Origin of the sequence: uncultured Winogradskyella sp., from assembly GCF_947498005.1 — a bacterium.
In the GTDB taxonomy this organism is placed as follows: Bacteria; Bacteroidota; Bacteroidia; order Flavobacteriales; family Flavobacteriaceae; genus Winogradskyella.
Genome location: NZ_CANMIW010000006.1, coordinates 57,672 through 115,342, shown reverse-complemented (window position 1 = coordinate 115,342; position 57,671 = coordinate 57,672). Strand labels below are relative to the sequence as shown.

The 57,671-nt window shown below is 32.8% G+C and carries 53 protein-coding genes and 1 tRNA gene (2 of these 54 cut by a window edge); 36 read left to right on the top strand and 18 right to left on the bottom strand.

Translation table 11 applies throughout. The features are described from left to right. The 4 genes from Q0891_RS12065 to Q0891_RS12050 form a co-directional block, all read left to right on the top strand. Window positions 1-139: the 3' end of a S9 family peptidase gene (locus Q0891_RS12065; protein ID WP_299101922.1), read on the top strand. 2,063 nt of this gene lie to the left of the window's left edge; 139 of the gene's 2,202 nt are visible here — the last part of the coding sequence; the start codon falls outside the window, past its left edge; the stop codon is at window positions 137-139. Window positions 140-186: 47 nt separating this feature from the next. Then, complete coding sequence (locus Q0891_RS12060) at window positions 187-1,746, top strand: peptide MFS transporter (protein WP_299101920.1); 1,560 nt, start codon at window positions 187-189, stop codon at window positions 1,744-1,746. A 45-nt stretch (window positions 1,747-1,791) separates the two neighbouring features. Further along, window positions 1,792-3,912, top strand: coding sequence for a peptide MFS transporter (locus tag Q0891_RS12055; RefSeq protein WP_299101918.1), 2,121 nt, complete (start codon window positions 1,792-1,794; stop codon window positions 3,910-3,912). Window positions 3,913-3,998: 86 nt separating this feature from the next. After that, entirely contained in the window at window positions 3,999-4,547 is a 549-nt protein-coding gene (locus Q0891_RS12050; RefSeq protein WP_299102187.1) for a thioredoxin fold domain-containing protein, read from the top strand. A 13-nt stretch (window positions 4,548-4,560) separates the two neighbouring features. Here the strand turns inward: Q0891_RS12050 and Q0891_RS12045 are convergent, their stop codons facing one another. Genes Q0891_RS12045 through surE form a run of 4 tightly spaced genes read right to left on the bottom strand, consistent with a single transcriptional unit; the run spans window position 4,561 to window position 9,079 of the window. Beyond that, complete coding sequence (locus Q0891_RS12045; protein ID WP_299101916.1) at window positions 4,561-6,591, bottom strand: ComEC/Rec2 family competence protein; 2,031 nt, start codon at window positions 6,589-6,591, stop codon at window positions 4,561-4,563. A gap of 32 nt (window positions 6,592-6,623) precedes the next feature. Next, on the bottom strand, window positions 6,624-7,133 hold the full coding sequence (locus tag Q0891_RS12040) for a C40 family peptidase (protein WP_299101914.1): 510 nt from the start codon (window positions 7,131-7,133) through the stop codon (window positions 6,624-6,626). 17 nt (window positions 7,134-7,150) lie between these two features. Next, window positions 7,151-8,266 carry a lipid-A-disaccharide synthase gene (gene lpxB, locus Q0891_RS12035; RefSeq protein ID WP_299101912.1) on the bottom strand — a complete coding sequence of 372 codons (1,116 nt, stop codon included), beginning with the start codon at window positions 8,264-8,266 and terminating at the stop codon, window positions 7,151-7,153. A gap of 39 nt (window positions 8,267-8,305) precedes the next feature. Further along, window positions 8,306-9,079: a 5'/3'-nucleotidase SurE gene (surE, locus tag Q0891_RS12030; RefSeq protein WP_299101910.1), complete on the bottom strand. Its 774-nt coding sequence runs from the start codon at window positions 9,077-9,079 to the stop codon at window positions 8,306-8,308. A gap of 172 nt (window positions 9,080-9,251) precedes the next feature. Here surE and Q0891_RS12025 point away from each other — a divergent pair, with 172 nt between their 5' ends. After that, window positions 9,252-11,393, top strand: coding sequence for a carboxy terminal-processing peptidase (locus Q0891_RS12025; protein ID WP_299101908.1), 2,142 nt, complete (start codon window positions 9,252-9,254; stop codon window positions 11,391-11,393). Window positions 11,394-11,457: 64 nt separating this feature from the next. Continuing rightward, a complete protein-coding gene (locus tag Q0891_RS12020) occupies window positions 11,458-12,552 on the top strand; it encodes an ABC transporter permease (protein WP_299101906.1) in 1,095 nt (364 codons plus the stop codon). On the opposite strand, the gene yihA is transcribed toward Q0891_RS12020, so the two are convergent. Both yihA and Q0891_RS12010 read right to left on the bottom strand, forming a co-directional pair. Further along, complete coding sequence (yihA, locus tag Q0891_RS12015; RefSeq protein ID WP_299101903.1) at window positions 12,549-13,163, bottom strand: ribosome biogenesis GTP-binding protein YihA/YsxC; 615 nt, start codon at window positions 13,161-13,163, stop codon at window positions 12,549-12,551. The genes Q0891_RS12020 and yihA overlap by 4 nt on opposite strands. A 107-nt stretch (window positions 13,164-13,270) precedes the next feature. Beyond that, window positions 13,271-14,035, bottom strand: a complete 765-nt coding sequence (locus Q0891_RS12010; protein WP_299101901.1) for an alpha/beta hydrolase — start codon at window positions 14,033-14,035, stop codon at window positions 13,271-13,273. A 283-nt stretch (window positions 14,036-14,318) separates the two neighbouring features. Between Q0891_RS12010 and mraZ the strand changes: the two genes are divergently transcribed. The 15 genes from mraZ (at window position 14,319) to Q0891_RS11935 (ending at window position 30,960) form a co-directional block, all read left to right on the top strand. Beyond that, on the top strand, window positions 14,319-14,789 hold the full coding sequence (gene mraZ / locus Q0891_RS12005) for a division/cell wall cluster transcriptional repressor MraZ (protein ID WP_299101899.1): 471 nt from the start codon (window positions 14,319-14,321) through the stop codon (window positions 14,787-14,789). Next, on the top strand, window positions 14,776-15,672 hold the full coding sequence (gene rsmH / locus Q0891_RS12000; protein ID WP_299101897.1) for a 16S rRNA (cytosine(1402)-N(4))-methyltransferase RsmH: 897 nt from the start codon (window positions 14,776-14,778) through the stop codon (window positions 15,670-15,672). Before mraZ ends, rsmH begins: the two co-directional genes overlap by 14 nt. Window positions 15,673-15,700: 28 nt before the next feature. Continuing rightward, the gene (locus tag Q0891_RS11995) at window positions 15,701-16,024 is read left to right on the top strand and encodes an FtsL-like putative cell division protein (RefSeq protein WP_173299361.1); all 324 of its coding nucleotides are present in this window, start codon (window positions 15,701-15,703) and stop codon (window positions 16,022-16,024) included. A 10-nt stretch (window positions 16,025-16,034) separates the two neighbouring features. Then, on the top strand, window positions 16,035-18,047 hold the full coding sequence (locus Q0891_RS11990; protein ID WP_299101895.1) for a penicillin-binding protein: 2,013 nt from the start codon (window positions 16,035-16,037) through the stop codon (window positions 18,045-18,047). Next, window positions 18,044-19,504: a UDP-N-acetylmuramoyl-L-alanyl-D-glutamate--2,6-diaminopimelate ligase gene (locus Q0891_RS11985; protein WP_299101893.1), complete on the top strand. Its 1,461-nt coding sequence runs from the start codon at window positions 18,044-18,046 to the stop codon at window positions 19,502-19,504. Before Q0891_RS11990 ends, Q0891_RS11985 begins: the two co-directional genes overlap by 4 nt. Before the next feature lie 13 nt (window positions 19,505-19,517). Further along, window positions 19,518-20,759 carry a phospho-N-acetylmuramoyl-pentapeptide-transferase gene (mraY, locus tag Q0891_RS11980; protein WP_299101891.1) on the top strand — a complete coding sequence of 414 codons (1,242 nt, stop codon included), beginning with the start codon at window positions 19,518-19,520 and terminating at the stop codon, window positions 20,757-20,759. 94 nt (window positions 20,760-20,853) lie between these two features. Next, window positions 20,854-22,251, top strand: coding sequence for a UDP-N-acetylmuramoyl-L-alanine--D-glutamate ligase (gene murD, locus Q0891_RS11975; protein ID WP_299101888.1), 1,398 nt, complete (start codon window positions 20,854-20,856; stop codon window positions 22,249-22,251). An 84-nt stretch (window positions 22,252-22,335) separates the two neighbouring features. Then, the gene (locus Q0891_RS11970) at window positions 22,336-23,526 is read left to right on the top strand and encodes an FtsW/RodA/SpoVE family cell cycle protein (RefSeq protein WP_299101886.1); all 1,191 of its coding nucleotides are present in this window, start codon (window positions 22,336-22,338) and stop codon (window positions 23,524-23,526) included. Window positions 23,527-23,604: 78 nt separating this feature from the next. Then, window positions 23,605-24,705: an undecaprenyldiphospho-muramoylpentapeptide beta-N-acetylglucosaminyltransferase gene (gene murG, locus Q0891_RS11965; RefSeq protein ID WP_299101883.1), complete on the top strand. Its 1,101-nt coding sequence runs from the start codon at window positions 23,605-23,607 to the stop codon at window positions 24,703-24,705. A gap of 64 nt (window positions 24,706-24,769) precedes the next feature. Then, on the top strand, window positions 24,770-26,176 hold the full coding sequence (gene murC, locus Q0891_RS11960) for a UDP-N-acetylmuramate--L-alanine ligase (protein WP_299101881.1): 1,407 nt from the start codon (window positions 24,770-24,772) through the stop codon (window positions 26,174-26,176). Beyond that, on the top strand, window positions 26,163-26,885 hold the full coding sequence (locus Q0891_RS11955; protein WP_367179571.1) for a cell division protein FtsQ/DivIB: 723 nt from the start codon (window positions 26,163-26,165) through the stop codon (window positions 26,883-26,885). The genes murC and Q0891_RS11955 overlap by 14 nt, the downstream gene beginning before the upstream one ends. Before the next feature lie 3 nt (window positions 26,886-26,888). Continuing rightward, window positions 26,889-28,220, top strand: a complete 1,332-nt coding sequence (ftsA, locus tag Q0891_RS11950; RefSeq protein ID WP_299101879.1) for a cell division protein FtsA — start codon at window positions 26,889-26,891, stop codon at window positions 28,218-28,220. A 62-nt stretch (window positions 28,221-28,282) separates the two neighbouring features. Next, window positions 28,283-30,253 carry a cell division protein FtsZ gene (ftsZ, locus tag Q0891_RS11945; protein ID WP_299101877.1) on the top strand — a complete coding sequence of 657 codons (1,971 nt, stop codon included), beginning with the start codon at window positions 28,283-28,285 and terminating at the stop codon, window positions 30,251-30,253. A 149-nt stretch (window positions 30,254-30,402) separates the two neighbouring features. After that, window positions 30,403-30,849: a GatB/YqeY domain-containing protein gene (locus tag Q0891_RS11940; protein ID WP_299101876.1), complete on the top strand. Its 447-nt coding sequence runs from the start codon at window positions 30,403-30,405 to the stop codon at window positions 30,847-30,849. A gap of 37 nt (window positions 30,850-30,886) precedes the next feature. Next, a tRNA-Arg gene (locus tag Q0891_RS11935) sits at window positions 30,887-30,960 on the top strand. Window positions 30,961-31,079: 119 nt separating this feature from the next. On the opposite strand, the gene Q0891_RS11930 is transcribed toward Q0891_RS11935, so the two are convergent. The 3 genes from Q0891_RS11930 to Q0891_RS11920 all read right to left on the bottom strand — a co-directional run bounded on the left by Q0891_RS11930 (window position 31,080) and on the right by Q0891_RS11920 (window position 35,859). Next, window positions 31,080-31,955 (bottom strand): SdiA-regulated domain-containing protein, encoded by an 876-nt coding sequence (locus Q0891_RS11930; RefSeq protein WP_299101875.1) that lies wholly within the window; start codon window positions 31,953-31,955, stop codon window positions 31,080-31,082. A gap of 14 nt (window positions 31,956-31,969) precedes the next feature. After that, the gene (locus tag Q0891_RS11925) at window positions 31,970-33,940 is read right to left on the bottom strand and encodes an FUSC family membrane protein (RefSeq protein ID WP_299101874.1); all 1,971 of its coding nucleotides are present in this window, start codon (window positions 33,938-33,940) and stop codon (window positions 31,970-31,972) included. 329 nt (window positions 33,941-34,269) lie between these two features. Further along, window positions 34,270-35,859, bottom strand: coding sequence for an FMN-binding glutamate synthase family protein (locus tag Q0891_RS11920; RefSeq protein WP_299101873.1), 1,590 nt, complete (start codon window positions 35,857-35,859; stop codon window positions 34,270-34,272). Between the two features lie 407 nt (window positions 35,860-36,266). Here Q0891_RS11920 and Q0891_RS11915 point away from each other — a divergent pair, with 407 nt between their 5' ends. Further along, on the top strand, window positions 36,267-36,956 hold the full coding sequence (locus Q0891_RS11915; protein ID WP_299101871.1) for a zinc-dependent peptidase: 690 nt from the start codon (window positions 36,267-36,269) through the stop codon (window positions 36,954-36,956). A gap of 92 nt (window positions 36,957-37,048) precedes the next feature. On the opposite strand, the gene Q0891_RS11910 is transcribed toward Q0891_RS11915, so the two are convergent. Beyond that, window positions 37,049-38,311, bottom strand: a complete 1,263-nt coding sequence (locus Q0891_RS11910; protein WP_299101870.1) for a T9SS type A sorting domain-containing protein — start codon at window positions 38,309-38,311, stop codon at window positions 37,049-37,051. 140 nt (window positions 38,312-38,451) lie between these two features. Here Q0891_RS11910 and Q0891_RS11905 point away from each other — a divergent pair, with 140 nt between their 5' ends. The 4 genes from Q0891_RS11905 (at window position 38,452) to Q0891_RS11890 (ending at window position 42,032) form a co-directional block, all read left to right on the top strand. Next, on the top strand, window positions 38,452-39,429 hold the full coding sequence (locus Q0891_RS11905; RefSeq protein ID WP_299101868.1) for a polyprenyl synthetase family protein: 978 nt from the start codon (window positions 38,452-38,454) through the stop codon (window positions 39,427-39,429). A gap of 131 nt (window positions 39,430-39,560) precedes the next feature. Further along, window positions 39,561-40,124 carry an RNA polymerase sigma factor gene (locus tag Q0891_RS11900; RefSeq protein WP_299101867.1) on the top strand — a complete coding sequence of 188 codons (564 nt, stop codon included), beginning with the start codon at window positions 39,561-39,563 and terminating at the stop codon, window positions 40,122-40,124. Then, window positions 40,111-40,902 (top strand): hypothetical protein, encoded by a 792-nt coding sequence (locus tag Q0891_RS11895; RefSeq protein WP_299101866.1) that lies wholly within the window; start codon window positions 40,111-40,113, stop codon window positions 40,900-40,902. The genes Q0891_RS11900 and Q0891_RS11895 overlap by 14 nt, the downstream gene beginning before the upstream one ends. A gap of 47 nt (window positions 40,903-40,949) precedes the next feature. Then, complete coding sequence (locus tag Q0891_RS11890; RefSeq protein ID WP_299101865.1) at window positions 40,950-42,032, top strand: hypothetical protein; 1,083 nt, start codon at window positions 40,950-40,952, stop codon at window positions 42,030-42,032. A 60-nt stretch (window positions 42,033-42,092) separates the two neighbouring features. Here the strand turns inward: Q0891_RS11890 and Q0891_RS11885 are convergent, their stop codons facing one another. Together Q0891_RS11885 and Q0891_RS11880 are read right to left on the bottom strand one after the other, a co-directional pair. After that, window positions 42,093-42,929 carry a metallophosphoesterase gene (locus tag Q0891_RS11885; RefSeq protein WP_299101864.1) on the bottom strand — a complete coding sequence of 279 codons (837 nt, stop codon included), beginning with the start codon at window positions 42,927-42,929 and terminating at the stop codon, window positions 42,093-42,095. 95 nt (window positions 42,930-43,024) lie between these two features. Continuing rightward, window positions 43,025-44,146 carry a DUF748 domain-containing protein gene (locus Q0891_RS11880; RefSeq protein ID WP_299101862.1) on the bottom strand — a complete coding sequence of 374 codons (1,122 nt, stop codon included), beginning with the start codon at window positions 44,144-44,146 and terminating at the stop codon, window positions 43,025-43,027. Between the two features lie 130 nt (window positions 44,147-44,276). Between Q0891_RS11880 and dnaG the strand changes: the two genes are divergently transcribed. Beyond that, window positions 44,277-46,241, top strand: coding sequence for a DNA primase (gene dnaG, locus Q0891_RS11875; RefSeq protein WP_299101860.1), 1,965 nt, complete (start codon window positions 44,277-44,279; stop codon window positions 46,239-46,241). Between the two features lie 60 nt (window positions 46,242-46,301). Here the strand turns inward: dnaG and Q0891_RS11870 are convergent, their stop codons facing one another. Then, on the bottom strand, window positions 46,302-46,931 hold the full coding sequence (locus tag Q0891_RS11870) for a response regulator transcription factor (protein ID WP_299101857.1): 630 nt from the start codon (window positions 46,929-46,931) through the stop codon (window positions 46,302-46,304). A 137-nt stretch (window positions 46,932-47,068) separates the two neighbouring features. Continuing rightward, window positions 47,069-47,857 carry an NAD(+) synthase gene (gene nadE, locus Q0891_RS11865; RefSeq protein WP_299101856.1) on the bottom strand — a complete coding sequence of 263 codons (789 nt, stop codon included), beginning with the start codon at window positions 47,855-47,857 and terminating at the stop codon, window positions 47,069-47,071. A gap of 85 nt (window positions 47,858-47,942) precedes the next feature. Here nadE and gldB point away from each other — a divergent pair, with 85 nt between their 5' ends. Together gldB and gldC are read left to right on the top strand one after the other, a co-directional pair. Beyond that, the gene (gldB, locus tag Q0891_RS11860; RefSeq protein ID WP_299101855.1) at window positions 47,943-48,902 is read left to right on the top strand and encodes a gliding motility lipoprotein GldB; all 960 of its coding nucleotides are present in this window, start codon (window positions 47,943-47,945) and stop codon (window positions 48,900-48,902) included. Continuing rightward, window positions 48,902-49,237, top strand: coding sequence for a gliding motility protein GldC (gldC, locus tag Q0891_RS11855; protein ID WP_173280069.1), 336 nt, complete (start codon window positions 48,902-48,904; stop codon window positions 49,235-49,237). The genes gldB and gldC overlap by 1 nt, the downstream gene beginning before the upstream one ends. Before the next feature lie 4 nt (window positions 49,238-49,241). Here the strand turns inward: gldC and Q0891_RS11850 are convergent, their stop codons facing one another. From Q0891_RS11850 to Q0891_RS11840, 3 genes are all read right to left on the bottom strand, one after another. Further along, window positions 49,242-50,009 carry a hypothetical protein gene (locus tag Q0891_RS11850; protein WP_299101854.1) on the bottom strand — a complete coding sequence of 256 codons (768 nt, stop codon included), beginning with the start codon at window positions 50,007-50,009 and terminating at the stop codon, window positions 49,242-49,244. 383 nt (window positions 50,010-50,392) lie between these two features. After that, a complete protein-coding gene (locus Q0891_RS11845; protein WP_299101853.1) occupies window positions 50,393-51,385 on the bottom strand; it encodes a hypothetical protein in 993 nt (330 codons plus the stop codon). Window positions 51,386-51,678: 293 nt separating this feature from the next. Continuing rightward, the gene (locus Q0891_RS11840; protein WP_299101852.1) at window positions 51,679-52,437 is read right to left on the bottom strand and encodes a hypothetical protein; all 759 of its coding nucleotides are present in this window, start codon (window positions 52,435-52,437) and stop codon (window positions 51,679-51,681) included. A gap of 229 nt (window positions 52,438-52,666) precedes the next feature. Between Q0891_RS11840 and Q0891_RS11835 the strand changes: the two genes are divergently transcribed. Further along, window positions 52,667-53,290 carry a DUF4230 domain-containing protein gene (locus Q0891_RS11835; protein ID WP_299101851.1) on the top strand — a complete coding sequence of 208 codons (624 nt, stop codon included), beginning with the start codon at window positions 52,667-52,669 and terminating at the stop codon, window positions 53,288-53,290. Here Q0891_RS11835 and Q0891_RS11830 read toward each other — a convergent pair. Continuing rightward, window positions 53,287-53,595, bottom strand: a complete 309-nt coding sequence (locus Q0891_RS11830; protein ID WP_299101849.1) for a rhodanese-like domain-containing protein — start codon at window positions 53,593-53,595, stop codon at window positions 53,287-53,289. The two genes, Q0891_RS11835 and Q0891_RS11830, sit on opposite strands and share 4 nt — an antisense overlap. 112 nt (window positions 53,596-53,707) lie before the next feature. Between Q0891_RS11830 and Q0891_RS11825 the strand changes: the two genes are divergently transcribed. The 6 genes from Q0891_RS11825 to paaD all read left to right on the top strand — a co-directional run. Beyond that, window positions 53,708-54,277, top strand: coding sequence for a TetR/AcrR family transcriptional regulator (locus tag Q0891_RS11825; RefSeq protein ID WP_299101848.1), 570 nt, complete (start codon window positions 53,708-53,710; stop codon window positions 54,275-54,277). A gap of 68 nt (window positions 54,278-54,345) precedes the next feature. Beyond that, window positions 54,346-55,419, top strand: a complete 1,074-nt coding sequence (locus tag Q0891_RS11820; RefSeq protein WP_299101847.1) for an FAD-binding oxidoreductase — start codon at window positions 54,346-54,348, stop codon at window positions 55,417-55,419. A gap of 72 nt (window positions 55,420-55,491) precedes the next feature. Beyond that, the gene (gene paaA / locus Q0891_RS11815) at window positions 55,492-56,448 is read left to right on the top strand and encodes a 1,2-phenylacetyl-CoA epoxidase subunit PaaA (RefSeq protein WP_299101846.1); all 957 of its coding nucleotides are present in this window, start codon (window positions 55,492-55,494) and stop codon (window positions 56,446-56,448) included. Window positions 56,449-56,497: 49 nt separating this feature from the next. Next, window positions 56,498-56,785: a 1,2-phenylacetyl-CoA epoxidase subunit PaaB gene (paaB, locus tag Q0891_RS11810; protein WP_299101845.1), complete on the top strand. Its 288-nt coding sequence runs from the start codon at window positions 56,498-56,500 to the stop codon at window positions 56,783-56,785. Between the two features lie 86 nt (window positions 56,786-56,871). After that, complete coding sequence (gene paaC / locus Q0891_RS11805; protein WP_299101844.1) at window positions 56,872-57,624, top strand: 1,2-phenylacetyl-CoA epoxidase subunit PaaC; 753 nt, start codon at window positions 56,872-56,874, stop codon at window positions 57,622-57,624. A 37-nt stretch (window positions 57,625-57,661) separates the two neighbouring features. Further along, window positions 57,662-57,671, top strand: the start of a protein-coding gene (gene paaD, locus Q0891_RS11800; RefSeq protein WP_299101843.1) for a 1,2-phenylacetyl-CoA epoxidase subunit PaaD. Its footprint extends 527 nt past the window's final position; only the first 10 of its 537 coding nucleotides appear in the window; the start codon lies at window positions 57,662-57,664; its stop codon lies off the right edge, out of view.

Below are 57,671 nucleotides of genomic sequence, written 5' to 3'. Positions count from 1 at the left end.
TAAGCAATTCGAATGGATGATCTATCCGGATAAAAACCACGGTATATATGGAGGGAATACTAGGCTTCATTTATATAAAAAGATGACCAATTTTATCAACAGAACTTTAGGTGATAAAATTATATCAGACAAAGAATAACATCTTTGCGAGTTAAAATAAAACTAACTAACACTAACTAACATATTATGTCAACTGCAATTAAACAAGCACATCAAAAGGAGCTATTTGGACATCCAGTAGGTTTATACGTATTATTTTTTACAGAAATGTGGGAACGTTTCTCCTATTATGGGATGCGAGCCTTATTAACACTCTATTTAGTAGAGAAGACTACAGCAGATAATCCTGGTTTAGGATGGTTAGATTCGGAGTCAATAATGCTTTATGGATGGTATACCATGTTAGTATATGTAATGTCTATTCCTGGCGGAATGATTGCGGATAAAGTGTTAGGGCAAAAGAAAGCGGTTCTTTATGGCGCATTAATATTAGTTGCAGGTCATGGTATTTTAGCTTTTGATGAAATGTGGGCTTTTTACACAGGTTTAGCTCTTATTATTTTAGGTGTTGGTTTACTAAAGCCAAATATTTCAACTATGGTTGGTGGTTTATATAAACCTGGAGATATTAGAAGAGATAAAGGATTTAGTATTTTCTATATAGGAATTAATTTGGGGTCGTTACTTGCAACTTTTATTGTCGGATATGTTGGTGAACAAATTGGTTGGCATTATGGCTTTGGATTAGCAGGTATTGCCATGCTGTTAGGATTAGTTGTTTATTTATATGGACAGAAATATTTAGTTTCTGTTGGAAATAAGCCTACAGCCGAAGACAAAAACTCTGATGTTTCTATTGGTAAGCTTTTAAGTGATTTATTAAAGTCTCCAATTAACCTTGGAATTGTTGCGTTGATTATGGTATATGCTGTATATGCAGGATTTACTTATAATGGTGTAGATAGTTGGGGTTACACGGCATTATATATATTTATTGCTGTAGTAGCAGGAATCATGATGATGATTTATAAAAATTTAGAAACTCAAATATCTAAAGATCGATATCTTGTATTATTACTCTCATTTTTGATAGTTATAGTTTTTTGGGGAGCATTTGAACAAGCAGGTGGTTTAATGAGTATTTACACGAAAACAAATACAGACCGTGTATTATTTGGTTGGGAAATACCTGCGACTTGGTTTCAAGGTTTAAACGCTGGTTTCATTATTATTTTCGCTACGTTAGTTGCGGGTTATTGGGCCAAACGAAAATTGAAAGGTAAAGAGGCATCTTCATTATTTAAGATGGCAATTGGTACGATGATAATGGGCCTTGGTTTCGTGTTTATGATATTTGCAGCTGCTGAGTTTAACTCAAAAGGCAGCTCTGCAATGTATTGGTTGGTGTTGGCTTATTTATTCCATACAATTGGAGAGTTATGTTCATCTCCTGTAGCATTATCGTTTATAACAAAATTAGCTCCTGTAAAATATGCTTCATTGATGATGGGTGTTTATTTTGCGGCAACAGGACTTGGTAACAAAGTCGCTGGTGTTATTGGAGAATCTGCTTCAGAATTTGGGGAATATGCTATATTTTCTGGAATAACGATATTCACTGTTATCTTTGGAATATTGGTAATCTTATTACTTAAACCTTTAAAACGTTTAACGCATGGTGCAGAGGACAACGAAGTAGAAATGCATGATGATGAAGCCGAAGGTTTTGAATTAGCTGATAATTAAAATAACTAACGCTTAAATAATTACTCCTAACTAATTAATTTTTATATGAATACAGATATTGAAAATCTATTTAAAGACAAAGTTTTAGGTCATCCTGCTGGACTTTTTGTGCTATTCTTTACTGAAATGTGGGAACGTTTCTCCTTCTACGGAATGCGTGTTTTACTAGTTAATTTTCTTACCATGGCAGCTATTGGCTATAATCCAGGTTGGGAATGGACAGTAGAAAATGCAGGTGCGCTTTTTGGTACATACGCCATGCTACTTTACATTACGCCAATTATTGGAGGATGGCTTGCAGATAAGTACACAGGTTATAGAGCAGCAGTTATTATTGGCTCGCTAATTATGACAGCTGGCCATGCCTCAATGGCACTAGAAACAGAATTTTCTTTGTATTTTGGTTTGGCCCTATTAGTTATTGGAACAGGATTCTTTAAGCCTACTATGACGTCTATTATTTCTGATATGTACAAAACGCATCCAGAGAAAAAAGATGGCGCTTATACCATTTATTATATGGGAGTAAATGCAGGTGCGTTTTTTGGTATGATGCTTTGTGGTTATTTGGCAGAAAAAGTAGGTTGGGCTTATGGATTTGGATTAGCAGGAATCTTTATGCTTTTAGGAACCATCCAATTTTGGTTAGCAGGACCTTTATTCGGTAAAATAGGAGCGAAGCCTTCTAAAGTACATGAGGTAGAGTTACCTCAAAACATTAACGAGGAAAGTGTTGAAATAACAACTGAAGAAAATGAGGAGCGCCCTAATCCGTTTACGACCTTAGATAAAATTTTAATTGCTATTTCTTCAATCATTGGACTTGGTTATGCTATTAACGATCCAATGTCCAAGATAGCAGGTATCGATATGTTCTCATTTTTACAAATAGGTGAATTTGAAGGTCAATATACAGCAGTATTATTTGCATTGGGATTATTCTTAATATTAGTTATTAGTCGTATTTTAAGATATACAGCTGTTGTAAGAGATAGAATGATAGCATTTATCATTTTTGCATTTTTCACGGTATTCTTTTGGATGTCTTTTGAGCAAGGAGCATCATCATTAGTAATTTTTGCTAGAGATAATGTAGATCGATTATTAAGCGGAAGTTCAGCAACGATATTTAATATAGTGAATACATTACTTACAGTTGTACCATTGATTATCATTTCATACGTTCTTTATATTTTATGGAAGAAAACGTTCAAGAAAATACCTGGTTCAAATATTGTATTAGTAGTCTGTTTTGTGTTAATGTGGGGAATTGTAGGATGGATGTTAAATAGAGATTTTAACACTACAGCTTATGATGTAAGTTACAGTGCAATTGAGCAACCAGAATTAGATGAAAAAGGTGTTCATGTTAAAAATGATAAGGGCGTATTACAGTATAAATATATACCAGTGACTCAAAATACAGGTACTGAGCCGTCCCAGAAAATTGTGACCAAAGTAATTACTGTAGGTGAGCCATATGCTGATTATAAAGTAGGAGATAGAAAAATTATCATTAATAAAAACAAGGAATTAACCGAGTTTTCTTTTGTTTCTTCAAATGAAAAATTAGAAGAACTTAAAGCTCATGCCTCAAGCATTGGTAGAGATAATGGTTTTGTTGATGCTACTATTACAAAAGTAAGAGACAACGAAGTAGAAATCACAGTATCATGGTTTAGTATTCTTAATTCATTCTTTATCATTGTATTTGCATCATTCTTTTCTAAATGGTGGGAAAGTAAATACAACCCAAGTGCAGCAACTAAATATGCGCTTGGTTTATCTACAATGGGACTTGGGTTTGGATTATTGGCTTTTGGTGCTTTTGGTCTTGTAGATGGTGTTAAAGTGAGTATGGTCTGGTTGATATTAGCATATCTATTCCATACACTTGGAGAACTTTGTTTATCTCCTGTTGGTTTGTCTTATGTGAGTAAACTAGTGCCTGGCCGAATGATTGCGTTAATGTTTGGTATGTGGTATTTAGCAATTGCAATTGGAAACAAATTGGCTGCAGTTGTTGGTGGACAAATTGAAAATATTACAAAAGAGTATAGTTTATCTACATTCTTCTTAATTTTTACTATTGTGCCTGTGGCAGCAGGTCTATTAATATTTATTTTAAACCCAGTATTAAAGAAATTAATGCATGGTGTACGTTAAGACAAATCGTTAAAAATTTATAAAATGCTCCTATTTAGGAGCATTTTTTGTAAGTTCGGATCAGTATTTGCAACAAATCAACTATGATGAAAAAAATAAGTTTAGGACTCATTGCAATTTTTGCTTTTTCAATATCAGCAATTGCACAAGATATTAACTGGTTAACTATGGAAGAAGCCTTAGAACTTCAGAAAAAGGCACCTAAAAAAATTTTTATGGATGTGTATACCAATTGGTGTGGTCCATGTAAAATGTTAGATAAGAATACATTTCAAACAAAAGATGTGGCTGCTTACATTAATGAGCATTATTATGCCGTTAAGTTTAATGCTGAAGGTGATGAAGAAATAACGTACAAGGAAAAAACATATACTAATCCTAACTATGACGAATCTAAAGCAAATAGAAGAAATAGCGCACACGAGTTTTCTCGTTTCTTGCAAATAAGGGCATATCCTACAATGGTGTTTTTTGATGAAGAAGGAAATGTAATTGCACCTATTCAAGGTTATCTTAAGCCGCAACAATTGGAGTTATATTTAAAAATCTTTAAAACTGATAAATATAAGGATATGACTACTCAAGAAGAGTTTAGTGAGTATGTAAAGACTTTTGAGGCTGAATTTGAAGAGTAATTAAAGTACAGACTTATTTAATTATAAAAGCTCCCTTTTCATTGGTTTGATGAAAAGGGATTTTTTTATGCAAGCAAGTTTCTTTCCAACGTTTAAGATAAGATTTGTAATTACTAGCATCTGCAATTATTTTTTGAGGTTGTAAACTGTCTATGAGTCTATTTAAGTTTAGTTTAGGAGAATTTCTTAGTACAATATAGTTTGGTTTAAACGTTAGGCGTTTATAAACGGCTAAGCTATCTATAATTAAGATGGTTTTATTTTTAAACTGATACACTGTCTTAAGATTATTAGTTTCAATTTTAGTGATGGATTGGCCTACTTTATAATTCTTTATCACATAATCAGATTGTAGTTTAGTAGAATCTAAATTATGAAACAACCTCAATTCGTCATTAAATTTTTCTCCTATAATGGTAAATCTACTTTTATTAAAAATTACAAATTCACTAGTTTGAGTTTTATGTTTATTATAAAAATTCAAAAATTGAAACCCCATTATACCTATTAAACTTAGCACAACCCATTTATATTTTCTTGTTTTGTAAACTTGAATCAATGCTAGAATTATCAGATAGGTTGTGATAACTTGAATTAAAGTAAAGGGAATATCTCTAAACAAGAAGTTTTCGAATTGAGCAACCCAAGCTATAAAACTATTTAAACTATCAATAATATAACTGTAAGTCGTAACAAAGGGCTGAGGTAATAAATCAATTAATGCTAGTAAAATAATTAGCAGACCAAACCCAAGGATTAACCCCAAAAATGGAATAATAACCATATTAGAGATGAAAAATAGACCAGGAAATTGATGAAAATAAAATAAACTAATAGGGACTACACCAATTTGTGCAGCTAGCGTAACTGTGAAAATTTGCCACAATTTATCTGTTATTATATATTTTGGTTGCCAAATTTTATAGATAAATGGCTGTATGCTAACGATACCTAATACGGCTAAGTAGCTCATTTGAAAACCAACTGAAAACAAAAAAGTAGGCTTAAATAATAAAATTACAAATGCTGAAAGAACTAAGGTGTTGTAGATGTTGGTTGGTCGTTTGAGATGCATAGCAATGCTAATGATACTGAACATTGTAACGGCTCTTGTAACCGAAGGCGATAAACCTGCGATAACGGCAAAACACCACAATATAATGACTAAAATAAATGGCCTTAAAAAGTGGCCGTGTTTTAGGTAAAGTAGTGGACTAAAAATAAAATTCAAGATCCATAAAATGATTCCAACATGCAATCCAGATACAGCCAGAATATGAATAGTTCCAGAGTTAACATAATTATTATAAACAGTTTTGTCAATGGTTTGTCGCTGACCAAGTAATAATGCATTCATAATACTGAGTGCATCGCCTTTAAATCCTGCTATTATTAGTTTTCTGTTGATTTTAGTTCTTAATTGGTCTGCATATCCATAGATTGTAGACTTATCGCTAGAGAGCGGAAGGATGTTTGAATGATTAAGATAAACTTGATGATAAACCTGCTTTAACTCTAAGTAATTACTATAATCAAACTGAAATGGGTTTAATGGTTTTTGAATAGGTTGAAGTTTTAAAGATGCATACAAAACATCATCTACATTGTATTGTTTCACTAAACTATTACGCCTAATATTTATTAATAATCGCCCTGTAGTTTCTTTTTTATTAAATGAGCTTATAGCTACAATGTATTTAAAATTGTAAGTGTCTGGTTTTAATCGCTCTTCAATTTTAAAAATTACATTGTTATAGTTATCTGAAGAATTATAGTGTGTGTAATGCTGAGGTCGTAGTGTGTCGTCTTGCAGCTGATACGATATCATTCCTACACCAATCATACTAAGGAATGCGAGACATCCAAAAAGAGGAGAACGATTTATTTTAGATTTTAATTTGTACCAATAAAATCCAACAAGGATAATTAAGCTAATTGTAATATATAAAGTTGCGTTGAAGCTTGGCTTCAGGTAGTGGGCTAAAATTATACCTAAGACTAAACAAAAGGTTAGCTTTATAAATGTAAAATTTAGTAACTTCATGATAATGAGTTACTAAGATATGTAAAATGTTTTTACAAAACGCGCCTAGCTTGTACAAAAGAGAAGTACCAATACTTTTCTGCTAATGAAGAGGTCATTACACCTTTACTACTAGAAGCATGTATAAATTCCACATTGCCAGTTCTTACTCTTGTTACAATGCCTACGTGGTTGACACTTCTACTATTCTTTTTAGTCGCAAAAAAGACTAAATCACCAACATTAACTTCTTTTAAGTCTACCCAATCACCAGTGCTTTTTAGTCCAGATGTAGTTCTTGGCAAATTAATATCGTATTTTTTATAACTTGTAAAAATTAAACCAGAACAGTCCATACCTTTTTTTGTAGTACCACCATATTTGTAGCGTGTGCCATTAAAAGTTTGTGCGTATTTAACAATAGATTCTGCAGCTTTTGTTGGTTTATTCGTAGTATTAACCTTTACAGTGCGTGTTTGTTTCTTTTTATTTGGTGCAACCTTTTTTGATTTACAGCTAGAAACTATAAAAAGCAAGAATATAAATGGTAATATTTTTTTCATCTATAGTAGTTTCGGTATCAATCGTTTTTAATAGCGTTATATATTAATTTAGCAGTGTTCTCACTAGCACCACGACCACCAAGCTTTTGCTCTAATTCGTAATAATCTAAAAAGAGTTGCTCTCGTTTTTTAGAATCTAGAATTGTAGTTAATTCATTCTTCAATCGTTTAGTATTTAAATCACCTTGTATTAACTCAGTTACAACTTCACGATCCATAATTAAATTAACTAGTGAAATATATTTAAGCGTAATTATTCGTTTAGCAATTTGATAAGAAATGGAGCTTGCTTTATAGCAAACGACCTGCGGTACTTTAAATAATGCAGTTTCTAAAGTAGCAGTGCCCGAAGTTACTAATGCAGCAGTTGAGAGACTCAATAAATCGTATGTTTTATTAGAAATAAACTTAATGTTTTTCTTCTTTATAAAAGTTTTGTAAAAATTATAATCTTGACTTGGTGCACCTGCAATAACGAATTGATAACCTTTAAAGTCATCTACTAAACTTAACATTACACCTAGCATTTTTGTGATTTCTTGCTTTCTACTGCCAGGTAATAATGCAATTATAGGTTGTGAGCTTAATTGATGTTCTTCTCTAAATTTTTGCTCGTTTACTTGCGGTCTATCCGCAATAGCATCAATTAATGGATGACCAACAAAATTGACGTCGTAATCGTATTTTTTATAAAATGCTTTTTCAAAAGGTAGAATGCAATACATAGCATCAACATCTTGCTTTATTTTTTCCACTCTACTTGCTCTAGAAGCCCAAACCTGAGGCGAAATATAATAATGAGTTTTGTAATTAAGTGCTTTTGCCCATTTCGCAATTCTAAGGTTAAACCCAGAATTATCAATAAAAATAATAACATCTGGTTGAAATTTTTCAATATCAGACTTGCAAAATTTAATATGGCCTAAGACTTTTCTGAGGTTCAAAATCACTTCAGCAAAGCCCATAAATTGGCGCTCTTTATAATGCATTACCATTTCTCCACCAACCTGTTGCATAAGGTCGCCTCCCCAAAATCTAATTTCAGCTTGCTCGTCGCGTTCAATCAATGCTTTCATGAGATTTGATCCATGTAAATCACCAGAAGCTTCCCCAGAAATGATATAGTACTTCATTAGTTCAGAGCTATGTTTACATTAAGTATTTTTGTTCTATTACCCATTGAGTTTCCAGGTATTTAATTTTTGTATTGTGTGATGCGCAGTTAAATCAAAATGAACAGGTACTACAGAGACATAACCGTTCTCTAATGCCCATTCATCAGTATCTTCGCCTTGATCCATATTTACAAATTTTCCCGTTAACCAATAATAATCGCGTCCCATTGGGTTGGTACGTTTGTCAAATTCTTCTTTCCAATTTGCTTTAGCTTGTCTGCAAATTTTAATGCCTTTAATAGCCTTTTTTTCAAGGTTAGGTAAATTTACATTTAAAACTACGCCATCAGGTAGACCATTTTCTAATACTTCATTAGTGATTGTTTTAATAAAGGATTTTGTGTGTTCAAAATTGGCATTCCAATTAAAATCTAATAACGAAAAACCAATCGCTGGTATACCTTCAATTCCGGCTTCTAAAGCAGCACTCATTGTACCAGAATAAATAACGTTTATAGATGAGTTTGAACCATGATTAATACCAGACACACAAATATCTGGTCGTCGGTCTAAAATCTCATTAACTGCGATTTTTACACAATCTGCAGGAGTGCCAGAACAACTATATTCTGTTTGTTTACCATCGATAACCACTTTTTCAATATGAAGTGTAGAATTAATTGTAATGGCGTGTCCCATTGCGCTCTGAGGACTATCAGGAGCCACAACAACGACGTCACCAATGGTATTCATAACTGAAATTAAGGTTCTAATTCCAGGGGCAGTTATACCATCGTCATTGGTAACTAATATTAAAGGGCGTTTAGACATTTGGCATAAAGTTTTAATGAATTGTAAAAATAATAAAAAGCTACCGTTAATCGGTTATTATTAGGTTTAACAAAAAATTAGTGCGTCTATTTTTTATGGCACGATTTTTTCTTCTATTTTAGTGAAAAATTGAGCACCTACTTAATTAAGAATTAATTAAAACAAAAAGAAAATGAGAGGGAATTATAAATTTTTACTACTTGCATTGTTAATCGCATTTGCCTCATGTAGTTTTACAAGTAAAAAATTTGATGATCCAGATAAGGATAAATTACTAATACAATTGATAACCTATTTGTTAGATCAAGGACATTTTGATCCTAAAGATATAAATGATGATTTTTCTTCACACGTGTTTGATGCCTATATAGATAATATAGATCCATTTAAACGTTATTTTTATGCTTCAGACATCAAAGAATTTGAAGCTTATAGAGATAAAATTGATGATGAAATTAAAGCTTACGATTTAACATTTTTCAACCTTACGCACAACAGGTTGTTGCAGCGAATTGAGGAATCAAAAAAGATTTATGGAAATATTTTAGATAAGCCATTCGATTTTTCAATTGATGAAAGTTATTCAGCGGATTATGAGAAACTCGTATTTGTGAATAATAAGAAAGAGATGAATGAGCGTTGGAGACAGCAGCTTAAGTTCTCTACCATTGCAAATTATGATGATGCAATTGCTCAACAAGTTTTAGATTTAGAAAGTGATGAGTCAGTATCTAAATCAAAGAAATCGGAAAAAGTATTAGAATCTGATGCCAGGATAGCGACAAAAAAATCATTAGATGAACTCTACGATTATATTGAAGATAGACGACGAGAAGATTGGTTTTCTGTTTACATAAATGCAATTGTAGAAGGATTTGATCCGCATACGTTTTACTTCGCACCAGAAGATAAAGAGCGTTTTGATAGAGATATTTCTGGTAAGTTTGAGGGAATTGGTGCGAGATTACAAAAGAAGGTTGATGGTATAATGGTTAATGAAATTATTAGTGGAGGACCAGCATGGCGAGCTAATGAATTAGAAGTAGGAGACCAAATTTTAAAAGTAAAACAAGAAGATGAAGAGGAAGCTTTAAACGTTGTAGGTATGCGTTTAGATGATGCTATTAAATTTATAAAAGGCCCAAAAGGAACCATTGTAACCTTAACTTTGAAAAAGGTGGATGGAACAATTCAAGATATTTCAATAAAACGAGATATAGTGGAATTAGAAGAAACTTACGCTAAATCTTCAACTGTAGATAAAGATGGAAAGAAATTTGGGATAATAAATTTACCTAAGTTTTACATTAATTTTGAAGACTATAACAAACGAAATGCAGCCTCAGATATTAAACAAGAAATTTTAAGATTAAAAGAAGAAGGTGTTGAAGGTCTTGTAATGGATTTAAGAAATAATGGAGGCGGTTCTTTGCAAACAGTTGTAGATATTGCTGGCTTATTTATTGAAGAAGGACCTGTTGTACAAGTTAGAGAAACAGGAAGTGCAAAAGAAGTACTTAGAGATAAAGATAAATCGATTGTATGGGATGGTCCATTAGTTATACTTGTAAATGAATTGTCTGCTTCGGCTTCAGAAATTTTGGCTGCTGCAATGCAAGATTATAAAAGAGGTATTGTTATTGGAAGTAAGCAAACCTATGGAAAAGGCACTGTACAGACAGTGTTTGATCTCAACCGCATGGTAAGAAATAATACCAATGGAGATATGGGAGCATTGAAATTTACAACTCAAAAATTTTATAGAATTAATGGTGGTTCTACGCAGTTAGAAGGCGTCAAGAGTGATGTTGTAGTTCCGGACCGTTATTCATATATTGATATAGGAGAAAAGGATCAAGAAAACCCGTTACCTTGGGATAAAATAGATGCGGCAGAATACGAAGTTTGGGAAAATTATTTTGATTATGATTCTACCATCAATAAAAGTAAGGCTCGTATGGCTAATAATGAACAGTTAAAGCTTATTGATGCAAATGCACAATGGGTAAAGAAAATTAGAGACCGTGAAACGTATTCTTTAAATTATGAAGATTACAAAAAAGAAATGGAAGTCAATGAAGAAGAGGCAAAACGATTTTCTAAGTTATCTGAGTATCAAACAAATTTAACATTTAGTTCGTTACCTTACGAAATTAAGTTGATGGATGAAGACTCTGTATTGAAAGAAAAACGTGATCGTTGGCATAAGAGTTTAGCGAAAGATGTTTATGTGGAAGAAGCAATCAATGTGCTTCACGATTTAAAAATGGCATACGCTATTAAAACTGAAGTTGTAAATTCTGTAAAGAATTAATTTATAATACCTTTGAGGTAAAGCAACAATTGTAGTAATTGTTATTACAAATTAGGTTATGTAAATGGCAAATAAAAATAATTCATTATCAAGGTTAGCGCTTCAAAAGTTCAAAAAGAACTTTTGGGGCGTTTTTAGTTTAGGAATTATTGCCTGTATAGGATTCATTTCAATATTTGCCTATTTGTTTGCGCCAGATGCTTCAAAGAATGCCAACCAGATGCATTTGTCTATTCATTCTAAATCGCCAGGATTTGAAGTGCAAATGTTGACTATTCCTTCAGGTATAGAATCAGAACAAAATTTCTTTTCAAAATTATTCTTTGGTAAAACAAATACAGATACAGAAATTCCAATTCAGTCTTATAGTGTCAATGGAGATAAAATGATGTATGTAGAATATGCTTCAGATGGATTGCAAGGTTTTGAAAAGCAAATAGATGTATCAAAATTTCCAAAGTCTAATTATAAAGAATATATAGAAACTAGAAGCTTTGTTTTTGGTACTGATAAATATGGAAGGGATTATTTAAGTCGGGTATTAATCGGTTCTAGGATTTCATTTTTTATTGGTTTTGTTGCTGTTTTTATTTCATTAATCGTTGGGCTTCTATTTGGAAGTTTAGCTGGTTATTATGGAGGTAAGGTAGATGCGCTTATTATGTGGATTATTAACATTACATGGTCAATTCCGACTCTATTATTAGTTATTGCTATAACCTTAGCATTAGGTAAAGGATTTTGGCAAGTCTTTATTGCTGTTGGTTTAACCATGTGGGTTGAAGTGGCTAGAGTAGTGCGAGGACAAATTATTAGTGCTAAGGAAATGCAATATGTTACGGCAGCAAAAGCATTAGGGTATAATGACTACAGAATCATAACTAAACATATTTTGCCTAATATATTTGGGCCTTTAATTGTGATTTCTGCGGCTAATTTTGCGGCAGCTATTTTAATAGAAAGTGGATTGAGTTTTTTAGGAATTGGAGCACAGCCACCAATGGCTAGTTGGGGCGCAATGATAAAAGACCATTACAACTATATTATCTTGGGTAAGCCTTACTTGGCTTTAATTCCAGGCCTTTGTATTATGTTATTGGTAATGGCTTTTATGCTGGTAGGTAATGCTTTAAGAGATGCCTTAGATGTAAAAACTTAATGCGACTTAAGTTGTTCTATCTCATCATTAGTACCACCTATAAAACCTAAAACATCCTCTTGCCCAATGTTTTTTGAAGAAGAAGTGACAAAATATGGTGGTAATTCTTCCCATGTTTTAAGTAGTTCTTCGCAATAGTCGTTTACATGGCGTTCAATCGCTAATGGTTTTAACTTATCTGCTTTAGTGAAGATGATACCAAAAGGAATTCCACTTTCTCCTAAATACTGCATAAATTCTAAATCTATTGGCTGAGGTTTATGTCTTATATCAACTAAAACAAAAGCAGAAACGAGTTGCTGTCTTTGCTCAAAATAATTTGTAATAAATTTTTGAAATTTCTTCTTGGATGACTTAGAAACACGTGCATAGCCATAACCTGGTAAATCTACCAAGTACCAATTTTTATTAATTAAAAAATGGTTAATCAGTTGTGTTTTTCCTGGTCGTCCTGATGTTTTAGCTAAACTCTTACGGTCAGTAAGCATATTAATCAATGAAGATTTTCCAACATTACTTCGACCAATAAAGGCATATTCTGGTAGTTGGTTTTTAGGACACTTTTCTACTTCAGAATTACTAACTACAAATTCGGCTGATTTTATTTTCATAGAACTTCCGGCGAAAGCTGGAATCTTTTTTGGTTATACTTTATTTTTATTGAAGATATTTTGTCAAGTGTATTACTCTACTTGTTAGCACGAATTAAGCATGGACTTTAAAATCCACGTTTTTTCAACCACCCATTCAAAATAGTATTAAATTCTTCAGGATGTTCCATCATAGCTGCATGGCCACATTTATCAATCCAAAATAATTCAGAATCTGGTAATAATTCATCAAATTCAACTGCAACTTCAGGAGGTGTAACATTATCATTCTTTCCCCAAATAATACAAACAGGTGTATTCATTTTAGGTAAATCTTTTGCCATGTTATGTCTAATTGCACTTTTAGCAATAGCTAAAGTTTTAATCAATTTGTTTCGGTCATTTACAGTTTCGTAAACTTCATCAACAATTTCCTTTGTGGCAACAGCAGGATCGTAAAATACGTCTTGCGCTTTCTTTTTTATAACTTCGTAATCGCTTCTTTTTGTGTAGCCTCCACCCATTGCGCTCTCATATAATCCAGAACTTCCGGTTATGATAAGTGCTTTAACCTTGTTAGGGTTCAGTTTTGTATAGTATAGTCCAATGTGTCCACCTAGTGAATTTCCGAGTAAAATAACCTCGTCCAATCCTTTAAACTCAATAAATGATTTAAGATAATTGGCGAAACTTTTGACGTTAGTTTTAATTAACGACATGGTGTAAATAGGTAATTCAGGAATAATAACTTTATAACCCTTTTTACTAAAGTGTTCTGTAACAGCATCAAAATTACTAAGTCCACCCATTAATCCGTGTAACACAATAATTGGTGTGCCTTCTCCTACTTCGATATATCTATAATCCTTTTCTTTTTTTAAAAGGTGTGCCATGTACAAGTTAGTGGTTATGTGTTAAAAACAAATATAACCAAATCCTTTAGAATAAAAATAATATGCAAAAAATATCGATTTTTTATTCAAATACTTCAAGAATGAGAATTGTTAATAATTCCCACTTGTTAATGCTTTGTCAAAAGTCGAATTCATTAAGGTTGTTATAAATGAAATATTTATTAATCAAAAACTTATCAACAAATGTGGTAGATTGTGGTAAAATGTGGTGAAATTTTCAATATCTTTGATTCTTAATCGTTAAAGTGGTAAACGAAACCTTTTGAATTCATTTATAGGAACATACGAATGTAAAGCTGATGCCAAAGGAAGGCTAATGATACCTGCTGTCCTCAAAAAGCAGTTGTCATCAGCATTGCAAGATGGTTTTGTGTTGAAGCGTGCCGTTTTTCAGCCGTGTTTAGAGTTGTATCCTATGTCTGAATGGAACAAAATGATGGAGAAGATTAACAAGCTAAACCGCTTTAAGAAAAAGAACAATGATTTTATTCGACGCTTTACGGCTGGTGTTAAAATTGTTGAGGTAGATAGTACTGGGCGATTATTAATTCCGAAAGATTTAATCAGTTTTTCAGGGATAAGTAAGCAAGTGGTTTTGGCATCTGCTGTGAATATTCTTGAAATTTGGGATAAAGATAAATACGAACAGGCTATTGATGATGCGGCTTCAGATTTTGCTGATTTAGCCGAAGAGGTAATGGGACAAGACGATGAAGAAAATGGATTATCATAATGCAGTTTTACTTAAGGAAACCGTAGATGGTTTAGAAATTAAGCCAGATGGCGTTTATGTAGATGTTACGTTTGGTGGCGGAGGTCATAGTCGTGAAATCTTATCACGTTTAGGGTCTAACGGAAGATTATACGCTTTTGACCAAGATAAAGATGCACTAGAAAATACTATTGATGACGACCGTTTTGTGCTCATTAATGAGAATTTTAGATACATCAAACGATTTTTAAGGTTTTATGGTGTAAAAGAAGTTGATGGTGTTTTAGCTGATTTCGGTGTATCATCTCATCAATTTGATGTTGCGGAACGTGGTTTTTCTACAAGGTTCGAGGCAGATTTAGATATGCGAATGAATCAAGATAATCAGCTTTCGGCTTTTGAAGTCATTAATGATTACGAAGAAGAGCAAATTAAAACTGTGCTTTTGCAATATGGTGAATTAAGGCAAGCGCCTGCTATGGCGAGAGTAATTGTCGAAGCTAGAAAAGAAGGAGCTATTAAAACCAGTGAACAGTTAAAAACGGTTTTAAAGAAATTTCTAAACCATCAAAAAGAGAATAAAGTCTTGGCTCAGATTTATCAGGCGATAAGAATTGAAGTAAATCAAGAAATTGAAGTCTTAAAAGAATTACTGCTTCAAACACCAGAAATTTTAAAACCAGATGGTCGCTTAAGTTTTATATCATACCATTCTTTAGAAGATAGGTTAGTAAAACGATTTATTAGAAACGGACTTTTTGAAGGCGAGCCAGAGCGTGATGTGTTTGGGAATTTTGAAGTGCCTCTAAAAAAGGTTGGCGGATTAATAATTCCTTCAAAAGAAGAAATAAAAACAAATAATAGAGCAAGAAGTGCTAAGCTTCGAATTGCGAAAAAATTATAAAAGTTTCCTGCCTTTGTAGGAAGTAAAAATGAGAAAAAATATTTATCACATACTAAGAGGGAAATTTCTAATCAGTGATGATTCGTTTAAAAATTGGCGTATCATCATTTTAATTTCTGTCTTAGCTATAATAATGATTGCTAGTTCTCATAAGGCGGACCAGAAGGTTTATGAAATTGCAAAATTAACCAATGAGGTAAAAGAATTACGTTCTGCATTTGTAGATAAAAGAGGGAAGCTAATGCAGCTTAAAAAAGAATCTTTTGTAGAGGTAGAAATGAAAGCAAAAGGAATTGGGATTTCCTTAAACCCACCAACAAAAATAATAGTAAAGTCGCAACAAGAGCAATAATAAACAAACTTTGGCAATAACAGAGAAAAACATATTACACAGATTATATTTCGTGGCAGGCTGCTTGCTTGTGTTCGCGATTGCTGTGGTGTTTAAACTTGTGAATATTCAATTTGTTCAAGGAGACGAATACAGAGCGCTTGCTGAGAAAAGAACACTTGAGGATTTCGATATTCCTGCAAATCGTGGTAATGTATATTCTGCAGATGGTAGTTTGTTAGCAACATCTATTCCTAAATATGATATTAGGATTGATGCTATTCAGGCAAAACCAGCCACTTTCGAAAAGTATATTGGTGCTTTGGCAGATTCGCTTCATGTTTATAAAGGAAAACCTGCTTCATATTATAAAAATATCATTCGCAAAGCACGAAAAAACAAAAACAGATATTTCCTTTTAGCTCGAAACATTAGCTATTCAGATTATATAAGAATGCGAAATTTTCCTCTCTTAAATCTCGGAGCGATTAAAGGTGGTTTAATTGTAGAACAAACTACTAGACGAGAGCATCCAATGGGAGGCGTTGCGTCGCGTTCTATTGGTTATGAACGATTTGATGAAGATGGCAATGTAAGTAGAGCAGGTATTGATGGTGCTTTTGGTGTTAAATATTTAAGAGGAACGAATGGTAAGCGTCGTAAGCAAAGAATAGGAAATGGCCAATGGAAACCTATTGCAGATTACGACCAAGTAGAGCCAAAAGATGGCTATGATGTGTACACAACTATAGATGTTAATATTCAAGATATTGCACATCATTCGTTGTTAAAGCAATTAGAGTTATACGAAGCAGAACACGGTTGTGTTGTTGTTATGGATGTTAAAACTGGCGAAGTTAAAGCTATTGCTAACTTGGCTAAAACTTCAAAAGGCACCTATTACGAAAAAAGAAACTATGCGGTTTATGAAGCTCATGAGCCAGGTTCTACATTTAAAGTTATGGCGATGATGGCAGCTTTAGAAGATAAAGTAATCGACACATCAACAGTTGTAGATACAAAGAAAGGAAGAAAGAAATTTTACGGTCGTGTTATTACGGATTCTGGTAGTGGTTATGGCGAAATTTCTGCAGCTCGTGCATTGGAGGTGTCATCTAATATTGGTTTGGCGTCAATTATAGATGATAATTATGCTAAACAACCACAAAAATTTATTGACCATTTAAAAGGTTGGAAGCTAAATGATTCTCTTAATATTTCAATAATGGGAGAGGGAATACCAGATATTCCAGAACCTGGAGCTTCAAACTGGAGTAGAAACGCATTGCCTTCTATTGCGTATGGCTATAATTTAACGATTACGCCTTTGCAAACATTAACGTTTTACAATGCGATTGCAAATGATGGCGAAATGATAAAGCCACGTTTTATTAAATCGGTTAAGTCTTTTGATAAGGATATTGAAGAGTTTGAAAAAGAAGTTATCATCGATAAAATATGCTCAGATAAAACCTTGTCTGAAGTTCAAGATATATTGAAAAACGTGGTAATTCGTGGTACAGGAAAGCGTATGTATTCTGAAACATTTTCTATGGCAGGTAAAACCGGAACAGCGAGAACGGATTATGCTGATTTAGAAAAATGGTACAAAGACAAAAAATACGTATCGTCTTTTGCTGGATATTTTCCTGCAGATAACCCAAAGTATTCTTGCATTGTGGTTATACATAAACCAAGTACAAAAGTGGGTTATTATGGAGCAGATGTTTCTGGTCCTGTTTTTAAGAGAATTGCTCAAAAAATTTATACAGATACACCAATTATAGATGAAATTGAGACCCTCGATTTCAAAAATAATATAGTTAATAAAGATTTTGAAAGTTATTACGATAACGCTCAAAAATATAAGGAACTAATGCCAAGCGTAGTCGGTATGCCAGCAATGGATGCGATTGCGTTGTTAGAAAACTTACAAGTAGATGTGCGCGTAAAATTAACAGGCAGTGGTATTGTAAAGAAACAGTCTGTTGAGAAACATCAGAAATTAGAGTCTAACCAAACCATCATTTTAGAAGCATCATGATGGTATTAAAAGACATATTATACAAGGTTACAATAAACGCAGTGGTTGGTAGTACAAGCATTACGGTTAGCAAAATTGAATTCGATTCGCGTCAAATAAAAACGAATGATGTTTTTGTGGCTATTTCTGGGACGATTACAGATGGTCATAATTATATAGAAAGAGCGATTAAAGATGGAGCAACAGCCATTATTTGTGAAACATTGCCTGAAAACCTTCAAGATGACATCACATATATAGAGGTAGCAAACTCTAATCAGGCGATGGCTTTTATGGCTAATAATTTCTATGGTCAACCATCTGAAAATTTAAAACTAGTTGGTGTTACAGGGACAAATGGTAAGACAACGGTATCAAGTTTACTGTATCAACTATTTAAAAAAGCAGGATATAAAGTTGGCTTATTGTCTACAGTGAAAATTATGGTGGATAATACCACGTATAAAGCGACGCATACCACGCCAGATTCTTTAACTATCAATAAATATTTACAGCTAATGAATGATGAAGGTGTAGAATTTTGCTTCATGGAAGTTAGTTCTCACGGTATTCATCAAAGTAGAACCGAAGGCTTAAAGTTTGAAGGTGGTATTTTTACTAACCTCTCTCACGACCATTTAGATTATCACGAAACGTTTGCTGAGTACAGAGATGTAAAGAAAAAATTCTTTGACCAATTGCCAAAGGAAGCCTTTGCATTATCTAATATCGATGATAAGAATGGTTTGGTTATGTTTCAAAATACGCAAGCCAAAAAATATACTTACGCTTTAAAAAACTATGCGGATTATAGAGCTCAGATTTTAGAAAATGAATTCAGTGGTTTGTTATTAAAGTTGAATGATAGCGAATTATGGACACGTTTAATAGGAAGTTTTAACGCCTACAATATTCTGGCTATTTACGGAACCGCCGAATTATTAGGCTTAGAAAAAGATGAAATTTTAAGATTGATTAGTGAGCTTGAAAACGTAGCAGGACGCTTTCAATATTTTATTTCAGATGAAAAAATTACAGCGATTGTAGATTATGCACACACACCAGATGCTTTAAAAAACGTATTGCAGACCATAAACGATATCAGAACTAAAAACGAAGAATTAATTACGGTTATAGGTTGTGGAGGCGATAGGGATAAAACCAAGCGACCAAAAATGGCGCATATCGCTTCGGCTTTAAGTACAAAAGCCATCTTTACAAGTGATAATCCACGTAGCGAAGTGCCAGAAACGATTATAGAAGATATGGAAAAAGGCGTAGAGCCTCAAAATTTTAAGAAGACATTGTCTATAACCAATAGAAAACAAGCCATTAAAACAGCTTGCCAATTGGCAGGACCAAAAGATATTATTCTCATCGCTGGAAAAGGCCATGAGAATTACCAAGAAATTAAAGGCGAACGCTTTGATTTTGATGATTATAAAATCGTTCAAGACTATTTGAAACAATTACAATAAACAACAACCAATAATGCTGTATTACTTATTCGAATATTTAGAACAACAGTTCCAATTACCAGGAGCGTCACTTTTTGGGTTCATAACCTTTAGAGCGGCTGTGGCAATTATATTGTCGTTGTTGATTTCTACAATTTTTGGTAAGCGTATTATTCGTTTTTTACAAAGACAGCAAGTAGGCGAAACTATTAGAGATTTAGGTCTAGAAGGGCAAGTTGAGAAAGCTGGTACACCAACCATGGGTGGAATCATCATTATTCTAGCGACTTTGATTCCTGTATTGTTGTTAGCGAAGCTTGAAAATATTTATATCATCCTTTTAATCGTTACTACGCTATGGATGGGAACCATTGGGTTTATTGATGATTATATCAAGAAATTCAAAAATGATAAAGATGGCTTAAAAGGGAAATTTAAAGTTTTGGGTCAGGTTGGATTAGGGATCATAGTTGGAGCCACCTTATTCTTTCATCAAGATGTGACCTTAAAGGAGAAGTTGCCAATTGCGCAACAAAATGAAATTAGGGCTGAGAACCCAAACGTGCAAGCAACTAAGTTGTTTAAGGCAGAAGAGAAATCAACAAAAACAACGATTCCTTTTTTAAAAGACAATGAGTTTGATTATTCAGATTTAATCACATGGATAAGTCCAAGTTTAGAAAAATATACGTGGCTAGTATTTATTTTGGTTAGCATTATTATTATCACAGCAGTATCTAATGGTGCAAATCTAACAGATGGAATAGATGGACTCGCAGCAGGAACTTCGGCCATAATTGTATTGACTTTAGGGATTTTTGCTTGGGTCTCTAGTAACATCGTTTTTTCTGGTTACTTAGATATTATGTACATCCCAAGAGCTGAGGAAATCACAATTTACATTGCAGCCTTTGTTGGTGCATTGGTTGGTTTTCTTTGGTATAACACCTATCCAGCACAAGTGTTTATGGGAGATACTGGGAGTTTAACGATAGGAGGAATTATTGCGGTTATTGCTATTGCGGTTAGAAAGGAATGGTTAATTCCTATTCTATGTGGCATATTCTTAGCAGAGAATTTATCAGTCATTTTGCAAGTCAGTTATTTTAAATACACAAGAAAGAAATTTGGAGAAGGACGACGCATTTTTAAAATGTCGCCTTTACATCATCACTATCAAAAATCAGGTTATCACGAGAGTAAAATCGTGACGCGGTTTTGGATTGTAGGAATCTTACTTGCGATAATTACTATAGTGACCTTGAAAATTAGATAGATGAGTTTGTCATTCCTGCGTAGGCAGGAATCCACAATACAGAGTAGAATAAAAGTAGATTCCTGCCTACGCAGGTATGACAAAAAGGAAAGTAATGAACGAAGCAACAAATAACCAGCAGAGTAAGAAGTCCTTCCCTTCTGGGGAAGAATTCAGGAAGGGGCTTCGATTAGTAATTCTTGGTGGAGGAGAAAGTGGCGTAGGAACAGCGCTTTTAGGAAAGGCAAAAGGTTACGAGGTTTTTGTATCCGATAAAGGGAAAATTAAAGACAAGTATAAAGACGTTCTTTTAAATAATGAGATTGAATTTGAAGATGAACAACATACGGAATCAAAAATTCTGAATGCACACATCATCATGAAAAGTCCTGGTATTCCAGATAAAGTGACTTTGATAAAACAGATTCGTGAAGCTGGTATTACAGTAGTTTCAGAAATTGAATTTGCTTCAAAATTTACAGAAGCAACTTTGGTTGCAATTACAGGAAGTAATGGTAAAACCACAACGGCAACGTTAACACATCATTTGTTGCATCAAGATTTAGATGTTGGTTTAGCTGGAAATATTGGCGACAGTTTCGCGAAGCAAATTTTAGAAAAAAGTCATGAGAACTACGTGTTGGAGATTAGTAGTTTTCAATTGGATGATATCATCGATTTTAAACCAAAAATTGCGATTCTAACGAATATCACACCGGACCATTTAGATAGATACGATTATAAGTTTGAAAACTATATCGCTTCAAAATTTAGAGTGGTAGAAAATCAAACAGAAGATGATTATTTCATTTACGATGCAGATGATGACGTTATTTTAGAATACATGAAAACGCATCAAATTCAATCAAAAAAACTGCCTTTTTCATTAACGCGAGTTATGGAGCAAGGCGCATATTTAGACAATAACAATATAATAATAACAATAGATAATAATAAAATCACTATGCCAACAGAAAATTTAGCACTAGAAGGAAAACACAATGTGAAGAATGCAATGGCAGCTTCTACTGTGGCACATTTACTTAAAATTAGAAAGCAAACTATACGTGAGAGTTTAGAGAATTTTCAGGGTGTAGAGCATCGTTTAGAAAATGTTCTAAAAATTAATAAGGTGCAATACATTAATGACTCTAAAGCTACGAATGTAAATGCTACTTATTTTGCTTTAGAAAGTATGGATGCACCAACGGTTTGGATTGTTGGAGGCGTAGATAAAGGTAACGACTATAAAGAGTTGTTTCCGTTTGTAAATGAAAAAGTAAAAGCGATTATTTGTTTAGGTACAGATAATGCTAAGCTTATGGATGCATTTGGGAAAATGGTCGATGTTATTATTGAAACGGAGTATATGAGTGAAGCTGTGAAAATAGCATACAAATTGGCTGATGCTGGAGATAATGTGTTGTTGTCGCCTGCGTGTGCTAGTTTTGATTTGTTCGAAAATTATGAAGACAGAGGTCGTCAATTTAAAAATGCGGTTAGAAATTTATAAAATGTAGTCATTCCTGCGAACGCAGGAATCCAGAATAAGGTAAACAATTAGATTCCTGCCTACGCAGGAAAGACAAAGCGGAAAATGCAAAACATATTCAAACAAATAAAAGGAGATAAAGCCATTTGGGCTATAGTCGCGTTGTTGGCTATATTCTCATTTATGCCTGTTTATAGTGCTGCAAGTAACTTAGCTAATGCTGGGCATACCAATACATTTTCCTTGTTGGTTAAACATTTTATGCACTTGTTGTTGGGCTTTGTTATAATGTTTGGGGTACATAAGGTGCCTTACAAATATTTCCGTGGCTTGTCTATGGTAATGATTCCTATTGTTTTTGTTTTGTTATTAATAACAATGCTTCAAGGCACTACTATTGATGGTGCAAATGCAAGTCGTTGGATTCAGATTCCTATAGTGAATATGTCTTTTCAAACATCAACGTTAGCCTCTGTGGTATTGATGGTGTATGTGGCAAGATATTTGTCTAAAATAAGAGACAAAGAGATTAAATTTAAGGAAACTATTTTACCACTTTGGACACCAATCTTTCTGATTCTAATTTTAATACTTCCTGCTAATTTTTCAACAACAGCAATCATATTTACAATGATTATGATGTTGGCATTTATTGGTGGTTATCCATTAAAATATTTGGCGTTAATGATAGTATCTGGTATTGCAGCCTTAACTATTTTTATATTGGTAGCAAAAGCATTCCCGGAAGCTATGCCAAATAGAGTAGACACGTGGATGAGTAGAATTGAAAATTTTACAAACGGAGAAGACACGGAAGCGGATTACCAAATTGAAAAAGCAAAAATTGCTATTGCAACAGGCGAAATTAGAGGGTTAGGACCAGGAAAAAGTATTCAAAAGAATTTTTTACCGCAGTCATCGTCTGATTTTATTTTTGCTATTATTATTGAAGAATATGGTTTGTTGGGAGGTGTGTTTATTCTCGTTTTATATTTATGGTTTTTATTTAGAATAGTGGTTGTAAGCCATAAGTCTGATACCATATTCGGACAATTATTAGTCTTAGGTGTTGGGTTGCCAATCGTTTTTCAAGCCTTAATTAATATGGCAGTTGCTGTGGAGTTATTCCCAGTAACTGGTCAGACCTTGCCATTAATTAGTAGTGGTGGAACATCAATTTGGATGACCTGTATGGCAATTGGAATTATTCTTAGTGTTAGTGCTAAACGCGAAGAGCTAAAAGAACAAGAAGAAGCAGAAGATAATCCATTAGCCATTTTAAGCGAAGCGATTTAGATACACAGAAAAGAGGTTAGTAAAGAGAGTTAAGAATAAAGAAATAAGACAAAAGACTAAAAAAATAGAAATTAAAATTTGAAGCCATATAAATTCATATTGTCAGGAGGTGGGACAGGAGGACATATTTATCCTGCGGTTGCAATTGCGGACGAGTTAAAGTCGCGCTATCCAGATGCTGAGTTCCTTTTTGTAGGTGCTTCAGATAGAATGGAAATGGATAAAGTGCCACAAGCTGGTTATAAAATTGAAGGGTTGTGGATTTCTGGAATTCAAAGAAAATTAACCTTAAAGAATTTAGCCTTTCCATTTAAATTGATTTCAAGTCTTTTAAAATCTCGAAAAATCATAAAGCAATTCAAGCCAGATGCTGTTATCGGAACAGGTGGCTTTGCAAGTGGTCCTTTGTTACAAGTGGCATCGTCAAAAGGGATTCCGAGTTTAATTCAAGAGCAAAATTCATTTCCTGGTATCACAAATAAGTTACTAGGAAAAAAAGTGAATACCATTTGTGTGGCTTATGATGGTTTAGAACGATTTTTTCCGAAGGAAAAAGTAAAGCTTACAGGAAATCCCATTCGTAAGGATTTGTTAGAAGTAAAAAATAAACAGATAGAAGGTAAAGATGCCTTTACGTTAAAGCATAATAAAAAAACACTTTTAGTTTTAGGTGGAAGTTTAGGGGCAAGACGTATCAATCAATTAATTGAAGCTAATATTGAGTTTTTTGAAACACAAGATATCCAAGTGATATGGCAATGCGGAAAATTGTATTACAATCAGTATAAACAATACAATGATTTAGATAGAGTGCAAGTACATGCGTTTTTAAATCAAATGGATTTGGCTTATGCAGCTGCAGATGTTATAATTTCTAGAGCAGGAGCAATTTCGGTTTCAGAATTATGCATTGTTGGTAAGCCTGTCATTTTTATTCCGTCGCCAAATGTGGCAGAAGACCATCAGACAAAAAATGCAAAGTCGGTTGCAGATAAAGGCGCAGCGATTTTAATACGAGAAAAAGATTTAGATGCTGATTTTCAAAATGAATTTTCTGCATTGATTTCAAACGAAGACAAACAAAAAGAATTAAGTAAACATATTGAAGCCTTAGCATTAGTTAATGCCACAAATGATATTGTGGATGAGGTGGAAAAATTATTAAATGGCCCATCTTAATCTTCCCTAAGGGAAGAAACTGAGACGCGTCAAAATGTAAGAGTCAAAAATAGGAATTATAAGAATGAACATGGATAACGAACATATTAGCAACCGTGAAAAAGCCCTTCCTAATGGGAAGGGTTTGGGATGGGCTTCTAGTGTTTATTTCATTGGCATAGGAGGCATCGGAATGAGTGCGATTGCGCGCTATTTTGTGGCTAACGGTAAGCAAGTAGCTGGTTATGACAAAACACCAAGTGAAATCACTAAGGCGCTTGAAGCTTTAGGTGTTCAGATTCATTTTGAAGATAACATAGAACACATTGATTCAGAATTTTTAAATCCTGAAAACACATTGGTGGTTTATACACCTGCGATTCCTAAAAGTCATTCGGAATTTAATTATTTTAAAGATAATGGTTTCAGTGTTTTAAAACGTTCAGCAGTTTTAGGTGAAATCACAAAGCAAACCGTTTGTTTGGCAGTTGCTGGTACGCATGGTAAAACAACAACGACAAGTATTTTAGGTCATTTATTAAATACATGTAATGTACCTGTTACGGCTTTTTTAGGTGGCATTAGTGAGAATTATAATTCTAATTTAATTCTTAACGGAACAAACGTTACAGTTGTGGAGGCAGATGAATTTGACCGTTCGTTTTTAACCTTATCGCCAGATTTGGCATGCATCACGTCAATGGATGCAGACCATTTAGATATTTACGGAAATGCAGAAGAGCTCGTAAAAACGTTTAAAGATTTTACAGATTGTATAAAGCCTAACGGAAAGCTGTTTGTAAAAAATGGATTGCCGTTAAATGGCATTACTTATGGTATTGAAGATGATTCAGATTATAGTGCTCAGAACATTTCAATAGAAAATGGCAGCTATATTTTTGATGTAAAAACACCAAAAGGCATTCAAAAAGGTTTCAAATTTAGTTTGCCAGGAAGGCACAATTTATCTAATGCCATTATTGCATTAGCTATGGCTGTTGAGTATGGTTGTTCTTATAACGATTTGGCTATAGGCTTAGAAACTTATAAGGGTGTAAAACGCAGATTTACATATCAGATAAAAACCAGTGATTTTGTTTTTATAGATGATTATGCGCATCATCCTGAAGAAATTAAAGCAGTGCATCAAGCGGTAAGAGAAATGTATCCAGGTAAAAAGGTGTTGGCAGTTTTTCAACCGCATTTATTCAGCAGAACACAAGATTTTGTAGATGGATTTGCAGAAAGTCTTTCAAAATTCGATGAATTATTGTTGTTAGATATTTATCCTGCAAGAGAATTACCAATTGAAGGTATAACCTCAAAATGGCTTTTAGAAAAGATTGAAAACTCGAATAAAAAACTAATTCAAAAATCAGAAATAATTAATGAAATTAATAAATCTGATGCTCAAGTTGTGTTAACTATTGGAGCAGGAGATATAGGAGCTGAAGTTAAACATATAAAAGAAGCGTTCTATGTTGAAAATTAATTACAACTACATAAAAATCATTGTATTAATTCTGTTGGTTGGTTTTTTGTTTGCGTTTTCAAATCAAAGAAATAAGAATAGAATTGTTGGAGAACCAAGTATAAAATTCTTGGGCGAAAACAAATTATTTATAACAGAATCGAATGTTAGTAAATTGTTAATACAAAATTTAGAACCTGTTTCAAAGCAGCCTAAAGATATTATAGATTTGAATGAATTAGAATCTGCCCTGAAATCTAATCCAATGATCAAGCAGGCGGAAGTGTTTATGTCAGTAAATGGTACACTTTCAGCCGAAATTGAACAGAAACGACCTATCGCAAGAGTGAACACAAATGCGTCTTATTATATAGATGATGAAGGTGGATTTATGCCTCTGTCTTATAATTACGCTGCAAGAGTGCCACTTGTTACTGGAAATATTAAGAAAAATAAGCTTCAAACTGTCTTTCAATTTGCAAAAATTGTAGATGAAGATGATTTCTTAAAGAAACATGTCATTGAGATTCGTCAAAACGACGATAATACAATCGATTTTAAAATTCGAAAAAGTGATTTTACTGTTCATATAGGAACTTTAAATCAACTCGAAAAAAAGATAAACAATTTTAAAGCGTTTTACCAAAAGGCTTTTAAAGACCAAATTTTAGATAGGTATTCAGTAGTGAATTTAAAATTTGATAAACAAGTGATTTGCACCAAAAAGTAAACTATGGACAAACAAAACATTTCGGTAGGTCTAGATATAGGAACCACAAAAATTGTGGCCATGATTGGTCGTAAAAACGAGTATGATAAAGTTGAGATTTTAGGCTTAGGTAAGGCTAAAAGTATGGGAGTGCATCGTGGTGTGGTAAATAATATTACCCAAACGATTCAGTCTATACAACAAGCGGTTCAAGAGGCTGAAGCAGCAGCTGCAGAGAAAATTGAAGAAGTAACGGTTGGTATTGCTGGTCAGCATATACGTAGTTTACAACATAGCGATTACATAACGCGTCCAAATTCTGATATCGTTATTGATGAAGATGATATTGATCGTTTAATCAATCAGGTGCACAAATTAGTAATGCTTCCAGGTGAAGAAATTATTCATGTATTACCTCAAGAATTTAAGATTGATGGTCAAGCCGAAATTACAGAACCAATAGGGATGTACGGTGGACGATTAGAAGCTAATTTTCACGTGGTTGTAGGTCAAGTATCATCTATCAGAAATATAGGAAGATGTATTAAAAGTTCTGGTTTAGAATTAGAAGGCATCACTTTAGAACCTTTAGCGTCTGCAAATGCAGTGTTAAGCAGAGAAGAAAAAGAAGCTGGTGTAGCATTAATTGATATAGGAGGTGGAACAACGGATTTGGCTGTTTTTAAAGATGGTATTATTCGTCATACAGCTGTAATTCCTTTTGGTGGAAATGTAATTACTGAAGATATCAAAGAAGGCTGTTCAATAATCGAAAAACAAGCTGAGCTTTTAAAAGTGAAGTTTGGGTCAGCATGGCCAGGAGAAAATAAGGATAATGAGATTGTATCTATTCCTGGATTAAGAGGAAGAGAGCCAAAAGAGATCACATTAAAGAATTTGTCTAAAATTATCCACGCTAGAGTTGTGGAAATTATTGAGCAAGTTTTTGTTGAAATAAAAAATTACGGTCACGAGGAGCAAAAGAAAAAACTTATTGGTGGTATTGTTTTAACTGGTGGAGGAAGCCAATTAAAGCACCTAAAGCAATTAGTAGAATATATTACAGGTATGGATACTAGAATTGGCTATCCAAATGAGCATTTAGCAGGCGATAGTGATGAAGATATAGCAAGTCCACTTTATGCAACAGCTGTAGGTTTAGTGATGGACGGTTTAAAACGTCAAGAACGTAAAAAAGCAGAAGCAATAGAAGAAGAGTTGATTATTGAGAATATAGCAGAAGAAGTAGAGGAACCAGAGGTTGAAGTTAAACCAGAGGAACCAACAAGAGAGCGTCGTTCATTCTTAGATAAATTAACAGAACGCGTAAAAGATTTTTTGGATAATGCGGAATAAGCGCATTCAAATTATCTAATACAGTATTAAAATAAAATTGAAAACCCATAATTACAATTAAAATGAGTAACAGCAACGAATTTGGAAACATTTCATTTGATTTGCCAAAACATCAATCTAATGTCATCAAGGTAATTGGTGTCGGAGGAGGTGGAAGCAACGCCATCAATCACATGTTTCAGCAAGGTATTAAAGGTGTTGATTTTGTAATCTGTAACACAGATTCACAAGCACTTCAAAACAGTGGAGTTCCTAACAAAATTCAATTAGGTGTAGCTTTAACAGAAGGATTAGGTGCAGGTGCCAACCCAGATGTTGGAGAAGAGGCAGCTATTGAAAGTTTAGAAGATATCCGTAGAATGTTAGATACTAATACTAAAATGGTATTTATCACTGCAGGAATGGGTGGAGGAACAGGAACAGGTGCTGCGCCAATTATTGCAAAAATGGCTAAAGAGTTAGATATTCTTACGGTCGGTATTGTAACAATGCCGTTTCAGTTTGAAGGAAAAATGCGTAATGCACAAGCACAACGTGGTATTGAGAAATTACGTTCTCATGTAGATTCTTTAGTGGTTATAAATAACAATAAGCTTCGTGAAGTCTATGGAAACCTTGGGTTTAAAGCTGGTTTCTCTAAAGCAGATGAAGTATTATCTACAGCATCTCGCGGAATAGCAGAAGTTATAACACATCACTACACACAGAATATTGATTTACGTGATGCTAAAACGGTATTAAGTAATAGTGGTACAGCAATAATGGGTTCTGCTACAGCGTCTGGACAAACCAGAGCACAAGAAGCTATTATGAGTGCTTTAGATTCGCCATTACTCAACGATAATAAAATCACAGGAGCTAAAAACGTATTGTTGCTAATCGTTTCTGGTTCTCAAGAAATTACAATTGATGAGATTGGAGAAATTAATGATCATATTCAAACTGAAGCTGGATTTGGAGCTAACATAATTATGGGTGTTGGTGAAGATGAAGAGTTACAAGAATCTATTTCTGTAACTATTATTGCTACGGGTTTTGATTTAGATCAGCAAAATGAAATTTCTAATACAGAGACTAAAAAAGTAATTCATGCGTTAGGGGAAACCACTGAAACCAATGTTCCAGACAAGGAGCCAGCAATTGTAACACCAGATATTGTTTTAGAAGTAGAAAAACCAGAACCTGTTGTTCGTCATACTTTAGAAGAAGATGTAGAGGAGGTTAAAGTTGTAAATAAAGTTGAAAATAATAGTGGTACTAACTTAATTGAAACTACAGATATTATTAAAAATATAAATGTTGTTTACGATGAGGTTTTAGATGCTAAACCAGAGATCATTGAGCCAGTAGCTGTAATTGAACCAGAACCAACAATAGAGCCAGAAGATTTTATTATTACGCCAATTGTAAACAAAGCGGAAAGAATAGAAGAAACCTCAGAAGAACAAATTACGTTTTCTTTTGATTTGCCGTTAGCGAACAAAAAAACTGAAGTAGAAGCTGAAGAGCCAAAAGCTGAGGAAGAAAAAATGTTTTTTAGTTTAGAAGAAGAAGTAAAAGATATAGATGTTAAGGAGCCGGTTGAAGTTATTTCTGTAGCGGAAGTCAACGAGCAAGGTGAAAAGCGTTATGCTTTAGATGATTTTGAAACATTTGAATCGTCTATTAATACAAAAAACGAAAGAACCGAAGTAAAGGAGGAGATTGTTTTTGAGAAGAAAACGCTTCATATAAATGAGCCTAAAGAAATTACTGAGGAAGAGATTGATCCTATGAACAGTCCTATCTCAGATTTATTAATAGCTCGTGCTGATGATCGTAGAAGAAGTATGAAAGATTTCAACTATAAATTTAATAAAGCTAAAATAGATGAGATTGAAAAAGAACCTGCTTACAAAAGACAAGGTGTAAATTTAGAAGATGCGCAGCATTCTTCTGAAACTAAAGCTTCTAGAATGTCAGTAGGAACGGATGAAAATGACGATATTCAATTAAGAAGTAATAATTCATTTTTACATGATAACGTAGATTAATAGCAAATTGAGCTATTGTGTAGAAACACTAAAGTCAAGCCCAAAAAGTCCCTCAAACTTTTTGGGCTTTTTGTTTATTCACGCTTTTCTAAACGACCTTAAGCGAAAGTTTTTAGTATCTTTGAACTTCTTAAATAAAGAATAAAAATATGAGTTTACAAGTAGATATAATGACTGCGATGAAAGCAGCAATGAAGGAAAAAAATCAAACAGCTTTAGCTGCATTGAGAGCTGTAAAGTCAGAGATATTATTAGCTAAGACTTCCGGTTCTGAAGCTGAGTTATCAGAAGAAGACGAAATAAAAATCTTATCTAAATTAGTAAAACAAAGAAAGGATAGTGCTGCGATTTTTGCAGATCAAAACAGAAATGATTTAGCAGAGCCAGAATTGGCACAAGCAGAGGTTATAAGCCAGTTTTTACCAGAGCAACTATCTGAAGAGAAGATAACTGTTGAAGTAATGAAAACCATTGCTGCAGTTGGTGCAGAAGGCATGAAAGATATGGGAAAAGTTATGGGAATAGTAAATAAGAAATTAGCAGGACAAGCTGATGGGAAAACTATTTCTAATATTGTTAAAGCTAAGTTGTCTTAAAATACAAGAATAGGATTCCTGTTTTAACAGGAATTATGGCTGCGTAGTTCAACTGGATAGAATATCAGATTTCGGCTCTGAGGGTTGGAGGTTCGAATCCTCTCGCGGTCACGAATAAATCAAAAAGTTGCACGTCAAATCAAGCTCGCTTGAATTTGTAAGTGCAACTTTTTGATTTTCAAAACAAGTGTTTTAAGCGGCTTAAAAATCATATGAGGCTGCTTTACTATCTATTTCAGCTCAACCTCTAAAATATTAGCCTCTTCTTTATTGGCTTCGTTAGAAATAAATAAACGGCCATCAGTGCTAAAAGTTATACCTTCTGGTTGCGCAAATTTGTGTTTATCTAATTCAAAAACATCTTTTATTTCGCCTTCTGAATTAAGAATTAGAAGTTTCGGGTTTCTGCCATCTATTACATAGATATCCTTCGTTTTAGGGTGCACTGCAATATCAGAAGGACTTAATGTCTCACGAATTTTCTTTTTCTTAAAGTCTTCTAGAATGTTTGCTTTTAAATCAATATTAATGATAGGATTGGCGTCCATTTTTTTAGAGCTAAGCGGAATTTTGTAGATACTTTTAATATGTTTTTTTCCGAAGTCGTAATCTTTTGGTGTGATGAGTAATTGGTCATTCCCTCTATCTAAAGTTAAACTTTCCATGTTATTGTATTGTTTAAAAGAGGTTGCAATTTTAGAGGTTTCAAGATTTTCTGAATCATAATTTTTAACTTCATATATTAATCCATCACTTCTTAGAATGTAAGCGTCATTATCATTTATGGCAATAGCTTCATAATCACCTTTACCAGCAAATTTTATTTCTTTTGTAATAGTTTGTTCTTTAGTGTTGTAAATGAAAACTGTACCAGATTCGTCTTCAACACAAGCAAACATATTAGAGCTAAGCCATACAATACCACTAATTTCGTTAAGCGATTTAGGGAGTTTATATGTGTTTTTAATTGTGTAATTTGAAGATGATTTGTTCTCAACCTTTGTGAGGTTGTTTTTAGACTTCTCAGATATTTTATCTTTATATGTAATAGAAGCAAAGTAAGACAATACAATTACTATAGCAGATAGTATAAGTGCTGATTTCATGGTTTTCATAGTTTTTAATGTGAAAATTTAAAAGTTAGCTTTAGCATTTTTTCACTTAAGGAATGTAGCCAGTAAAGTTGTTCCCAAACCAAGTGGGCTTCTTTATGAGTACTTTCGTTACCTAATTGAATGGCGCCTTCATTAGTAATTTGATTAACGGGAAATATAAAAGGCTCTGGTTTAAAAGTTACTAAATTTTGTTTAAAATCTTCAAAATTAATTTCCTTTAGATGCGAGCAAGCTTTATCTAGGTTATGGTTTATTTTTTCTGAAATAATTTTAAAATCCTCAGAGGCTTTAGCAGTACTATTATTTTGGAAAAATGTACTTAACGATGCTAGTGATGCTAAAAAGCTATGGTTTATTACTACAAGTTGGTAAATATCATCAATATGGTTTTGTTTAGACTCTGGCTCTTGAGCCATACGTTGGAAAGCAGAACTCAAATTAGACATTTGCAAAAAAGCTTCCTTTCTATTAATTTTTAAGCTTGTAGGAATTGGGCCTTTATTAATATAAAATTTACTGATTGATTTAAAGAACTCTGTGTTTCCTTTTACACTGTCTTTTATATGGTCTCCTATCTCCATGAAAGACCATGCAGGCCAAAGCCAACGCATTGCAGTATAGGAAATAACTGCGCCTATTAAAGTATCAATAACTCTAAATTTAATAACGCTGATAATGTTAGGTTCTAAGATGCCATAAATTAATATAACACTTAATGTTATGAATGTAGCGGCTGCTTTATAATTCTTTTGAATCATTGAAAAAGCTACAACAATAGATAATACGCCAAGACCACCAAATACATATGGACCGCTAATTACAAAAACTAAACCTGTAGCTATTACTGCACCAATAACTGTTCCTATAATTCGGTCTTTAGATCGCTCCTTGGTTAGTCCATAACTTGGTCGCATTATAACAATAATGGTAAGAATGATCCAGTATGGATTTTGAAAATCGAAGAACAAGCCAATAGCATAGCCTAGCATAACGGCTACAGCTAATCTTAGGGAGTGTTTAAAAATTGTAGATTTAAAACTTAAGTTTCTTAAGATTATTTTTGGATTGTAATCTCTAGATACAATAAAACGTTTAAGCTTATCATTTTTTATAAAATCATCAGAAGTTAAAACAGGATTACCTAAAAGCCATTTTATCTTTTTAATTTTTTCGAATTGCTTTTTCTGATAATCTAAATAATTCTGTAGCATCAAATAACGTTCGTAGGCCTCAACATCATTTTCATTTTTAAACTTTGAAATATTAAGGTCTAAACTTTTTAAATAATCAGATAGTATTTTATTTGATGAAAATTGTTTTGACTTATTAAGGTTTTTAGAAATATTTCTAAGTTGTTCAGAAAGTCTAGAAATGATATTCTGAAAATCATTCTTAAACATAGGATGCTCTTCAAAGAAATCATCCATTTTATCGTAATTAACAGGATTTGCAATGGCCGTTTCTAAAATGTCTATAAGCTGCCCAAAAACAAGCAAACGCCTACTTTGGTAATTAGATTTCCCTGAGCTTTTTCTTGATAGTATTAGAATTTCACGTAATGTTTCGTGATGCTCTATAAGTTCACTTTGTAAATTTAAAAGTTGAACTTGTAAGTCGCTTCTGTTAGGCTGTTCGCCAATTAACTGTTTTCTAATATCTAAAAAATCTGCAGTGAGAGTAAAGATTTCTGTTAGGATTTCTTCGGTTTGAGCTTTGGGATTAATATAAAACCAAATTGTAGATAATATTAAATACCATAAACCTCCAGCACCAATTAATAATGCGTATTGGTAGACTTCTAATGTCTCCAAGGTGTGTGCAAAACTTAAAACAAGAGCGAGTAAACCAGAGAAACTAATTAAAGATGCCCTAAAACCATAAATTGATATAAAGGCTATGCAAAATGTTAATGTGCCTAAAACCGGAAAGAGTAGGTAATTAGAAATATTAAGATATCCACCAATAAAACTTATCAAAACAACAATTAATGAAGAATATAAAATACCAATTTGTGTATGTCTTAAGTTGCCACTAATGTCGCTTGGAGAGCACCAAAATGCACCGAAGCATATGGCAAGTCCAATTTCTAGTTGATCTACAACGATACCTAAAACAATTGGCGTTGTTACGGCAACACTAATTAATACAGCTTTTGAGAAGTTAGTGCTTTTAAAGAATTCAAGTAATTCTTTGATGTGTTTTGATATAAAATTTATAATTAGATGTATAATTTTCTGGTTCTATGTAAAGATACGATTTGAAAAAGGACACCATGCTTATTAACTATAAAATGCTATAAGTTTAACTATTTCATCATTCTTGTAAGCTGAAAGAATTTTTTGTAATCGTCTGGTATGGTATCAATATTTAGTAATGAACCTTTTTCCATAGGAGGATAAATATCATGATAGGTTTGTACATTATATAGGCCAACTCTTTTGCTAATATGATCTCTTGTAAGCTCTCCTGGATTGTTCAATCCAGCAGCAGCAACAAGTTCTAGGAAACTTTGAATTGTAGCTTCATGATAACGTTTTGCTCGAGGTGCTTTATCTTCTACTACTAAGCCTTTTACTAAGGATGCGTTTTGCGTTGCCACACCAACGGGACAAGTATTAGTGTTACATTGTAAAGCTTGAATACATCCAATAGATAACATCATAGCACGTGCGCTGTTACAACCGTCTGCTCCTAAAGCTATCGCTCGAGCCATATGGAAACCAGTAATTATTTTTCCGGCAACAATGACTTTTATATCTTTTCTTAAGTCGAAGCCAATCAAAGTATCATGAACAAAAATTAAACCCTCTCTTAATGGCATTCCCATAGAGTTGGAGAATTCTACTGGCGCGGCACCTGTGCCACCTTCTCCGCCATCTACGCTGATAAAATCTGGTTGAATGCCAGTGTGTATCATAGCCTCACAAAAATCCATAAACTCTTGTTTTCTCCCTAAGCATAACTTAAAACCTATTGGTTTTCCATCAGATAATTCTCTTAGTTTCTTTATAAAATACATAAACTGTATAGGGTCGGAAAAAGCAGAATGAGATGGTGGAGAATGCACTGCAACGCCAGGTTTTACATGTCTTATTTTAGCAATCTCTTCAGTGTTTTTAGAAGCTGGTAAAATACCACCATGACCGGGTTTTGCACCTTGAGATAATTTTATTTCTATCATTTTAACCTCAGGTCTTAACGCGTTTTCTCTAAAGGTAACTTCGTTAAACGTACCGTCTTCTTTCCTACAACCAAAATATCCTGTTCCTACTTGCCAAATCAAATCACCACCATTTTCTAAATGATAATTACTAATTCCACCTTCGCCAGTATTATGTGCAAAATTTCCCATTTTTGCACCTTTGTTTAAAGCCAAAACGGCATTTTTACTAAGTGAGCCAAAACTCATTGCTGATATGTTTAATAAGCTAGATGAGTAAGGTTGTTTACAATCTTTACCTCCAATAATTAATCTAGGAAACTCACCAATATTCTTCGGGTTTTGCTTTGCATACATAGAATGTTCTAGCCATTCGTAACCAGAATGATATAAATCCATTTGCGTACCAAAAGGCTCAGTGTCATTTTCGCCTTTTGCTCTTCGGTAAATTAAAGATCTAAGTATTCTATTTAGTGGTCTTCCTTGAGTATCTGTTTCCACAAAATATTGCATAATTTCTGGTCGAATAGACTCTAATAGATATCTAAATCTTCCTAATAAAGGAAAATTACGTCTAATGGTGTGTGAGGTTTGCATGATATCAAAAAGACCCATAATAATCAATGGTCCTACTAATAAGAATGCCCATAAAATCGGTTGCCAAATAAAAGCAAAGCCAACAATTGCTAAAACAATAATTACAGAAATGATTAAAAATTGTTCACGTACCTTCATAGAAAATAATATTAGAAAAAATTAGGAAATTATGCTGTCTTAAGAATTCTGACGTAAATATAATAATTATACCACATTAGTAACACGCTCTAATCTTATTAAAGCTATAATAGTTGGTTTATTGCTAATTTGTTTTGATGCGTTTAATTCTGAAAAATTATTGTCTAAATTAAAAATGAAAGTTAGAATAGTTTCCTTATTTTCAACTTTACCTTATTTAATTAAAAATTCGATATTGAATGTTGCTACAAACAGAGCAAGAAATTTTAGAAAGACAATTAATATCCAAATATTTGATTCCAATAGGGATTGTGATAATTGTCCTTTTTATACTTTATAGATTGTTTAAAATTCTTCAAGTATTATATGCCTCTCGTTTTAGTAAGCCCTTGTTTACGCACCTTTATGTGAAGCGGAATATATTAAACGAAACACAGCAAGCTATATTAAAAAAGGAGTATGAGTTTTACAATAAGTTAAAAGATAGTCAGCAACTACATTTTGAACATAGAGTAGCTGTTTTTATAAATGAAAATAAATTTATAGGAAAACAAGAACTTGTAGTAACAGATCATATGAAAGTTATCGTTGCTGCTACAGCTACCATGTTAACTTTTGGTTTTAAAAAGCATAGATTAGATTTAATTGATACAGTTATTATTTACCCAAAGGTTTATTATTCTAGTATTAATGAAGCTTATCACAAAGGGGAGACTAATCCAAAAATGAAAGCTATTGTTTTTTCTTGGGAAGATTTTAATCATGGTTATAAGATAGGAAATGACAACCTAAATCTTGGTATTCATGAATTTGGTCACGCGATACACTTAAATGCTAAAACAAGCAAGGATATAAGTAGTCATATATTTAATAAAGGATTTAATGAGCTTATAACCTATCTGCAAAGTAATGAGAATGTAAGAAAAAACCTGCTAGCATCTAAATACTTTAGAACTTACGCATTTACCAATCATTTTGAATTTTTTGCAGTTCTCCTCGAAAATTTTATTGAGACACCAAATGAATTTAGATCTCAGTTTCCAGAGTTATATAGATACATGAGGCAAATGCTAAATTTTAAATTTGCTGGTTATTAGTTTTTAGTAATTCCTTTTATTTAAACATGTAACAATAGGAAATAAAAAAAAGCGGCTAATGCCGCTTTTTTATGTTTTAAAACTATGAATAATTAATCTTTAGTTACTCTTACTGTTTGAGTATTCTCTCCTGAAGTAATTTTCACTAAATATAAACCTTGCGATAAGTCAGACATATCAATTGAAGAATTAGTGATATCATTTTTAGTATAACTTGCAACACTTTGACCTAATAGGTTAAAAACAGTAACGCTATCAACATCTTGTGAAGATTTAATGTTTAATAAACCTGAAGTAGGATTAGGGTAAACAGCAAAAGTTTCGTTTGTATTGAAGTTATCTTCAACGCCAAGAACTGTGTCAGTTGTGAAACTCCAAACTGAGGTTCCAGTGGTAGTTCCAATACAATTAGTTACATCAATACTCCAAAAATAAGTAGTGTTAACAGCTAAACCTGTAATTGTTCCGCCATTAGGGAAATTTTCTAGTGGAGTTGTTGGAGGGTTAGATGTACCAATATTTAAAGTATAACTTTCGCTATCGCTTCCTGAGTCAGTCCAGCTAAAATCATAAGTTCCGTCTGGTGCTTCAATCGCAACAGCAGTAGCTCCATCCGCAGGAGAAGGTGCTGTTGCTGGTACACTTGGTGCAGCTGTTTCAGCACAGGCTTCCGTTGTAAATGACCAAGTTGCGCAACCGGTAGCTGCTGCAAAACAATTTGTTGGTACCACTTGCCATGTATATGCTGTTCCATAGTCAAAACCAGTAAAGGTAACTCCAGATTCTCGTGATCCTTGAGAAAAGTTATTTATAAATAATTCATAAGATTCCGCGTCTGGATCTGTATTCCACTCAAAAGTTACAGCACCTCCAGTACCTACAGTTGCAGATGGATCTGCATCTACAGGTGAAATTTCAGTAACACAATTTGGTGCAACAGTGTAACTACAAACACATGAAGTACATTGTATTGTAGTAACTGTATTCCCTGAGTTTTGAGTGCCACAGGCAGCGTCTAAATGCCAAAAAATTGTAATTCCAGTTACACCAAATCCAGCGGTAAATGAAACACTACCAGCTCCGTGGCCTATGACTGTACCATCAGAAGTATTTGTAACAGTAATATACATTGAAGGTGTAGCGGTAACTGTATAGTCTGAACCAACTTGAACTCCTTCAATTACTGAAAATTCGGCGTTAGGCCAATTATTAGATGCGATAGCTTCTTCACCTCCTGTATTCGCTAAAGTAACAGCTGATGCTGGCCATTGACCACCAGTACTTGTAGTACATTGACCATATGATATTGTGGCGAATGCTAAACAAAAAATAAATAATAAGGTAATTTTTTTCATGTGTTAAAAATTTTGGATTAATGCTATAAAGTTACAAATATTTGTGAGCCATAAATGTTAAAGTTACATTATTGAATTTTTCGCAATAAAGAATAGTCATTATTTGTAGTTTTGTGAATTAAGTCATCATTTATAGATAAATGAAAATAACCGAACAAATAAAACAACCTATTGCCTACGAGATGGATCTTTTTGAACAAAAGTTTCAACTCTCCATGGCAAGTAAAGTTGCACTTCTTAATCGGATTACACATTATATAGTTAACAGAAAAGGAAAACAAATGCGACCTATGTTTGTTTTTTTAGTTGCTAAAATGATGAATAATGGTGAGGTAAGTGAACGTACTTATAGAGGCGCTTCGGTTATTGAGTTAATTCATACAGCGACGTTAGTCCACGATGATGTTGTAGATGATAGTAATAGAAGACGTGGTTTTTTCTCTATTAATGCACTTTGGAAAAATAAGATAGCGGTTTTAATTGGAGATTTTCTGCTGTCTAAAGGATTGTTGTTGTCAATTGACAATAATGATTTTGATTTACTTAAGATTATTTCTGTCGCAGTACGTGAGATGAGTGAAGGTGAATTATTGCAGATAGAAAAAGCCAGACAGTTAGATATTACAGAGGATATATATTATGAAATAATAAGGCAAAAAACAGCAACTTTAATTGCAGCTTGTTGTAGTCTTGGTGCTGCCTCTGTTAAGCCTAACACTCCAGAAGTGGAAACTATGAGAAAGTTTGGTGAGCTAATAGGCATGGCTTTTCAAATAAAAGATGATTTATTTGATTATGGTCAAGAAGCGATTGGTAAACCAACAGGTATTGATATTAAGGAGCAGAAAATGACACTACCTTTAATATATGTCTTAAACAACTGTACTAAAAAAGAGAAATCGTGGTTGATTAATTCGGTAAAAAATCATAACAAAGATAAACAACGAGTTAAGCAAGTTGTCACTTTTGTAAAAGAAAATGGTGGACTTGATTATGCGGTTTCTAAAATGAAAATGTTTCAAGAGGAAGCGTTATCCTTATTAGCAACTTACCCAGAATCTCCATACAGAGCATCTCTTAAGCTCATGGTGGATTATGTTATTGATAGAAAAAAATAATATAAAACACTGTAAAACAGTATATTAAAAATTAATTTAATTTTTTTAACTCTCCAGGCAACCCTTGGATAAAGAATTGCGTCTTTATAAATAGAAAGGCATCTGTAAACAATCAGTACTTATTACAATCAATGAAAGTTATTCAGCTTCATAAAAACGAAAAGAAACTTATAGAACGTGCAGCGAAACAAAATCGTGAAGCACAGCATGTCTTATATGAGTTGCATGCGCCAAAAATGTTAAGTGTATGTAGGTATTATATAAAAGATGTACATCAGGCAGAAGAGGTAATGCTAAATGGTTTTTTTAAAGTATTTAAATACTTAAAATCATTTAAAAATGAAGGAAGCTTTGAAGGTTGGATAAGGCGAATAATGGTTCGCGAATCTATTTCGTATTTAAGACAGAAAAAGAAAATAGAGTTTGCTGTAGAAGATGATTACTTAGAACATGATTCTTCAAATAATATCAATTCAAATATAGAAGTTGCAGAAATACAACAAGTAATAGATAGTTTGCCAGAAGGTTACAGAATGGTATTTGTAATGTATGCGATAGAAGGGTACAAGCATCAAGAAATAGCAGAATTACTAAAGATTTCTGAAGGAACGTCAAAATCGCAATTGTTTAAAGCACGTCAAATGCTACAGAAAAAAATTAAAGAATTAAATAACAACAGTTATGGCTCCAATTAAATTTGAAGAAAACATAAAAGATAAGTTAGAAAAAAGAATCTTATCGCCATCACAAGGTGGTTGGTCTAAATTATCTGATCGATTAAATGAAGATCAAAAAAAATCAAAAAAACCATTGTATTGGTGGTTAAGTATTGCTGCAGGCTTATTGCTTATGATGGCAATTGCGGTTCAATTTTTTAATACAGTAGATTCAGATAAAAATCTTCCACAATTTGTAAATGAAGACAATAATGAAGTTGAAATAAATAAAAGTGAAATTCAGCCAAATAAAAACGCTATTGAATTAGTTGAGCACGAAAAAGTTGTAGAGGTAAAACTAGAAAAATCAGAAATATTACCAGAGCTAAACAACTCAAATCATAATGATTTTAAGAAGGTAATAAAAGGCCAAGCTACAATTGATTCTAAACTCGCGTCTCATGACAATAGCGAAGAAACTGAAAGTGTCACTGTAAAAAATAAGGTGATTAAAAAAGAAGAACAGAATATTATAGATAATGCTATGTTGAAAGAGGCTCTAGCTGTGGCAATGCAAGAATTAAAAAGTGAACAGCCTGAAGTAAGTGATAGAGAAATAGATTCCTTATTAAAAGTAGCAAGTAAAGAACTATTTAAAGAAAATATTAAAAGTGAATCCATTAAGGTTACAGATGTGGAAGCCTTATTAATAAGTGTAGAGGATGAAATGGGGCAATCTTTTAGAACAAAAGTCTTTGAAGCTTTAAAGGATAGTTATAATACAGTAAAAACAGCAGTTGCAGATCGAAACAACTAAAATCATCAAATCAAAATAAATCATCATTAATCAAAAAACGAACAGTCATGAACACAATTACAAAGCTATTAGTATGCCTAATTTTAAGCATTACAATATCACATTTACAAGCACAAACAAAGGATTTAGATTCTATTAGAAAGGAAAAAATAGATTACAAAATTGTTAAATTAGAAGAAGAAAGGTCTCAAATTGAAGCACAAGAAAAAGGAGCTTTAAAGTTAAAAATTCAAAAAATCAATGATAGGTTAGATGCCGATGAAATCACAGCTGCAGAAGCTGAAAACCTAAAGAAAGAAGCTGCAAAGGTAGCTGTGCTAAATATTGAAAACAGAACGGTTATTATAGATAAGCAAATTGCTTTACTAAAGCGTAATGGCTATGATGCTTATCAATATAGAAGCGACGATGACGAGAAGGTAGAATTAAACATTGGATCTAATGGTTTGCATATCAATATAGGGTCTGAGGATAAAGCTCCTAAGTACGATCTTAGAACCACTAATAAATTACTTTTTGCTATAGGCTTCAATAACACATTAATTGATGGCGAAAACTTAGACGATTCTCCATATAAGATTGGAGGTTCTGGTTTTGTAGAGTTGGGTTGGCTATGGCAAACACGTCTTTTTAAAGACTCTAACTTTATGAGAGTGAATTATGGGTTTTCATTTCAATGGAACAAATTGAATATGAAGGATAATCAATATTTTGTACAATCAGAAGATGTAACGTCATTACAAGAATTTCCAGTAGATCTCGATAAAGCACAATTTAGAGTAACTAATTTAGTGTTTCCGCTTCACTTAGAATTTGGACCATCTAAAAAAAGAGAATATGAGAATAAAATAAGGTATACAACGGAAAACCAATTTAAATTCGGGATTGGTGGTTATGGAGGTTTAAGACTCGGTACATTGCAAAAATTGAAATATAAAGAGAATGGAGATCGTGTTAAGGATAAAATCAGAAAAAATTATAACACGTCTAATTTTGTATATGGTTTAAGTGCATATGTAGGTTATGATGATATATCACTTTACGTAAAATATGATCTGAATCCATTATTTAAAGACCAAGCAGTAGATCAGAATAATATTTCTGTTGGATTACGTTTTGATTTAGATTAACCAATCAATTTAGTTGAGATTAAAAGCCTAAATCTATTATTAGATTTGGGCTTTTTATTTTTACTGCTGAATTTGATTAATAGGTTTAAGATGAACAAACTTATGTACAATTGTATCTCCCAAAACTTCCCATTGCCTAAATCCTAGTGGTCTATCATCTAGATTTTTACTTGTGGCTTCACCACTTACTAGTTGAATGTTCTCATAATTATTGATGGTTAACTTATGTGTATGACCAGATAAATATGCTGCAACATTATTGTTCTTAAACAATTCTAATATTTCTTTCCTTTTATCCAAAGGTAAATTAAAATAATGTTCTTCTTCGTTAGGTGTCTCTGTAAACAAAGGATAATGACCAATTACAAATACAGAATGTTGTTCTTTTTTATGACTCTCAAGTTTGTTTTTAAACCAGTTGTAATGCTTTTCAGATTCATTTTCAACATCAACTTTAAGTAGTTGGGTATTTATAACGACAAAAGCATTGTTTTTGTGTTTAAAATCATAGTAATCTTTGCCAATAGTATTTCTATAAAAACGAAGTGTTGAGTCATTTGGGATATTACCTACATCATGATTGCCAGCAGCTACATAACAAGGTGTTTTTAATTTTTTCAAAATGTTTTTAAATTCAACATAGCTACTGTCAGTAGCGTCGTTAACAAGATCACCACAAATGACTACAAAATCATGGTTTAATTCATTTATTTGAGATACAGCTTGTTTAAAAGTAGCAATATCATGTTCATAACCACCCATTCCTAACTGTGTATCGCATAATTGAATGAAAGAAAAGGGTTCAGCCCTTTTTGTTGTGCAAGAAATGTAGATTAATGATAGGCTTACAGCGGCAAAATAAAGCCTAAGAGAAGTTGCGTTGTATTTAGATTTCATTCTATTTAAGTTCAAAATATGAAGTTAAAGTTATATAATATGAATGTGATAATACATTAATTTATATTGGTTTTTATAAATTAGATCATCTTACGTTAATTCTTGGCGTCTAAAGCATCTTTATATTCAATATCATCATCAACAACACCTTTAAAGGCTTTTATCCAGGCATTTTCTAAAATGTTAAGGACACTAGGTAGAACTCCTGTTTTAATTTGAGTAAGATCGCCTTCAATAGGTATTTTTGTGGCTAAGGTATCAGTCTTTTGATTCTTTAAAATGAATTTAAAAAAACCAACAAAACCTTCCCATAAAACGCTAAGGAAACTGTCCTCTTTACTTATTAGTTTAGAATCGGTTACTAAAGGTTTCATATAGCCTTTAAGATAACCGTCTGCAATTGCTATTTCACTAAATAGCTCAAATGTTCCAGATTTAAAATCAATGCCTGCGTAATGTTTTGTAAACGGATTTAAAGCAGTGACATCAGCTGCTTTTAGGCCAAATTCAATATTCATATCTGGTATTTCCTTTATCAGATTAATATTGCCATCTAAAGTGACCATTCCATTTCCAATAGAAGTCGCGGTTGCATAAATGGGAGAAGGTAAAGTGTGCTCTTTAGAAGATACGTTTCTCAAATTTTTTGCAGTTAAATTTAATTTGTTGAAATGTAAATCAATATTAGGATCGGCCTGCAATTCTACAAACGCCATCTTTCCGTTATGAATTTCAAAATTATTAATATCAATAGGTACTAAGTCGGTTAAGGCTTCTGTCCAATCATCAGAATCTGCAGTTTTTCCTTCCGTTTGTTGGTCTTCCATAACATATATAATTTCAGGATTGGTCATGATAATCTCACTCACAATTTCTCCTTTAAATATTGATTTCCACTGTATAGATATGTCTGTTTTGGGGAAATTAAGAAAAGGCACTTCTGTTTTAGCATTAACCTTATTAAGATATAAGTCCTCAATAACATAAGCACCTCGTAATAGTGAAATGTCTATATCTTTAACTTTACCAAAATATCCAGGAAGATCAGCCAAGACTTTATTAACTTCATCTTTAACAAAATAGGGCAAATAAATTCTTAAGGCTATTAGAGTAGTAATTATAATTATAGGAAGGGTATACCTCTTTTTCTTATATATTTTACGTTTGTTATGAGAGTCTGAAGACTTCGTTTTAGTGTTTTCCGCGGCATTATTCATATTTTAAATATAGTAAATAGATGTATGTTCCTAGTTTCAATTATCTATTGTTTAACATATGAGCGGTTACAGTTTGATTAATTATCAATTTATCTTCTTAAATTTGCAGACTATTTAATACCCAAGATATTTGATTTCACAAAGTTCCATAGCACAAGTTTTTGAAACCGCTCGCGTAGAAGAGGTTATTGGCGATTTTGTACAATTAAAAAAATCTGGTAGTAATTTTAAAGGACTAAGTCCATTTAGTGAAGAGCGTTCACCAAGTTTTATGGTTTCACCTGTAAAACAAATATGGAAAGATTTTTCGAGTGGAAAAGGAGGGAATGCTGTGACTTTTTTAATGGAACATGAGCATTTTACATATCCTGAAGCTATAAAGTATTTAGCAAAAAAGTATAATATTGAAATTGAAGAAACAGAACAAACTGACGAGGAAAAAGCGCAGGCTGATACCAGAGAAAGTTTGTATTTGGTAAGTGAATATGCCAACACTTATTTTCAAAAAGTATTACATAATAGTAATCAAGGTAAGGCAATTGGCTTGAGTTATTTTAAAGAGCGTGGCTTTACAGAAGAAACGATTAAAAAGTTTCAATTAGGATATTCGTTAGATGAGTGGCAAGCCTTTACTGATGATGCTTTAGGAAAAGGTTATAATATCAATTTTTTAGAGCAAACAGGTTTAACTATTGTAAAGGGCGAAAAGCGTTTCGATAGATTTAAAGGTAGAGTTATGTTTCCTATTCATAGTATGAGTGGAAGAATTCTAGGCTTTGGAGGACGTATTTTAGTGGCAGATAAAAAAGCAGCTAAATATCTTAACTCTCCTGAAAGTGAAATATATCACAAAAGTAAAGTTTTGTATGGTTTGTATCACGCCAAACAGAGTATTGCTAAAGAAGATAATTGTTATTTGGTAGAAGGTTATACAGATGTTATTCAATTTCATCAAACCGGAATTACCAACGTGGTTTCCTCTTCTGGAACTGCTTTGTCTTCAGATCAAATAAGGCTAATTAATAGACTTACTAATAATATTACAGTACTATTTGATGGAGATGCAGCAGGTATAAGAGCTTCCATTCGTGGTATAGATTTAATTCTAGAACAAGGTGTTAATGTAAAAGTATGCACATTTCCAGACGGTGAAGATCCTGACAGTTTTTCAAAATCAAATACATTAGAAGAACTTACGGAATACCTCAATGCAAATGCAAAGGATTTTATTCAGTTTAAAGCGTCATTATTGGTAAAAGAAGCGAACAATGATCCTATTAAGAAAGCAGAGACTATTAGAGAAATTGTAAATAGTATTGCACTTATACCAGACCAGATAAAGCGTGAAATCTATATACAAGAGTGTGCTCGAATTATGGATATAAGTGAAACTGTACTTTTTAGTACGTTAGCACAGATAAATAAAAAAGAGACTCAAGACGCTAGTAAGAGTCATAAGCAAGAACAACAAGCATTTCAGGTTGTGAAAAATGAACAAAAGCCTAAGCAAAAGGTAGATGTTCAGTTTGAGTTAGAACGTAAAATTATTGAAATTCTGATGTTGTATGGTGAAAGAACAGAACAATTTGAGGACTTAATATTAAAGGAAGATGAGGCTTCAGGAGATTTAGTTTTAGAGCCTACTCAACACGAAACAAGAGTGTTCGAAAAAATATATCTAGACCTTCAAGAAGATGAAATGCAATTTTCTAACCCTCAGTTTAAGGCTTTATATTATTCTATTATTGATAAGTTGAATGTTGATGAGAATTTTTCAACTAAAAACTTTGTAAACCAACTCGATCAAGAAGCTGCAAGTTTAGTTACAAGCATTTTAATGGAAGATGAAAGATATAATCTACACGATTGGGAGCGTAATCAAATTGTGCCTAAAGAAAAGAAGGATGCAGTTTCTCAACTGGTAAGTCAAACGATCTTAAGTTTAAGATGTCATCTTATAGATCAAAAAGTGGCAGAATATAAAAATGAAACATTAAACGAAAACGCGGATACGAGATCCATTATAGAAGATGTTAAAGATTACGTAGGACTTAAGATGTTATTGTCTCGTAAGTTGGGTAAAGTTGTTGGCTAAAAACATAAAAAAAAATGCCACGTAAAGTTACATGACATCTGTTATTTCTATTATTATAATCTAAGCTAAATTATGGTGTTTAGCTTGGTGAATTAAGTCTACAATGTTGGTTACATTAAGTTTTTTAAACAAGCGTGCTTTATAAGTACTTACTGTTTTTTCATTGATATCTAATTCTTGCGCAATTTCCTTATTCTTACGACCAATGGATAATAGTTTTAAAACTTCAACCTCTCGTGTTGATAGTTTTTTAAACATTCTACTTCTGCTTTTTCTAGTGTCTTCATAACGAAGGTGCTTATCCATTTTTTCACTAAGTGAAGTCTCACCAGCATGAATTTTTCGGACAGCAGTTTCTATAGCTTCGACTTCAGCAGTTTTATTTAAATAACCAGATGCACCTGCTTTTAGTGTGCTTATGGCGTAAATTTCTTCGGGTTGGTGGCTAAACATTAATACATTTACAGACTTGTATTCTTTTTTTATAGCTCTAAGTGCAGTTATTCCATTAAGTTCTGGAAGATCTACTTCAGATATAATAACATCTACTTTATTACGTCTAACAAATTCAAATATTTCAATTCCGCTTTCTAAACTTCCTATTACTTTAAGGTCTGGCTTGCTGTTAAGATATAGCTCTAATCCCTTGCGTATAATGGGATGATTATCAACTAGTAAAATATGTATCATTACTATTGTATTTTATTTGGTTGGTTAGGATTATTAATAATTTAATAGGCTATAATCAATACAATGTGTAGATTCAATTAGGTAAAAATAGTGAAAAATTGATTAATTTCACTATTTAGTATATTAAAACGCAAAATTTATTTTAAATTATTAGGGATTTCGCAAACTGGTATGGCGACCATTTTATGTTTGTTAGAGTTATTATATCTAGAAAAGATTTCATAAACTTCTCGTTGTCTTCCTTCAAAATCATTTGCTGATTTTCCTTCGTCTTTCATTTGCATTGCCCATTCTAATTCTGGGTAAGAAGCTCCAATTTGATCTTCATCACTTCGTGCATCACCAAATAATCCATCACTAGGCGCTGCATTCATTATAGATTCTGGCACTTTTAGATAGGATCCAATTTCATATACTTCAGACTTTAATAAATCTGCAATCGGACTTAAGTCAACTCCACCATCTCCATATTTAGTATAAAACCCAACACCAAAATCTTCAACTTTGTTCCCTGTGCCTGCAACTAAAAGACCTAAAAGACCAGCGTGATAATACAACGTAGTCATTCTTAAACGCGCTCGCGTATTTGCTAAAGCCATATTTACAATTGCTTCCTTACCATCTAAATTTACTTCTGTTTTGAATTCTTCAAACACAGGTGTTAAGTCTACTCGTGCATCTTTAACGTTAGGAAAACGCGCTTTTAATTGAGCAATATGCTCTTGTGCTCTTGTAACGTGGCTAGCGGCTTGGTGAATTGGCATTTCAATACAGAGAAGATCTAAACCTGTTTTTGCACAAAGAGTTGAGGTTACGGCAGAATCAATTCCGCCCGAAATTCCTATTACAAAACCATTAACACCAGCTTTAGTGGCATAGTCTTTTAACCAATCTACAATATGATTTACAATCTTTTCTGTCTGCATAATTTTTGAGTTTTTATAACAAAGAAGTGTACCTTTGCACAACAAAAATAACGCAAACGTGTTAGGATTAAAAATGTTTTATAAAATGCAGATAAGATTTTTTATAATATTAGTGATAGGATTAGTTATATGGTCTTGTGAAGAGGAGTCTAAACTAGAAAAACAAATTGCTGAGATTGATATAGATTTTTACGTTGAACGTTTTGATAAAGCGTTTTTTGAGGCTGAGCCTAAAGATCTTCAAAAATTAAAAGAGGCTTACCCATTTTTTTTTATAAGTGATCCGGATTCTTTCTGGATTGAAAAAATGAATGATAGTTTACAAAATGAATTACTAGGCGAAGTACAAGAGAAATTTCCAGATGTCAATACGGCTACAAAAGAGTTAGAAGGCTTATTTCAGCATCTAAAATATTATGATAAAACCTTTAAGGCTCCTAGAGTTATAACTTTAACTAACGATGTAGCTTACAGAGATAAAACCTTTGTTAACGATTCTATTGTTCTTATCGCATTAGATAATTATTTAGGAGCTAGTCATCCGTTTTATCAAAATATACCAATGTATATCGCGGCCAATATGGAAGAAGATCAGATTATCTCTGATGTAGCAAATGGGTATGCATCAAAATATAATTTTCAAACTAGGCGAAGTACGCTGTTAGATGAGATGATTTACTTTGGTAAGTTGTTATACTTTAAAGATATCATGATTCCGTTTAAAACTGACGCTGAAAAAATAGGATATTCTGACGCGCAGTTAAAATGGGCAGAAGCAAATGAAAGCCAGATATGGAGTTATTTTGTAGAAAAAGAATTTCTTTATAGTACAAATAGTAAATTGCCAAGTCGCTTTGTTGGTGATGCACCATTTACAAAATTTGGGCTAGAATTAGATAATGATTCGCCTGGACGATTAGGTCAGTATTTAGGTTGGCAAATTGTTAAAGCTTATGCTGAAAAAGTAGAGGATGATGTGCTAAAAATAATGCAAACCGAACCTGAAGAAATATTTAGAAACGCAAATTTTAAACCAAAAAAGTAATGTCTAAAGTTATAAAATCTAAGATAGTATTAAACGTAGAACTTGATGAAAACCGTGTGCCAGAAAAATTAAACTGGTCTGCACAAGATGGTGGTGTTAATAATGAAGAAGCTAAAGCATTAATGTTATCTGTTTGGGATAGTAATGCGCAAGAAACTCTAAAAATAGACTTATGGACAAAGGATATGCCTGTAGATGAAATGAAATTGTTTTTTCATCAAACATTAGTCACAATGAGTGATACGTTTTTAAGAGCCACTCAAGATGAAAAAATGACTGCAACAATGAAAGATTTTTGTGATTATTTTGCTGAGAAATTAGAGTTAAAAAAATAGTAGACTATTTGCTGTCTAGCTCATTTACTTCTTTGTAATAAGGCTCTGTATTGTAGCTGTCTGATGCTGTTGTAGAATAATTGTTTTTGTTTGCTCTTCTATGTTTTAAAAACTTGGAAGAATCAAACACTTTCCAAACTATCAACTCATTTAAGCGACCTGTTTTAGTTTTTTTATCTATTTCAATTTTTCTAATCATTTGGTCAATAGTTGCTTGATCTCCAAATTTTTCGGTTTTAAGTGTGTTTTGACCTGTATTGATTTTGTATTCTATCCAATAAAGTGCTGTGGATTGCTTTCTTTTTACTTCAACTGTTCTAACAGCTTTTTTTCCTGCTACTGCCAAATCAGATTTTTTAGTTATCGTTTCTCTGTTTAAAAGTTGAGAGGGTGTAGGTTTTTTTTCTTCCTGCTTTACAACATTAGCTATAATATCCTGTTTGGGTAATTTAAACTCTTCGTTTCTTACTAAAGTAAGTACAATGAGTTTATCTCTAAGAAGTGTTTCAATTATATACTGACCTACTGGCAAATCTGTTATAGCGATTTTGGCTTCTTTTTTTCTAACTCTAACGACCCTTTCAAAATCATCGTTAAAGAAAACGACTTCGAATATGGTACGATCACATTTTAAAATAAGACTATCGTTAGTTTTATTTAGTTCGTGTTTTAGCTCTAAAGCTCTAGAATTTTTATTTTGGAATAACGTGGATTTTTGACCATAAACAAAAGAAGTCAAAAGCAAATACACGAGTGTAATTTGTAGTCGCATAATAAAGTAGGTTTTTTGTTTTTGGGAACAATTTAATAGCAAAAAGTAATTAGGGATTACTCACTTAGCTAGTGTAAAATTAAAGTATTATACTAACCTAATTTTAGATAAATGGACACATTACTTATTTTATTGTTGAGTTGTATTCACTATCGACGTAGTGCAAAAAAAGGGTATTAAAGTTAATTTTTTTATTAATGCGTTTGTTTGGCTTAAGTTGTTTAATTTCAGATGATTAAGTGGGTTTTGTTGAGGTGTGATTATCTCATAGAGATTCACTAAGCTAGTCCGTTAGAGTGATTGGATTAATTGTAAAAAAAATCTCAGATTAATTACTAATCTGAGATTTATATATTACGTTTTATGTATTTAAGTTATGAAAATTACAAATTATCCGGATCGTTTACTTGCTTGTAATAAGGTTCTAGATTGAAGCTTTCCGATGGTAATGTTGTAAAGTTCGATTTATTGTTCTTTTTGTGATTTACAAATTGTGGAGGATCATAAACCGTCCAGATAATAAGTTCATTTAATCGTCCGGCTTTAGTTTTCTTATCAATCTCTATTTTTCTAATCATACGATCAACCGTATCTTGATCTCCTAATTTTTGTATTTTTTGAGAGCTCTGTCCATTATTAATTCTATATTCTACCCAATATGTACTCTCAATTCTATTAGCTCTCGCAGCATCGACTTCTCTGGTAGATCTTTTAGATGAAGTACTAGCGGTTTGTTTTTCAGATTTAAATAATGATAAACTACTTTCCGTTGGATCTTTAGGTTTGGTATAAGTTACCTTTCTTTTTAGCCTTGGTTTTTTAACTTTTTCTGGCTCAGACTTTTTACCTGCAACCGCTAAATCTGTCTTTTTTATATGATTTTCACTGCTGGTTAGTTCTTCCATAGGTTGAGTCTCTTCAATCGCAGCAACTTTAATTTCTTCTTTTTCTGGAGTCTTAATTGGGACTTCAACACTCGCTACAGCTTCCTTTTTTTGTTTGGTTCCAAATAAATCAGAGCTATCCGTTATAAGAGCTTTAGGAGGAGGTGTTCCAAAAGATTCATTTCTTAATAGAGTCATTACTATTAATTTGTCACTTAGCAAGGCTTCTACAATATATCTTCCAACAGGGACATCAGCGATAGGTATAATGGCTTCATTATCTCTAACTTTAATAACACGTTCAAAATCATCGTTGAATATAACAATTTCGTATACTGTTCGCTCACATTTTAATATGAGACTATCTCCAGTTTTGTTAAGGTTGTGTTTAAGTTCTTGCGCTCTAACATTTACATTTTGATATAATGTAGATTTTTGGGCATAAACTAATGATGCCAAAAGTAAGAACACTGTTGTGTAAAGTGTTTTCATGTCTAAGTAGGTTTTTGTTTTGGGGAAACAATATTACCAATGTAACTACAAATATGTACAATTCATCGGTATAAACAAAGATATTTGCTTTTATTTTGGTAATTTCTATAAATCAGTTAGCCTACTTTAATCTTAGTTAATGTGTAAAGATCTTCGATAAACAACACAAAAAACGGCATGAAAAGTAAATGTTTTAATATTAACTGTCTTGATTACTAGAGGTTTAAAAATTGTGATATTTGAAAAGTCAAAAACTTAAAAACCTTAAATTATTCCAAAAATTATCTTATAAACTATAAATCTTGAGATTTTAGATTTGTCGTATAATACGGTGTAGAATTAAAAACATCCGTAGTTGAAGTATATACAAAGTTTGGATTAGAGGCTTGGTTTTCCATAAATTCACTAGTATCATACACTTCCCAAATGGTTAACTCGTTAAGTTTGCCACAATCACTTTTTAGTTCTACCTTATGTTTTAATATCATTCTATCCACTGATTCTTGGTCTGCTAATTTCATAGTTTTACTCGATCCTATCTTATTATTTACATGAGATATTATCCAATAAAATTTAGAACTATTAGTTCTGTTTTGTTTTATTTTGCCACGAGTAAGAATATATGAAATACTATTTTTTGGTGATGATTTTATAATATTTAAACTCTCATCTAACATCATACCTTTACCTTCTGCTGGTTCATTTACATCCGTTTGAGGGTTGTCATTATAGTTCTCATGTCTAATCAAATCCATAAGAATAATTTTATCTGCTAACTTAGCTTCTATAACAAATTTTCCCTGTGGAAATTCTTTCAGTGATATTTTGGTCTTAAGGTCATCAACGATTACTTTTTTTTCAAAATCTTCATTAAAAAACTCTACATTTAGAATCTTGTTATTACATTCTAAAATTAAACTGTCTTTGGTATGATTTAAACTATGCTTTAACTCTTTTGCTTTAGGATGTGTGTTTTTTATTAACTTGAAGTCTTGGCCGTAGCTAGTTAAAGTCGTAAATAGGATAAGTAGTGTGCTTATATTTTTAAACATAATAGTCACTTTTTAGATTAGAGGGCTTTCTTTAAGTATTCTGTTTTAATAGAAATACTATCTTATTCTGTGTCTAAGTTAAAACCAGAAGAAAGAAACTTTTAAATTTTAGTGATATGTTGCATTTTTTTTAGTTAACCCACACACGTTTACGACATAAGGCAAAAAAACAAGATTTAATAATAATTAATTTTACAGTATTAAATATGTAAAATGTATAAAATAACCTATGAAAAAAATAGTATTTGGTATCATTATCGCAATAATTGTCATTTTTACTTTTAAATATTGTGATGATAAAAATGAAGATAAAATTGTAATTGAAGAGCACAGTGCTTTAATCCAAGAACAAATAAAAAACGTAGGTAAATTAGTTGTAACCGAAGGGCATTTTTCTGAAGTGTTTAGCTACAAAAATTCTAAAGCTATTTTTGGAGACTATCTTTCTGCAGATAAAAAAGCATTAGTCGTGGTAAACGCAGATGTTACTGTGACTTATGATTTGAGTAAAATTGAATACAATATTGATGAAACAACTAAAACGCTTCAAATCTTAAATATCCCAAAAGAAGAAATAAAAATTAGTCCAGATTTTGAGTATTACGATATCCAAGCCGATTATCTCAATCCATTTGAAGCCAAAGACTATAATAAGATTAAGGAAACGGTTAGTAAATCTTTAATGAAAAAGATTGAAGCTTCAGATTTAAAAGCTAACGCTCAAAATCGATTAATCAGTGAGCTTTCTAAATTTTTTATGTTAACGAACTCTTTAGGTTGGACATTGCAGTACAATGAAAATCCCGTTAACGATTTAATTCAGCTCGAAAATTTAGAAGACATATTAAATTAACCTAGCTTGCGCTGTAAGCTACTTAGTCCACCACCATTTATAGCATCAATTCCGTTAGATTTTAAAATATTAGCTGCATTAGCAGAGCGCATGCCACTTGCACAATGCGCAATAACAGGTTTATTTAATTTTTTAATTTCATTAATTCTATTTGCTAATTCTTGAACCGGAATATGAATAGCATTTTCTATATGTCCACCATTATATTCACTTTTTTTTCTCACATCTAATATTACAGCGCCTTTTTCAATATATTCTGCAACATTGTTAGTCGATTTTCCAAATAAAGCATTAAATATTCCCATAGTATATAATTTTTGTCAAAAGTCTAAAAAGAAATTAGACCAATGCGTAACCAAAGTTACATTATATAATAGTTACATAAAAATCTTCTTATTTTAGTGGTTTAGATAACAGATGAAATCAGAAACAAGACAAGAAGAAATCATAAGAGTGGCTGCCAAATTATTTAAGGAAAAAGGTTACAGTGCTGTAACCATGAGAGATTTGGCAAAAGTGATGGGTATCAAAGCGGCAAGCTTATATAATCATATAAAATCTAAGCAAGATATTTTAAAGACCATAATAATTTCTCTTGCTGAAGAATTTACTGAAGGAATGCAGTTAATTCAGTCTTCTAATGATAATTGTATAGACAAACTAAATAAAATTATTGAACTACACGTAAAAATTTCTAGCCAAAATATTTATGGAATGGCATCACTTAATAATGATTGGATGCATTTAGAAGAAAAGTTAGGTTATTATCAAAAATTGCGCTCGGATTATGAGAATGATTTTAGAAGTATACTTAATGCTGGCATTGCTTCGGGAGAAATTGTAAATGTAAAGCCAGATGTGATGATGTTCTCTATTTTAACAACCTTACGATCACTTTACATTTGGATTCCTAAAAAGGATGATATTGATCTTAATGACTTAACAAATACCTTAAGTCATATCTTGATTAATGGCATTAACAAATAATTTAGATTATATTTTATAACTTTGTCATGTTAACTAACAACTGTTAGTTTCGTTTTTAATTAAACAATATGGCAGAATTTTTCAACTTAAAAGTTGCAGATATATATAAAGAAACAGAGGACACATCAGTAATTACTTTTGATGTGCCTTCAGATTTGCAGAAAGTTTTTTCTTTCAGACAAGGCCAACATTTAACGCTAAAGGCAGATATAAATGGAGAAGATGTTCGTCGTTCCTACTCGCTTTGTTCTAGTCCAAATGACAACCAATGGAAAGTAGCAGTAAAGAAAATTCCAGAAGGGAAATTTTCTACTTACATCAATGAAAATTTAAAAGCAGGAGACGAGTTAGAAGTTATGGTGCCAAGCGGTACATTTGGTGTCGAGGTGGAACCACAAGCATCAAAAAACTATCTATTTTTTGCCGCAGGAAGTGGTATTACACCAGTGCTTTCCATGTTAAAAGCACATTTGTCTGCAGAAACAAATGCAACTTGTAAGTTGTTTTATGTGAATAAAACAGCAAAATCCATTATCTTTAAAGAAGAACTAGAGCAGCTTAGAAATACATACTTTGGCAGACTAGAAATCTATTATTTTTTAACCAAAGAACGTCGCGATATCGAATTGTTCAATGGTAGATTTAATGATGAGAAAATGCAAGTTTTAACCAAAACATTTATCGATATTCCAGATACTAACGAAGTTTTTCTTTGTGGTCCAGAAAAAATGGTAAACTACGTAAGCGAGTATTTAATAAACGCAGGTTTACCTAAAGAACTCGTACATTTCGAACTGTTCGTAACAGGATTGTCAGACGAAGATATTAAAAGAGCAGAACGCTTAGCACAACAAAAAGTAGAAGGAACAGAAGTAACCATTGTCGATGGTGGAAAAGAATTCGCATTCACCATGACCAAAGAATACGATAACATTCTCGATGCAGCCTTAGGCGCAGGAGCAGATTTGCCATTTGCATGTAAAGGAGGCGTTTGTAGTACCTGCAAATGCGAAGTCAAAGAAGGGAGCGTAGAGATGAAAATAAATTATGCGTTAAGCGATAAAGAAGTATCACAAAATTTGGTGCTAAGTTGTCAAGCAGTACCAACATCAGATAAAGTCGTTGTTGATTTTGATGTATAATAACAATTTGTCATTCCTGCATAGGCAGGAATCCACTAATCACTAAATACGATTCACTAACAACTATATATCATGAGTGAAGAACAAATAAAAAGTTTAGAAGAACAATTCGAAGCACGTATCGCAAGAGACGAGAAAATCGAACCTAAAGATTGGATGCCAGAAAAATATCGTAAAACGCATATCAGGCAGATGTCGCAACACGCACATTCCGAAATTGTAGGGATGCTTCCAGAAGGAAACTGGATTACAAGAGCACCTTCCTTACGTCGTAAAGTGGCACTATTAGCAAAAGTACAAGACGAAGCAGGACATGGTTTATATCTATATTCTGCAACCGAAACTTTAGGCATTTCCAGAGAAGAAATGTACGAGCAGTTGCACACAGGAAAAGCAAAATATTCTTCCATATTTAATTACCCAACAATTACTTGGGCAGATATGGGAGCCATAGGTTGGTTAGTAGATGGTGCAGCAATAATCAATCAAGTGCCATTATGTAATACATCTTATGGACCATACGCAAGAGCAATGATTCGAGTATGTAAAGAAGAGAGTTTCCATCAACGTCAAGGTTATGAAATCATGATTAAGTTAGCAAACGGAACACCAGAACAAAAAGAAATGGCGCAAGATGCTTTAAACCGTTGGTGGTGGCCAAGTTTAATGATGTTAGGTCCAACAGATGCAGAGTCTATTCATACCGAACAATCTATGAAATGGAAACTAAAACGTAAGTCTAACGACGATTTACGTCAGCAGTTTATAGATCAAACCGTTCCGCAAGCAGAGTTAATTGGTTTAACCATTCCAGATACAGATTTAAAATGGAACGAAGAGCGTGGTAGTTACGACTTTGGCGAAATCGATTGGGATGAGTTTTGGCAAGTTGTAAAAGGTCATGGACCAATGAATAAAGAACGAATGAAGGCAAGAGTAAATGCTTGGGAAAATGGAGAATGGGTTCGTGATGCAGCAATGGCACATGCCTCTAAAAAGCAACAAAGAAAAGAAAAACAAGCAGTATAATATAATGTCTGTTCGAGCGCAGTCGAGAACTACTTAAAGAAATATAGTTATGTCAACAAAAAATTGGCCCTTATGGGAAGTCTTCGTAAGAAGTAAAAATGGATTAGAACACAGACACTGCGGAAGTTTACACGCAGCAGATGAAGATATGGCATTAGAAAACGCACGCGATGTTTACACAAGAAGAAGCGAAGGTGTTAGTATTTGGGTTGTAGAATCTAAACACATCACAGCATCTAATCCAGAAAATAATGGCGAGATGTTTGAGCCTGCTCACGATAAAGTATATCGTCATCCAACATTTTACGATTTACCAGATGAAGTAAAACATATGTAACAAATTCCTGCGAAATCGAAGATTCACGAATTCAATAAAAGAAAATATGAATTGATGAGTAATGCAGGAATATCATTTAGGAAACTATGAATCAGAATTTATATAATTACATATTAGGTATTGCCGATAACAGTCTAATCCTAGGTCAAAGACTAGGAGAACTTACAGGTCATGGACCAAGCCTAGAAACAGATATTGCCTGTACTAATATTTCTTTAGATTTCTTTGGTCAAGTACGAAGCTATTACCAATATGCAGCAAAAATTGCAGGAGATAAGAGAACCGAAGATAATATTGCAATGCTTCGTAAAGAAAGAGAATATGTAAATGTGTTGTTGGTAGAGCAACCAAACACCAATTTTGCATATACTATTGCACGTCAGTTTTTATTTGATGTGTATCACTTTCTGTTTTTAACGGAATTAGAAAAGAGTAAGGATTTAACGCTTTCAGCAATTGCAACAAAATCGCTTAAAGAGGTAAGTTATCATCAACGTTTTTCTACCGATTGGTTAAAGCGTTTAGGAGATGGAACAGCAGAAAGTAAAGAGAAAATGCAAGAAGCTATTAATGATTTGTGGACCTACACAGACGAGCTTTTTCATCAAACCGAAGCAGATAAAGCGATGGTTAAAGATGGAATTGGAGTAGATGTTACCGCGTTAAAAGAAGTGTATTATAAAAAAGTAAATGAAATTTTAGAAGAAGCAACCTTAGAAATTCCGGAATCTAAATGGTTTCAAAAAGGAGGGAAACAAGGTATTCATACAGAACACTTAGGATACTTGTTAAGCGATTTGCAATACATGCAACGCACATATCCAAATATGGAATGGTAAACCTATCTTAATCTTCCCAAAGGGAAGAAGTTAGACTATGAATAAAA

Bases quoted from the DNA above. Each gene is read 5' to 3' on its own strand.
- Q0891_RS12060 (WP_299101920.1), top strand. From the start codon at position 187: ATGTCAACTGCAATTAAACAAGCACATCAAAAGGAGCTATTTGGACAT.
- Q0891_RS12055 (WP_299101918.1), top strand. From the start codon at position 1,792: ATGAATACAGATATTGAAAATCTATTTAAAGACAAAGTTTTAGGTCAT.
- Q0891_RS12050 (WP_299102187.1), top strand. From the start codon at position 3,999: ATGAAAAAAATAAGTTTAGGACTCATTGCAATTTTTGCTTTTTCAATA.
- Q0891_RS12045 (WP_299101916.1), bottom strand. From the start codon at position 6,591: ATGAAGTTACTAAATTTTACATTTATAAAGCTAACCTTTTGTTTAGTC.
- Q0891_RS12040 (WP_299101914.1), bottom strand. From the start codon at position 7,133: ATGAAAAAAATATTACCATTTATATTCTTGCTTTTTATAGTTTCTAGC.
- lpxB (WP_299101912.1), bottom strand. From the start codon at position 8,266: ATGAAGTACTATATCATTTCTGGGGAAGCTTCTGGTGATTTACATGGA.
- surE (WP_299101910.1), bottom strand. From the start codon at position 9,079: ATGTCTAAACGCCCTTTAATATTAGTTACCAATGACGATGGTATAACT.
- Q0891_RS12025 (WP_299101908.1), top strand. From the start codon at position 9,252: ATGAGAGGGAATTATAAATTTTTACTACTTGCATTGTTAATCGCATTT.
- Q0891_RS12020 (WP_299101906.1), top strand. From the start codon at position 11,458: ATGGCAAATAAAAATAATTCATTATCAAGGTTAGCGCTTCAAAAGTTC.
- yihA (WP_299101903.1), bottom strand. From the start codon at position 13,163: ATGAAAATAAAATCAGCCGAATTTGTAGTTAGTAATTCTGAAGTAGAA.
- Q0891_RS12010 (WP_299101901.1), bottom strand. From the start codon at position 14,035: ATGGCACACCTTTTAAAAAAAGAAAAGGATTATAGATATATCGAAGTA.
- rsmH (WP_299101897.1), top strand. From the start codon at position 14,776: ATGGATTATCATAATGCAGTTTTACTTAAGGAAACCGTAGATGGTTTA.
- Q0891_RS11995 (WP_173299361.1), top strand. From the start codon at position 15,701: ATGAGAAAAAATATTTATCACATACTAAGAGGGAAATTTCTAATCAGT.
- Q0891_RS11985 (WP_299101893.1), top strand. From the start codon at position 18,044: ATGATGGTATTAAAAGACATATTATACAAGGTTACAATAAACGCAGTG.
- mraY (WP_299101891.1), top strand. From the start codon at position 19,518: ATGCTGTATTACTTATTCGAATATTTAGAACAACAGTTCCAATTACCA.
- murD (WP_299101888.1), top strand. From the start codon at position 20,854: ATGAACGAAGCAACAAATAACCAGCAGAGTAAGAAGTCCTTCCCTTCT.
- Q0891_RS11970 (WP_299101886.1), top strand. From the start codon at position 22,336: ATGCAAAACATATTCAAACAAATAAAAGGAGATAAAGCCATTTGGGCT.
- murC (WP_299101881.1), top strand. From the start codon at position 24,770: ATGAACATGGATAACGAACATATTAGCAACCGTGAAAAAGCCCTTCCT.
- Q0891_RS11955 (WP_367179571.1), top strand. From the start codon at position 26,163: ATGTTGAAAATTAATTACAACTACATAAAAATCATTGTATTAATTCTG.
- ftsA (WP_299101879.1), top strand. From the start codon at position 26,889: ATGGACAAACAAAACATTTCGGTAGGTCTAGATATAGGAACCACAAAA.
- ftsZ (WP_299101877.1), top strand. From the start codon at position 28,283: ATGAGTAACAGCAACGAATTTGGAAACATTTCATTTGATTTGCCAAAA.
- Q0891_RS11940 (WP_299101876.1), top strand. From the start codon at position 30,403: ATGAGTTTACAAGTAGATATAATGACTGCGATGAAAGCAGCAATGAAG.
- Q0891_RS11930 (WP_299101875.1), bottom strand. From the start codon at position 31,955: ATGAAATCAGCACTTATACTATCTGCTATAGTAATTGTATTGTCTTAC.
- Q0891_RS11920 (WP_299101873.1), bottom strand. From the start codon at position 35,859: ATGAAGGTACGTGAACAATTTTTAATCATTTCTGTAATTATTGTTTTA.
- Q0891_RS11910 (WP_299101870.1), bottom strand. From the start codon at position 38,311: ATGAAAAAAATTACCTTATTATTTATTTTTTGTTTAGCATTCGCCACA.
- Q0891_RS11905 (WP_299101868.1), top strand. From the start codon at position 38,452: ATGAAAATAACCGAACAAATAAAACAACCTATTGCCTACGAGATGGAT.
- Q0891_RS11900 (WP_299101867.1), top strand. From the start codon at position 39,561: ATGAAAGTTATTCAGCTTCATAAAAACGAAAAGAAACTTATAGAACGT.
- Q0891_RS11895 (WP_299101866.1), top strand. From the start codon at position 40,111: ATGGCTCCAATTAAATTTGAAGAAAACATAAAAGATAAGTTAGAAAAA.
- Q0891_RS11890 (WP_299101865.1), top strand. From the start codon at position 40,950: ATGAACACAATTACAAAGCTATTAGTATGCCTAATTTTAAGCATTACA.
- Q0891_RS11885 (WP_299101864.1), bottom strand. From the start codon at position 42,929: ATGAAATCTAAATACAACGCAACTTCTCTTAGGCTTTATTTTGCCGCT.
- Q0891_RS11880 (WP_299101862.1), bottom strand. From the start codon at position 44,146: ATGAATAATGCCGCGGAAAACACTAAAACGAAGTCTTCAGACTCTCAT.
- Q0891_RS11870 (WP_299101857.1), bottom strand. From the start codon at position 46,931: ATGATACATATTTTACTAGTTGATAATCATCCCATTATACGCAAGGGA.
- nadE (WP_299101856.1), bottom strand. From the start codon at position 47,857: ATGCAGACAGAAAAGATTGTAAATCATATTGTAGATTGGTTAAAAGAC.
- gldB (WP_299101855.1), top strand. From the start codon at position 47,943: ATGCAGATAAGATTTTTTATAATATTAGTGATAGGATTAGTTATATGG.
- gldC (WP_173280069.1), top strand. From the start codon at position 48,902: ATGTCTAAAGTTATAAAATCTAAGATAGTATTAAACGTAGAACTTGAT.
- Q0891_RS11850 (WP_299101854.1), bottom strand. From the start codon at position 50,009: ATGCGACTACAAATTACACTCGTGTATTTGCTTTTGACTTCTTTTGTT.
- Q0891_RS11845 (WP_299101853.1), bottom strand. From the start codon at position 51,385: ATGAAAACACTTTACACAACAGTGTTCTTACTTTTGGCATCATTAGTT.
- Q0891_RS11840 (WP_299101852.1), bottom strand. From the start codon at position 52,437: ATGTTTAAAAATATAAGCACACTACTTATCCTATTTACGACTTTAACT.
- Q0891_RS11835 (WP_299101851.1), top strand. From the start codon at position 52,667: ATGAAAAAAATAGTATTTGGTATCATTATCGCAATAATTGTCATTTTT.
- Q0891_RS11830 (WP_299101849.1), bottom strand. From the start codon at position 53,595: ATGGGAATATTTAATGCTTTATTTGGAAAATCGACTAACAATGTTGCA.
- Q0891_RS11825 (WP_299101848.1), top strand. From the start codon at position 53,708: ATGAAATCAGAAACAAGACAAGAAGAAATCATAAGAGTGGCTGCCAAA.
- Q0891_RS11820 (WP_299101847.1), top strand. From the start codon at position 54,346: ATGGCAGAATTTTTCAACTTAAAAGTTGCAGATATATATAAAGAAACA.
- paaA (WP_299101846.1), top strand. From the start codon at position 55,492: ATGAGTGAAGAACAAATAAAAAGTTTAGAAGAACAATTCGAAGCACGT.
- paaB (WP_299101845.1), top strand. From the start codon at position 56,498: ATGTCAACAAAAAATTGGCCCTTATGGGAAGTCTTCGTAAGAAGTAAA.
- paaC (WP_299101844.1), top strand. From the start codon at position 56,872: ATGAATCAGAATTTATATAATTACATATTAGGTATTGCCGATAACAGT.